This is a genomic window from Stenotrophomonas sp. Steno-C17 (assembly GCF_056393165.1).
In genome coordinates this window covers 1-55248 of record NZ_JBWJPD010000021.1, presented here as the reverse complement: position 1 = coordinate 55248, position 55248 = coordinate 1, and the positions used below count along the sequence as shown (strand labels likewise).

Genomic DNA, 55248 nt, shown 5'->3' with positions numbered 1-55248 from the left:
TCGAGCGCCTGGTGCTGGAAATCAACCAGGCCGGCCTGAGCTGGGAAACCATCCTGAAGAAGCGCGAGGGCTTCCGTGCGGCCTACGATGGCTTCGACGTGGACCGCGTGGCAGCCTACGCCGAGCAGGACATCGAACGCCTGCTGTCGGACACCGGCATCATCCGCAACCGGCTGAAAGTGCTGGCCGCGATCCACAACGCGCAGGTGATCCAGCAGCTGCGCGCGCAGCATGGCAGCTTCGTCGCCTGGCTGGATGCGCACCACCCGCGCAGCAAGGCCGACTGGGTGAAGCTGTTCAAGAAGACCTTCCGCTTCACCGGCGGCGAGATCACCGGCGAATTCCTGATGAGCCTGGGCTACCTGCCCGGCGCGCACGCCGAGGATTGCCCGGTGCATGCGCGGCTGTTGAAGCTGTCCCCGCCATGGCTGCAGGCGGCTGGCCGCTGATACGGATCTGCCGGGCATGGCCCGGCGGACGCCCTCGGTGCGATCAGACGCCCATGTACCGACCGGGGCGGTGGTTGAACATCAGCACCAGGCTGAGCACCACCGCGCCGATGGCCGAGTACATCACCTTCGACGGCGACAGTACGAAGAACGCGGCCACCATCAGGCAGGCGTCGAAGGACATCTGCACCTTGCCCGCACTCCAGCCACGGGTGCGCTGCAGGTACACCGCCAAAATGCCGATGCCGCCCAGGCTGGCCCGGTGGCGGATGAAGAACAGGATGCCCAGCCCCGACAGCGCGCCGCCCACCAGCGCCGAATACAGCGGCGCCATGTGCGAGAAATCGGCCCAGCGCGGCAGGATGTCGGTCAGCACGCCACAGGCGGTGACCGCAGCGAAGGTCTTCAGGGTGAATTCCCAGCCCATGCGGCGCACCGCCACCCAGTAGAACGGCAGGTTCACCAGCACGAACACCAGGCCGAAGTTCCAGCCCATGGCGTAGTGCAGCAGGAAGGCCATGCCGGCCATGCCGCCGATCATCAACCCGCCCTTGGCGAAGATGGCCAGGCCCAGCGAGGCCACCAGCATGGCCAGCACCATGCCCTGCACGTCTTCGGCCACGGAATGGCGAAGTGCTTTGTCGTCGGCTGGGGTGCCGGCGCTGTCGGGCGGCGGGGTCAGCGGACCGGCGGTGACCAGGTGGCCGTCAGCGTCGTCGCACGGCGCGGGGCCATGGGAATGCAGGGACATGGGGTGTGGGGTGCTGCAGTGGGGACGCGTATTAGACACGATCCCGATGACAGTTGCAGATGAAATCGATTCAGTTGGGTGGCCGGCGAACGGCGCAGCCCCTCGTGGTTGGTCGGCTGCCGAAAGCAACAGCCGCGCTTGGCCGGGCGGGATGGGGCCGCGGGGGACGCCGTAAACCCTTCCCTGGGGGCTTGGCCGCGGCATCCATGCCGCGGACACCCCCGCGGCCCCACCCCGCCCGGCCTCTGACAGGTTCCGTGTGCCGTCCAGCCACGTGAAAAGAAAAAAGAAAAAGCAGGAGCGGGTCGCTTCGCTCGGGAGCGGGGGTCAGCGCGCGGCTTTGAGATGGTGGGCGACCAGGGCGTTGGCGTGGCCGTGGCCCAGACCGTGCTCGGCCTTCAGGTAGCTGACCAGTTCCATGTGCTTCAGCCCCGGCTGCTTGGCCAGCAGGCCCAGCCAGTGCGCCACCGGCTGGCCGTAGGTTTTTTCGATGGAAGGGAAATACGAGGCCGGGCCTTTCGGTGTGGTGTCAGTGCGCATGTGCAGCTCCTGTTGAACGTCTCTCATTCGACGAACCACAGCCCCACAAATCGACACCCCCACGACCAAGGGGTCGGAGCCCGTTGCGCAGCAACGGGATCCGACCCCGCCTGGCCCGACAGATCGCAGCAAACTGTCGAAGGCGGGGTGGCTCAGGTTGCGGGGGCGTGAGCGCCATGGATGGCGCGACCGAGGCTACATGGACGTACTTGCGCCGTCCCCCGCAACCTGAGCCACCCCGCCTCCCGCACGGAACCCGCTTTTGCCGTTGCTGGCGCTGTTGACGTTGACGTTGATTCGGCAGGTGCCGGGCGCAGCCCGGCCGTATCATCCCCCCATGCCCCGTGAAAACCTCAATGACCTGCAGGCCTTCGTCCACGTCGCCCGCGAGGGCAGCTTCACCCGCGCCGCCGCACAGCTGGGCGTATCCCAGTCGGCCCTGAGCCATGCCATGCGCGGGCTGGAAGCACGCCTGGGCGTGCGCCTGCTGACCCGCACCACCCGCAGCGTGTCCACCACCGAAGCCGGTGCGCGCCTGCTGCAGTCACTGGCCCCGCGACTGGCGGAAATCGAGGAGGAACTGGCCGCGCTGGCCCAGTACCGCGAGCGCCCGGCCGGCACCATCCGCATCAACGCCACCGGCCACGCCGCCGAATACCTGGCCTGGCCACGGCTGGCGCCGCTGCTGCAGCAGCACCCGGACCTGAACGTGGAACTGACCACCGATTACGGCCTGGCCGACATCGTGGCCGAACGCTACGACATCGGCATCCGGCTGGGTGAACGCCTTGCCCGCGACATGGTGGCGGTGCCGATCAGCCCACCGCTGCGCATGCGCGTGGTCGGCGCACCGGCCTACTTCCGCCAGCACGTGGCCCCGGTGCATCCCCACGATCTGGCCGCGCACAACTGCATCACCCTGCGCCTGCCCACCCACGGCGGGCTGATGCCCTGGGATTTCGGCCGCGACGGCGGCGAGCTCAGCGTGCGTGTCGCCGGGCAATGGACCTTCAACACCATGGGCATGACCCGCACCGCGGCCCTGGCCGGCAGCGGCCTGGCCTGGCTGCCCGAAGACCAGGTGCAGGCCATGCTGGACGATGGGCGCCTGCAGTCGACGCTGGACGACTGGTGCCCCACGTTCGACGGCTACTACGCCTATTACCCGTCACGCCGCCACGTCAGCGTCGCCATGCGCACCGTACTGGACGCGTTGCGGGGGCCGATGGCCGCTTGATGCAGGAGACAGGGTGCGAGCCGAGGCCCGCACCCTGCTTCGTTCAGCCTTTGGCCTGCGCCGCGCGCTGCGCGTTGTAGCGCTCGCCGACGATCGCCACTTCGTCCAGCACCTGGGCAATGTGCTGCAGTTCCTGCGGCGACAACTGCAGCGCCGCAGCGGCCAGGTTTTCTTCCAGACGATGCACCTTGGTGGTGCCTGGAATCGGCACGATCCACGGCGCCTGCGCCATCAGCCAGGCCAGCGCCACCTGCGCCGGCGTCGCGCCACGTGCCGCGGCCAGGGTGCTGATGCGGTCCACCAGCGCCTGGTTGGCGCGGCGCGCTTCCACTTCGAAACGCGGCACGGTGTTGCGGAAGTCGTTCTCGGCGAAGGTGGTGTCGGCGGTGATCGCACCGGTCAGGAAACCACGGCCAAGCGGGCTGAACGGCACGAAGCCGATGCCCAGTTCCTGCAGCGTGGGCAGCAGTTCGCGCTCAGGCTCACGCCACCACAGCGAGTACTCGCTCTGCACCGCCGCCACCGGCTGCACCGCATGCGCACGGCGCACGGTGGCCGCGCTGGCTTCGGACAGGCCGAAGTGCAGCACCTTGCCTTCGGCAATCAATTCGCCCACGGTGCCGGCCACGTCCTCGATCGGCACGTTCGGGTCCACGCGGTGCTGGTAGAACAGGTCGATGCGATCGGTGCGCAGGCGCTTCAGGCTGGCTTCGGCCACCGCGCGGATGTTCTCCGGACGGCTGTCCAGGCCGGTATCGGTGCGGGCCTGCTTGAAGCCGAACTTGGTGGCGATCACCAGCTGGTCGCGGTACGGCGCCAGCGCCTGGCCGACCAGTTCTTCGTTGGTGTACGGGCCATACACTTCGGCGGTGTCGAAGAAGGTGACGCCGCGCTCGACCGCCGCGTGCAGCAGGGCGATGCCCTGATCCTGCGCCACCGGCGGGCCGTAGCTGTGGCTCAGGCCCATGCAGCCCAAGCCCAGCGCGGAAACCTTCAAGCCGCTGCGGCCGAGTTCACGTGTCTGCATCGTCGTGTTCCTGAAAGGGGGAGCGACGACGATACGCCCGTCAGGCCGCCGGATGGAACGGCCTGGATGGCAGTCGGTCATGATTGGAATTCATCAATCGGTATCAGAACCGACGGCCGGCCAGCAGCACCCCGAACGCGAGGGCCAGCAGCAGCACGCTGCCGCCGACGATCAGCAGCAGGATATGCCAGCCACCGAAACGGTCCATCTGCTGCATGTCCACCCGTTCGTCCTGGTGGTAGCGGCGCAGCAGGCTGTTGATCGGCAGCAACGGCATGAACGCCAGCACCGAGAGCAGCCCCACCCCGCCGCGTACGTGGCCGACCAGGCACAGCAGGATGTAGAACACCGTCAGCATGCCCGGTGTGAACGCCAGGATGCGCCGCCGGTTCTCGGCCACGGCCTGCAGATCGCGGAAGCAGAAGTAGGCCCAGATCGGCGAAAACAGCGCGCGTGCCCAGGGCCATTGTTCGCCCTCGCTCTCGCGTTTGATCGCCTGCCAGTTCCGCCAGAACCAGTACATCGGGTACACGCCCAGGGTGGACAGGGACAGTGCGACGATCTTCATGGTGGGCGGCGAATAGTAGACCGCCGCGGTGGACGCGGGCCGGCTGGCCGGCGGCATCGGCGCAGCCGCCGGCAGCACCGGCGGGCGCGCAGGCGCAGCCGCCGGCGCACGGTACGGGTCGTGCAGTTCCATATGCAAACCTGTTGTCTGTCGCGCCGGCGCGGTGCCGGCTCCCCCTGTCCCGCGAACGCGGTGACGGCGCGACTATCGCAGAACCCCCCGGTAGAGTCGAGCTTGCTCGACTACCCACCTTGGTAGAGTCGAGCTTGCTCGACTGCCCGCCCTGGTAGAGTCGAGCTTGCTCGACTGCCCGCCCTGGTAGAGTCGAGCTTGCTCGACTGCCCGCCCTGGTAGAGCCGAGCTTGCTCGACTGCCCGCCCTGGTAGAGTCGAGCTTGCTCGACTGCGCGGAAAATCAGTCGAGCAAGCTCGACTCTACGCACGGGCGATCAGCGCACCTCGGAAATCTCCACACCATCCAGACCCTGCGACAGCGTGCGTGCGTCGCCGCCCTGGCTGAGCTTGATGCGCAGGCGCACTTCGTTCTGCGAATCGGCGTAGCGCAGCGCATCCTCGTAACTGATCTCGCCGGCCTGGTACAGCTCGAACAGGCTCTGATCGAAGGTCTTCATGCCCAGCTGGACCGATTCCTTCATCAGTTCCTTCAGCTTGTGGATCTCGCCCTCGCGGATGTAGTCCTGCACCAGCGGCGTGCCCAGCAGGATTTCCATGGCGACCTTGCGCGAACGACCGTCCGGCGACGGCACCAGCTGCTGCGCGACCACGCCCTTCAGGTTCAGCGAAAGATCCATCAGCAACTGGTTGCGGCGGTCTTCCGGGAAGAAGTTGATGATGCGGTCCATCGCCTGGTTGGCGTTGTTGGCGTGCAGCGTGCACAGCACCAGGTGGCCGGTTTCGGCGAAGGCAATGGCGTGGTCCATGCCCTCGCGCGTGCGCACCTCGCCGATCATGATCACGTCCGGCGCCTGGCGCAGGGTGTTCTTCAGGGCCGCTTCCCAGCTGTCGGTATCGATGCCCACTTCGCGCTGGGTGATGATGCAGCCTTCGTGCTTGTGCACGAATTCGATCGGGTCTTCGATGGTGATGATGTGGCCGGTCGAGTTCTGGTTGCGGTAACCGATCATCGCTGCCAGCGAGGTGGATTTACCGGTACCGGTGGCGCCGACGAACAGGATGATGCCGCGCTTGGTCATCGCCAGCGTCTTGATGATCGGCGGCAGGCTCAGTTCTTCCACGGTGGGAATGCGCGTCTCGATGCGACGCAGCACCATGCCCACCTGGTTGCGCTGGTAGAAGCAGCTCACACGGAAGCGCCCCACCCCGGCCAGGCCGATGGCGAAGTTGCATTCGTGGGTCTTTTCGAACTCCTCGCGCTGCGCCGGGGTCATCACGTTCAGCACCAGGTCGCGGCTCTGCTGCGGGGTCAGTGGTGTCTGGGTGATGGGCGAGATCTTGCCGTTCACCTTGATCGCCGGCGGCATGCCCGCGGTGATGAACAGGTCGGAGGCGCGCTGATGCGCCATCAGCTTGAGGAACGAGGTGAAGTCGATGGTGCTGGCGGTGCTGTTCATGGCGGGCTCCCAATGGGCATGTGCCAGAGATCGGTCGATGGCGGAACGTCAGCGCGGCGGCCACGCATGTGCGGGCCGCCGTGCCGAAGCCGTCCTTACTCGAACAGACGCTTGTCCTTGGCGTACTCGCGCGCCTGGTTGCGGGTGATCAGGCTGCGCTTGACCAGGTCCTGCAGATGCTGGTCCAGGGTCATCATGCCGTACTGCTGGCCGGTCTGGATGGCCGAATACATCTGCGCCACCTTGTCCTCGCGGATCAGGTTGCGGATGGCCGGGGTGCCGACCATGATTTCCCACGCAGCGGTACGGCCACCGCCCACCTTCTTCAGCAGCGCCTGCGAAATGACCGCACGCAGCGACTCGGACAGCATCGAGCGCACCATCGGCTTTTCGCCGGCCGGGAACACGTCGATGATTCGGTCGATGGTCTTGGCCGCCGAACTGGTGTGCAGCGTGCCGAACACCAGGTGGCCGGTTTCCGCAGCGGTCAGCGCCAGGCGGATGGTTTCCAGGTCGCGAAGTTCGCCCACCAGGATGATGTCCGGATCTTCACGCAGCGCCGAGCGCAGTGCTTCGTTGAAGCCGTGCGTATCACGGTGCACTTCGCGCTGGTTGATCAGGCACTTCTGCGAGGTGTGCACGAATTCGATCGGATCCTCGACGGTGAGGATGTGGCCGTACTCGTTCTTGTTGATGTGGTCGATCATCGCCGCCAGCGTGGTCGACTTGCCCGAACCGGTCGGGCCGGTCACCAGGATCAGGCCCTGCGGCTGCTGGATCACTTCGCGGAACAGCGGCGGGCAGGCCAGGTCTTCCAGGGTCAGCACTTCCGAGGGAATGGTACGGAACACCGCACCGGCACCACGGTTCTGGTTGAAGGCATTGACACGGAAGCGCGCCAGCGAGGGAATCTCGAAGGAGAAATCCACTTCGAGGAATTCCTCGTAATCGCGGCGCTGCTTGTCGGACATGATGTCGTACACCAGCGCGTGGACCTGCTTGTGGTCCAGGGCGGGAATGTTGATCCGGCGAACATCGCCGTCCACGCGGATCATCGGCGGCAGGCCTGCGGACAGGTGCAGGTCGGACGCTTTGTTCTTTACGGAAAACGCCAACAGTTCGGCGATATCCATGAGCGGCTACTCCCCAATAACGGCTGCGACTGGAAGGATCTTTCCCCGGGCGGCAGTATAGCCTCCTGTCACACCGGAACGCGTTACGTGCCCACTCCCCTGCCCGAAATCCTGAGCAACCTGCACAACGCCGCCGAGGCCGCCGGGCGGCCAGACCCGCGCCTGCTGGCCGTTTCCAAGACCCAGCCGGCACAGGCCGTGGCCGCGCTGGCCGCGCAGGGCCAGCAGGCCTTCGGCGAGAACTACGTGCAGGAAGCCCTGGCCAAGATGCAGGCGCTGCAGGACCTGCGGCTGGAATGGCACCTGATAGGCCATCTGCAGTCGAACAAGGCCGAGGCCGTGGCCGCCCATTTCGACTGGGTGCAGAGCGTGGACCGGGCCAAGCTGGTGACTGCGCTGGCCCGCCACCGCCCAGCCGGCCGCGCGCCGCTGAACGTGCTTATCCAGGTCAACATCGACGATGAAGGCAGCAAGCACGGCTGCACGCCGCAGCAGGTGGATGCGCTGGCCCAGGCCATCGCCGCTGAACCATCGCTGCGCCTGCGTGGCCTGATGGCGATCCCTGCGCCGTGGCCCGAGGCCGCGCGCCGCCGCGAGGCTTTCGTGCGCATGCGCACACTTTTCGAGACACTGGCCGCCGGCCACCCGCACGTGGATACCCTGTCGATGGGCATGAGCGGCGACTACGCCGAAGCCATTGCCGAAGGCACCACCCTGGTGCGCATCGGCACCGCCCTGTTCGGTGCGCGCCCGCGCCCGGCCTGATTCGCAAGGAGAACTGTTCCATGGCAGCGGCATCCATCACCTTCATCGGCGGCGGCAACATGGCGCGCAGCCTGATCGCCGGGCTGATCCGACAGGGCACGGCGCCTGCGCACATTCACGTGGCCGAACCGGTGGCCGAACTTCGGCAGGCGCTGGCCGACGATTTCGGCGTGCAGACCCATGACAACGCCAGCGATGCGGCGGCCCAGGGCGACGTGTGGCTGCTGGCGGTCAAGCCGCAGGTGCTGCGCGGGGTGTGCCAGAGCCTGCAGTCGCTGGCGCAGCAGCAACAGCCGCTGGCTGTCTCGATCGCCGCGGGTATTACCAGTGCGCAGCTGCAGCGCTGGCTGGGCGGCACCCTTCCGGTGGTCCGCGCCATGCCCAACACCCCTGCCCTGCTCGGCGCCGGTGTGACCGGGCTGTATGCCACCGCCGCGGTCAGCGCGCCGCAGCAGGCGCAGGCCGAACAGATCCTGGCCAGCGCCGGGCGCACGGTGTGGATCGAGGATGAAGCCCTGATGGATTCGGTCACCGCCGTCTCCGGCAGTGGCCCGGCCTATGTGTTCCTGCTTGCCGAGGCGATGGAAGCGGCGGGCATCGCCCAGGGCCTGCCAGCCGATGCCGCGCGCACGCTGGTGGTGCAGACCCTGCTGGGCGCGTCGCGCATGCTGGATGAAGCCGGCGAGAGCCCGGCCGAACTGCGGCGCCGGGTCACCTCACCCAACGGCACCACCCAGGCGGCGATCGAAAGCTTCCAGGCCGATGGATTTGAATTGCTGGTCGGCAAGGCGCTGCGCGCCGCACAGCAGCGTGGGCGGGAATTGTCTGCGGCCAACGATTGAGCCGGGTGTGCCGACCAACGGTCGGCACCCACCGATCATCCATCTGGGGTCAGAGCCCTTTGCTGGCGCAAAGGGATTTGACCCCGGGCCCTGATCATCCATTTGGGGTCGGATCCCTTTGCGCCAGCAAAGGGCTCTGACCCCCGGCCCTGATCTACCCCAGCTGCTGCATCACGTACTCCACGAAACACTGCAACCGCGGCCGTGGCCTGCGGTCGGGCAGATAGATCAGGTGCATCGGCCGTGGCTCGGGCAGGTAGTCGCGCAGCACCGGCTTCAACCGGCCCGCGGCGATCTCGGCGGCCAGCAATGCGGTCGGCTGCAGCACCAGGCCCGCGCCGGCCACCGCCGCTTCGCGCAGCGCCAGGCCATCGTTGCTGCTCAACCGCGCTTCCCAGTCCACCTGTTCGCCGTTGGCCAGCTGCCAGCCATGGCCGCCGCGCCAGGCCAGGTGGCTCAGGCAGTCATGTCCGGCCAGATCGGCCGGCGTACGCGGTGTGCCGCGGCGGCGCAGGTAGGCCGGCGCCGCGCACAGGCTCATCGCATACGGCGGCAACGGGCGCGCCACGAGTTCCTGTGAAGGCAGCGGGCCGACCCGGATCGCCGCATCGAAGCCGTCTTCGATCAGGTCCACCCGGCGGTTGCTCAGGTCCAGCTCGATGTTCAGTTCCGGCTGTGCGCGCAGCAGACCGGCCAGCAGGGGCGCCAGTACGCAGCTGCCCCAGGTGGTGGGCGCGCTGATGCGCAGCAGGCCACGCGGCTGCCGCTGCAGGCCGGCCACGTCGGCCTCGGCCTGCAGCACCTGCTCCAGCACCTGGCGGCAAGCGGCCAGATAGGTAACCCCGGCGTCGGTCAACCGCTGGCGGCGCGTGTTCCGCTGCAGCAACGCACTGCCCAGGTGCGCCTCCAGCTGCTGGATGTACTTGCCCACCATCACCGCCGACACCTGCAGGTGCTCGGCGGCTGCAGAAAAACTGCCCCGGTCGGCCACGGCGACGAACGCCTGCATGCAGCGCAACAGATCCATTGCAAACCTCTGGTTAGCAATCAGCAAACGATAATCACCTTACCAAACCATCGGAACGGGGCGCAGACTGGGCACCTCCCCTCTTCGCCCCGGAGTCGCCATGAAGATCCTCCTCGTCGGTGCCAGCGGCACGCTCGGCCAGGCCGTTGCCCGCCACCTGGGCCAGCAGCACCAGATCATCACCGCCGGCCGCAACAGCGGCACCCTGCGCGTGGACCTGACCGATGACCGCAGCGTGGCCGAGCTGTTCGCACAGAGTGGCGCGCTGGATGCGGTGATCTCCACCGCCGGCAAGCTGCACTTCGGCCCGCTGCAGAGCATGACCGCTACGCAGTTCAACAGCGGCCTGCAGGACAAGCTGCTGGGCCAAGTGCGCCTGGCACTGGCCGCGCAGCATCACCTGCAGCCGGGCGGTTCGATCACGCTGACCAGCGGCATCGTCAGCGCGCAGCCGATCCGCGACGGTGCCAACGCCACGGCCGTGAACCAGGCACTGGAAGGCTTCGTGCGTGCCGCTGCACTGGAACTGCTGCCGCGCGGGCTGCGCATCAACGTGGTCAGCCCGAATGTACTGGTGGAATCAATGGAGGCCTACGGGCCCTACTTCCCCGGCTTTGAAGCGGTCACTGCGCAGCGCGCCGCGATGGCCTTCCAGCGCGCGGTGGAAGGCATCCAGAGCGGCGAGACGCTGACCGTCTGGTAGGCGCTGGCAGCAACGGATCAGCCCCAGCGCATGGGGCCATCGCCGCGCTGGCCCAGTACATCGTCGGGGTTGGCCAGCCGGCACCGCTTCAACGACAGGCAACCGCAGCCGATGCAGCCGGTCAGTTCATCGCGCAGCAGTTGCAGCATGTGGATGCGTTCTTCCAGCTCCTGCTGCCAGCGCGCCGACAACCTGGCCCAATCGGCCTTGGTCGGTGCCCGCCCCTGCGGCAGGGTCTCGAACGCGCGCGCTACCGCTTCCAGCGGCATGCCGACCCGCTGCGCCACGCGTATCACGGCCAGCCGGCGCAGCACGTCACGGGCGTAACGACGCTGGTTGCCTGCGGTGCGCAGACTGCTGATCAGCCCCTTGCGCTCGTAGAAGTGCAGCGCCGACACCGCCACGCCACTGCGTCGCGCCACCTCGCCCACCGCCAGTTCCGATTCCGCCATCGCTTGACCTCAACCTTGGTTCAGGTGCGATGCTGGCGCTTCCGCAGCACGAACACAAGCGCTGCACTGCTATCGTCTGCCGATGAACACCCCCTCCCCTGCTGCCGCGGCGCCTGCGCCCGTGGCCGACTCCATTCTTTCGCCTGCCCACCGCGCCACCACCGTCGGCATGGTGGTGCTGGTTGCATTGCTGGCCTTCGAGGCGCTGGCGGTGGCAGCGGCCATGCCCACCGTGGCCGAAGCGCTGGATGGCCTGCGCCTGTACGCACTGGCCTTTGGCGGAACGCTGGCCACCAGCGTGGTCGGCATGACCCTGGCCGGGCGCTGGGCCGACCGCGATGGACCGGCGCGGCCACTGTGGTGGGGCCTGGCCAGCTTCCTGCTGGGCCTGCTGCTGGCGGGCCTGGCCACGCGCATGGGCATGCTGGTGGCGGGGCGGTTGCTGCAGGGGTTGGGCAGCGGCGCCATCTCGGTGGCGCTGTACGTGATGGTGGGCCGCCACTATCCCGAGGCATTGCGGCCGAAGGTATTCGCCGCCTTTTCTGCCGGCTGGGTGGTGCCGTCGCTGGTGGGTCCAGCAATCAGCGGGCTGATCGTGCAGCACCTGGGCTGGCGCTGGGTGTTCCTGCTGGTGCCGTTGCTGGCGATACCGGCCGCACTGATGCTGCGGCCGGCCCTGGCCGGTCCGGCGCGCGTAGCAGCCTCTGCGGGCACGAATGCGGGCGAAGCCGATGACCGCGTGCGCTGGGCCAGCGGCGCGGCACTGGCTGCCCTGTTGCTGTATGTCGGCGGCCAGCAGCACGGCGCGGTGGCGCTGGCCTGCATGGCCGTGGCCGTAGTCGCGCTGCTGTGGTGCGCCCGCCAGCTGCTGCCGGCCGGCACGCTGCACCTGCGCCGTGGCCTGCCCAGCGTGATCGCCCTGCGCGGCGTAGCGGCGGCAGCTTTCTTCGCCTGCGAGGCCTACCTGCCGCTGCTGCTGCAGCGCGAGCGCGGGCTCTCGCCCAGTTGGGCCGGTGCGGTGCTCAGCCTGGGTGCGCTGGGCTGGTTCGCTGGATCGTGGCTGCAGGGCCACCAGCAGCGCGGCTGGTCGCGCCAGCGTCTGCTGCGGGTGGGCACGGTACTGATGAGCGTGGGCATCACCGCCACCCTGGCCGTGCTGTTCAACGTGGTACCGCTGCTGTTGGCGCTGGCAGGCTGGGCCCTGACCGGTTTCGGCATGGGCCTGATCTACGCCAGCCTGTCGGTGCTCACCCTGTCGCTGTCAGCGCCGCAGGAACAGGGCCGCAACAGTTCGGCGCTGCAGTTGAGCGAAGCGCTGTGCGTAGCCACGGCGCTGGCCGTGTCTGGCGCCTTGTTCGCGCTGTTCGTGGAACGCGCGCCGCACACCGGGTATGTGCTGTGCCTGGCAATCACCGTCGGCCTGGCAGTGTTCGCCAGCGTGGTTGCGCGGCGGGTGTAGTCGCTGTGCGGGGTCAGAGCCCTTTCCGCGGGAAAGGGATCTGACCCCGGGGTCGGATCCGTTTTCGCAGAAAACGGCTCCGACCCCACCACTCAAGGTCGAACAACCGGCCCCACGTCATCGATGTCCTGGTGCAGGATGCGCCGCACTTCCAGCACGGCCTGCGGTGTTTCCTGCACGCTGTGGCCGGAAATGATCACCTTCTCCGACAGCGCGCCCGGCAGGTGGGCGCTCCAGTACGGCACCAGCCCATCGTCGGATTGCTGCAACGGCAGTTCCGGTTTGCGCTGGGCAATGATCGAGTGGTACTTCAGGCCTGCCTCGATGGGCAGTTGCGCGGCGGCCTTCACGAACGGATCGCTGGCCTTCAGGTTGTCGATGCTGTTGGGAATCTTCGGCTTGGCGGTGCCATCGACCTGCTGTTCGGCCTGCGCCAGCGCCAGGAACACATCTTCGAACTTGCCCAGGATGGTCAGCGGCAGCCGCACCAGCCGACCGATCAGCCGCCCCACCTTGTTGCCGGCAATATCGGTGCCCTGGTGGGGCGCGGCAATGAAGATCGCGCGCTCGACATTGGGCTGCGCCTTGAAGTGCAGCAGCGGGCCCAGCTTGGCCTGCACCCGCTTCAACCGCTCGCCCTTCAGGTCGTAGCTGGCCAGCAGATCGTCCCACAGCACGTCACCGGAATCGCTGACCAGCAGGCGCCCCAACACGCCGCCCATGCTGTGGCCGATGTACACCATGTCCTTCGATGCCGGCGCGGTGCCCTGCGGATCGAAATGCTTCAGCGTGTCGTTGAACGCCGTTGCGATCTCATAGCGGTTCAGGGCAATGGGCGCATTGGTCGGGTAGTAGACCTGCCACACCTGAAACTGGCTGCGCAGCTCGGGGTCGCCCATGATCTCGTTGGCCAGGTTCACCCAAGCTTCCGGGCTGCTGGCCAGGCCGTGCAGCATGAAGATGATGCGGCGATTGGGGTCCCACGGCTGCATCAGGTAGATGTGCGGCTCGCCGATGCCTTCGCTCAGGCCGAACAGCGTGCGCAGCGACTGCCTGGCAAAACCACTCTGCGCCAGCCACAGACCATAGGCGGCGGTGAAGTTGCCGGCCAGCGGCACGCTCTCACCATGCAGGGTGATGCGCTCGGTGGCTTCCGGCGAGTACGCGTCCAGCTCCACCCGCCGCGTGCGCATCACATCTTCCAGCGAGTCGCCCTGGAAGCGCAGCAGCGCGGTCACGTTGATCGCCGACATCTCGCTGAATTCGGGCACGTCCGCCGCGCGCCCGCGCCGATGCGCCGATGCGTCGGCGGCGCCGTCGGCGCCCTGCACCTGCGGGCCGTCGGCGGCGATCACCGGCGCCACCAGCTTCGGCGGGTCCATCACCATCACCAGTTCGGCACCGAAGCCATCGCGACGGTACGTGCTGCGCAGGCCGACGAAGCTGACCGATCCGGCCGGCACCAGCTGCGCGGGAATGCTCTTCAACTGCAACTGCCCGTAGTTCGAGGCCAGGGTCCAACTGCCGGCCGACAACGGCTGGGTGTAATCCTCGCCGGCCAGCGCCGCGGCGCGGGCACGGGTGAACAGCACCACCGCCGCTTTTTCGGCCGCGTAGTTGTAGTAATCGCGCACCTGGGTCTGGCGATCCTCGAACGCGCGATCCGACGGCGAGCGACCACTGTGGAACAGATAGGCATAGCCGTAGCGCGCCGCCTCCAGCCACGCATCGAGCGCGGCGTCGCTCATCGGCACTTCGCCCTGCACGTGCTTCTTCGGGGTCAGCGCCAGCGCGGCCTTCACCCACAGCTCGGACAAAGTGGACAGCCGCTGCTCGACGTTCAGATCGTCGGTCATCAGCAGCGTGCTGCGGCAGACCAGGAAGTCCTTCTCGCACTGCGATTCATCCAGACCGGCAGCACTCAGGGTCTCGCGCGAGGCCGGGCTCAGCTTACCGGTGTTCAGCACATCCGAACGCTTGTTCACCAGCGAATCGCTGGATGCGACCTGCTTGACCGTCACCATCGCGCAGCCACTGCTGCCCAGCAGCAGGAACATCGCCAGCACAGCCGGCAGCAGACGCCCCGCGCCCATCATCGAACGCAGGCTCATGGCTGCTCATCCGGGCCGGTACCCGGCACGCCCTGGCGGATGACGCGGGAGAAGTTCTGCCCCGGCGCCATCTGCAGCGCGCGCTGGGTGATACGGCCCTTCGCGTGCAGTTCGGCGAAGGGCACGCCCGGGGTCAATGCGCCCACCTGCTGTGCATACTCGGCCAGGTAGCCCGACAGCAGCAGGCGATAGTCCAGCGGCAGACCCGGCGCGATGTGCCGCGCCAGATCGAACACGATGGTGGTGCAGTTGCTGGTGAGCGTGTTGTAGAACGCGGGCTTCGCATCCAGTTTCCGTGCCTCGTCCAGATACGCGGCGAACAGCGTTTTCAGCTGCGCGCGGTCCATGCCATGCAGGCGGTACAGATACACGTCCTCACCGCGCGCATTGGTGCGGGTGCGCAGGATGTCGGTTTCTTCAGACGCCACCAGGGTCATTTCGAAGCGGCGGAAGAAGCCGCCGATGGCCGAAAACGCCTCGCCGCGTTCCTTGCGGATTTCCAGCGAAAACACCAGGTAACGGCCATCGTCGAAACCGAACGACACCAGCGTGTGGGCGATGGCCGGGCCCATCCAGTACGACAGCACCAGATCGGCCGAACGCAGCTGATCCAGATCGTAGCGGCGCTGCACCCAGCGCGCGTCGTAGTCGGTTTCGCTGCGCCAGGTGAAGTCGCGCACGTTGTCCAGCACCACATGGCGGCCGTCGAACGAGGCCACGTGCAGGCGCTGGGCCACGTCGTCGGCCCAGTCGCGGTCCTGGCGCGGGGTCAGCAGCAGCCAGCCCAGCCCGGCCAATCCCAGGCAGGCGGTTACGGTGGCCGTCCAGCGGCGCGGGCTGCGGCCACGCGCCACCCGCCAGGCGGTGAAGCCGGCCAGCGCCAGCCACAGCGCAGCCACGCCTGCCGACAGCCAGCCCGGCCCCGGCAACTGATAGGCCAGCAGGCCGGCCACCCACAGCGCCAGCAGCGCCATGGCACATCCTGTCATCCAACGTCCTGCGGCTCTCACGGGCATCCTGTCGCTTGCGGGGGCGGCCTAGTTAGCCACAAGCGACCTGACCCTGGCATCTACAACGCGTTCAGCAAGTGCATACTGGCGCCCTGACCACAGCGCAGGACGCATGGATGGGCATCACTTCCGTCGCCGGGGTTCCGGTACAGGCACAGCACCGTGCCACCTGCCATTGCGGCACCGTCGAACTGCAACTGGACCTGCCCGAGGGCATCGTCGATCCACGCCGCTGCGACTGTTCCATGTGCCGGCGCCGCGGCGCGATCGTCGCCAGCGTGCCGCAGCAGGGCCTGCGGGTAGTGCGCGGGCACGCCCACCTGCGCCTGTACCAATTCAATACCCACGTGGCCGAACACTATTTCTGCGGCCTGTGCGGTATCTACACCCATCATCGGCGCCGCTCCAACCCCGACCAGTACGGCTACAACGTGGCCTGTCTGGAAGGCATCGATCCGTTTGCACTTGGGCTGATCCCGACAAATGATGGCGTGAACCACCCGGCAGACCGGACGCCCGCGCCGAACCCTCAGTGACGGCTTCGGCGTGTTGGCGGTGCGATCTTCTGCCAGGGCGCCATGCCACTGCGCCCGGCGCGTGCGGGACGTTTCAGCCAGGGCCGGCGCGGCGGCAACGGCAGGTCATCGGCCAACGGCGGTGAAGGCAGTGGGCGGCGGGGCCACAGCTGATCAAGCAACCACATGGCAGGTCTCCGTGGGGGACGGGGACGATCGACTCTAGGCCTGTGCCAGCATGCACCGCGTGAGTCCGCCGCGACATGCCGATGACAGCGGGGCGATTTCACGACGCCCGCCGACGATGGCCGCTACACTCCGCGCAACCGGCCAACGAATGGCCTCTCTGCAAGGATGCAACATGGACGTTCCCGCCCTGCGCCTGCGTGCGCTCTGTCTGTCGGTGCTGCTGGCCACCACGGCCCCCCTGCAGGCCGCCGAGCCCGCGCCCGCCGCCACCGGTCTGGAGCTGCAGGCCGAGCGCCTGCACGCGCTGACCGCGCTGGCTGATGCCGCCTCTGCGGGCAAAGTGCCTGACGACGATACCCTGGTCACCGCCATGATGATGACGATGGACATCGCCGACCCGGCCCTGGTGCCGCCCGGCAGCGCCGGCCTGGATGCCATGCTGGATCTGCTCGCCGCCTGCCGCAATGGCCGCCGGGCCGCCGAGCAGGTGGTGCGCCTGGCCATGGCCACGCCGGACCCGAACGGAACGCTGGGACGGATCTCGGTGGCGATCGATCGCACCGCCATCATGACCACCGCGTGCACCGCGCGGCAGATGGACATGCAGAGCCGCGAAATCCTCAAGCGCGGCCTCAGCAGCAGCGACGCCGTTCAACTGGAGGACATGCGGCAGATGGCCGAGGGTCTGCCGATCAAGATCGGCATGCTGGCGATGGGCGCGACCCTGACCGATCTGAATCCGAAAAGTCGCGCGCGTACCGAAGCCGATGCGCTGCCGATCCTGCGCGAAGCCGGTGCCGCGATGACGCCGTCGATGCGCCAGGCGGTGCTGGATGGCGTCGAAAAGACCCTGAAGGATGCCGACAGCAAGGGCCGCATCGACCGCGCAGCGCGTGCCCGCCTGCAGGCTGCCGTGCAGGACGCCGGTTGCACGGCCAGCTGCCAGTTGCTGAGCGCGCCGCCGCCGGCTACACCCTGACACGATCACGCCTGCGCGCTACGTTCCGGCGGCGCTTCAGACGCTGTCAACGGCCTCTGCCAGCGCCAGTCCACGGCGCCCCAGCAGCACCTGCAGCAGCAGCGCGCACGCTGCGGTCAGCACCGACAGCGTGCGCAGCAGCAGGGCCAGCGCCTGGCCACAGGCGTGTTGCAGTTCGGCCAACGTGGCATGCGGGAACCACGCCTGCGCACTTTCCAGATCACCGCTGGCCAGGTACATCGACGCCGATGCCGTGGCCTCTGGCCAGGCCGCTGGCAGGTGCCGCTCGATCAATGTCGCCAGCAGCGCCGTCACCGCGGCCAGTGCGATGCCTTCGCCGGCCACACGTACCGTGCCGAACATACCGGCCGCCATGCCGGCCCGCTGCACCGGCACCACGCTGACCGACAAGCCGTCCATCAGGCCCCAGGGCAACGCGGCGCCCGTGCCGATCAACAGCAAGGGCGCGATCCATTGCGCAGGCACCGGTGCAGCCGCGTGCCGCGACAGCCACCACAGGCCCTGCGCACACAGCAGCAGGCCCAGCGTGCACAACAGCGGGCTGCCGATGTACTGCGCACAGCGCGCGGCCAGCATCGGCAGCACCAGCAACGGGGCCGACAGCGCCAGCATCTGCAGTCCCACCACGCCCGTGCCCTGCCCGTGCACGCCCAGCAGCTGCAACGGCAACACCACCAGCAGCACCACGTAGCCGAAGCAGGTGGCGACCGGCAGCAGCTGCACGCCGACGAACGCACGCTGCGCGAACAACGACAGATCCAGCAGCGGCGAGGCCTGGCGCCGCTGCAACCCCACGAACAGCCACGCCAGCAGCGCGCAGGTGCCGGACGCCGCCCACACCCGCGCGCCGCCGATGCCCTCTTCGCCCAGCCACAGCAGGGCAAGCGTCAGGCTGGCCAGCATCAGACTGAAGACCGCCATGCCGGCCACATCCAGGCGCGCGCGAGCGCCGTGGCTTTCGCGCAGCAGGCGCGCGCCCAGCAGGCAGGCCAGCAGGGCCAGCACGCCGCTGCTGGCAAACACGCTGCGCCATCCCGCCCATTGCAGCAGCACACCGGCCAGCAGCGGCCCCAGTGCCAGGCCTGCACCGAAGGTCGTGCCCAGCACGGCGAACGCGCGTGCACGGCCGGGCCCCTGCCACGCGTCGGCCAATGCGGCCGTCCCCGCCGCCAGTGCTGCCGCCGCTGCCACGCCCTGCAGGCCACGCGCCACATCCAGCCACAGCAGATCGGGGGCCAGGCAGACGCAGGCGGTGGCCGCGGCGAACGCGGCGGTTCCGGCCAGGAACACGCGGCGGCGACCGAGCCGGTCCGCCAGCGCGCCGGCGGCCAGCAGCAGGCCACCAAAGGTCAGCATGAACGCATTGGTCACCCACGCCAGTGCCAGCGGCGAATCGCCGGGACCTGACTGCAGCGACGGCACCACCACCGCGCCTGCGGAAAAGGCCAGTGGCAGCGCGAGTGCCGCCAGGCACACGGCCAGCAGCGCGCCGCGTCCGGCAGCGGCGGGAAATTCCTGGGTGGAACGTGGGGCCATGCGGTCCTCCTTTCACGAAGGGCCGTGATGATGGGCATGCGCCGCCCCGGGAAAAACACACGGCAGGGACGTTGATTGCGGCCATCTGTTCCGTAATCATTCCCGCATGGATTCGATTTCCGCCCTGCTCGCCTTTGTCCGCACCGCCGAAGCCGGCAGCATCGTCGGTGCCGCACGCGCGCTGGGCCTGACCGCCTCGGCGGTAGGCAAACGCCTTGCCCGGCTGGAACAGGACCTGGGCGCGCGCCTGTTCCATCGCACCACCCGCCGCCTGCACCTGACCGAGGAAGGAGAGCTGCTGCTGCAGCGCTGCCGACGCGCACTGGATGAACTGTCCGAGGCGCAGGCCGATCTGGCCCAGCGCCAGCACGCACCACGTGGCCTGCTGCGTATCGGCCTGCCGACCATCGGCTACCGCTTCCTGTTGCCGGTGCTGCCCGGCTTCCAGCAACGCTACCCGCAGGTGCAGCTGGAACTGGAGTTCAACGACCGGCTGGTGGACGTGGTCAACGAGGGTCTGGATGCGGTGATCCGCAGCGGTGATCTGGCCGATTCCAGCCTGACGGCACGGCAGCTGGGCACGTTCCGCTTCATCGTCTGCGCAGCACCGCCCTTGCTGCGGGCGCATGGCTCGCCGCAGCGACAGGCGGACCTGCGGCACCTGCCTGCGGTACGTTTCCGCGTTCCCACCAGCGGTAAGCTGCAGCCGTGGACGCTACCGGGCCATAGCGGCGATGCCGCTGCCGACATGGCCACCGGCATGACCTGCAACAACATGGAGGCCGTGCTGGCAGCCGCCATCGGCGGCATGGGCGCGGCCTGGATGCCCGACTTCCTGGCCGCCGACGCGCTGGCCGCTGGCCGCCTGCAGGACGTGCTGCCGGCCGTGCCCCATCAACAGGGGCAGTTCTCGTTGCTGTGGCCAGGCAACCGGCAACCGAGTGCGCGCCTGCGGGTGTTCATTGATTACCTGGTCGAACACCTGTTCTGCGCTCGCTAGACTGTGCGGCCGTAGCGGAAACACGTGGGCGCATGGCAATCAAATACCCGGACGTACTGAAACTTCTTGCCGCGGACAAGCTGGTCGAAGCGATCGACAGCGACGTCAAGCGCTGCGCGCACTGGGCACGGCTGGGGCCGCAAGCGGCTGAGCGCGCGCAAGCGCAGATCGGTGCCGAGGTGATCGACACCCTCCTGCTGCGCTGGAACTGCATCCTGCACGCCGCCCCTGCCGAGGTTGCGCCGCTGTACATGCACAAGACTGTGCTTGCACTGGCCCTGTGCCTGCACCGGCAGGGCTTTGCCAACGCGCGGCTGACCGCTGATGCGATCACCGCCATCGCAGCCCTGAATGCCGCCGTGGCGTTGAACGACACCTTCCATCGCCGCAGCGCGGAGATCGAAGCGTTGCTGCGCAGTGCACCGCTGATGCCGACCCGGCGCCCTTCCGTGCCGAAGGCGAACACCGCCTGGCGCGCCGGCGATGTGGTCGGCATGCAGGTGGCCGGGCGTCATCACGCCTTCCACGTGCTGGAGGTCAGCCAGGATGCGCCGATCGTGGAGTTCTATGACATCGCGCAGGACACGCCGCTGGCGTGGGAACACCTGCAGGGTGTAAGGGCCCGCGGCGAGCGGCTCAACGACGGCCGCGACTATGTGGACCGCCACGCCTTGTACGGCCTGCAACAACAACCCGACCCCGCCCACCAGTTCCGGCTGCTGGCCAGCGGCATCGCAGAAGGCCCGGACAACACACACCTCGCACGGCACTCCGGCCTGTACGCGGTCAGCGATATCTTCCGCATGACGCGCCAGTTGCTGCCCTAGCCGCGCAGATGCACCGCCCGCCGCCCCTCCCCAGGAGCGTGCGCACTGCCCCCCGGCAGGCGCAACCGACATGTCCGCAACAAGACGCGGACAGGCGGCGGGCGATGCGGGTTGGCGTACCGGACAACTCTGGACTGACCGGCGGACCGTCATGATCCCCACACATCGCCCACCATGGACAGCGGTTCGCGGCAACCAGGCACGCCGTCCTTGACGTGCGCCGGTGCCGCACCAGAGTTGATTGTGGGACGCCAATCCCAACCGACCCCACGGGATCGGCCTGCACAGCGTCACCTTCGCTGCAGGGGCTGTCTGTAGGAGATTGCCGCTGCAATGGCGGGGATTTTTCCCGTGACCGGTTCCAGCGCGACCACGCCCAGCAACAGCAGCCGTTGGCATGCGATGCGCAGGTTCACAGGGTGCCGCTTCCGGTCACTGTGGAAGCGGCCCTGCGGCACCCTTGCCGCCGCGCTATTGCCAATCACGTCAGTTCTTCGGCCACGGCCATGTCCAGAAACTGCTGCAGTACCGGCGCGGGCATGTCCGGGCGCGTGCACAACTGCAGTTCAAAACGCGCAGCCACGCCTTCAATCCATCGGTAGACGATTTCATCCGGGCGGAAGCCGCTCATGCTGGCCGGCACGATGGCTACGCCGGCCTCCACGGCCACCAGCGACAGCACCGCGTGCATGCCATGCGCTTCCTGCACGACCCGTGGCGTGAAGCCTGCGGCCGTACACAGGCCCAACACCTGTGCATGGAAACCGACGCCTTCGGCCGAAGGCCAGGACACGAACGGTTCGTCGGCCAGATCGGCCACCGTCAACGCGGTCTGCGCGGCCAACCGATGCCCGCGCGGCAGGGCGATGGCCAGGCAGTCGTGATCGAACGGCTGCAATCGCAGCTCGGCCGAAATGATGGGCGGAATCAGTACACCGACGTCGACCTGCGATTCGCGCAGCCACTGCTGCTGCTGGCGCGAGGTGGCCTCCTGCAGATGCAGGCGCACCTGCGGAAACGCCTGGCGGAAGCGCCGGATCAAGGTCGGCAGGCGGCCATACAGCGCGCTGCCGACGTAGCCGACGCGCAGGCTGCCGATCTGCCCTGCCGCCGCTTCGCGGGTGCGCTGCACCGCCTGGTCGGCCTGCAGCAGGGTGGCCCGCGCTTCCACCAGCAACGTGCGCCCGGCGGTTGTCAGGCCCAGCGTGCGGTTGCCTCGCACGATCAGCTCTGCACCGAGTTCTTCTTCAAGGCGCCGCACGGCGGCCGTCAACGGCGGCTGCGACATGTGCAGGCGGGCAGCGGCGCGGTGGAAGTGCAGTTCTTCGGCCACTGCCACGAACTGGCGGAGCAGACGCAGATCGATCATGGCAGGGCCGGCAGCGAAGACCTGCCTAGGGTACGCGCTCAGCCGCGTGCGTCGATACTCGGCCGCGCGATCACCGGCCACTGCAGTGCGACGGCCTCGATGCTGTCGGCCTGCACCGCGCGCAGGTCGCGCGGATAAGCGACATGCTCGGCTTCCTGCAGGCGCAGTGCATGGAACTGGCCATTGCTGGCGCGCAGGATCCAGCCGCCCTGCTGGCAACGCGTGGACGCCAGGAACGCGACGCCGGTGGCGACCGCGTCGGGATGCAGCTCATCCGGTTCGCCTTCGATGCCCCACATGCGCGTCTTGGCCACCGGCGACACCGCATTGACGACGATGCCGTGCTCAGCGCCCTCCAGCGCCAGCACGTTCACCAGGCCCTGTGCGGCCAGCTTGGCCATGGCATAGGCCGACAGCCCGCGTTGCGCGTACTGCGGGTACAGCGCACGGTCGGAGGTGGTGATCACGATGCGGCCGCCACCGGCCTCGCGCATCGCCGGCCATGCCGCCTGCGCCAGCCACAGCGGTGTCTTGGCGGCCACGCACAGCATCTGTTCAAGCGCGGCATCATCGATGCTTTCCACACCCTGGTAGGCCACCCAGCCGGCGTTGTGGATCAGGAAGTCCAGCCGCCCGTGCCGCTGCAGGATGTCGCGCACCAGCGCGTGGCAGCTTTCGCGCTGATCGATGGCACCGCTGGCCGCCTCCACGGCCAGCCCCTGCGCCTGCAGGGTCTTCACGCAGGCGCCAATGCGCTGCGGATCGCTGCCGGTACCATCCAGCCCGGCACCGATGTCGTGCATCACAACGTGGGCGCCGCGCTCGGCCAGCAGGCGGCTGTAGGCCAGGCCCAGGCCGCCGGCGGCACCGGTCACCAGCCCGACCTGGCCGGTAAAGGAAACAAGGGAAATCGGCTTCATCCGCCCAGCATCGCGGCAGACGCGGATACACGGCCAATACCGTTGAACCGGGCGCACGATACGCCTGGCGTATCGCACGGGCGAAAATCGCAGCCTGAATGTCGCAGGATGCGCGAAATTGCACGCTCATGCATGTTCGTGCACACTTTCCCGGATGACAACCGATCCCACTCTCCCCGCCCAGCGCACGCAGCTGATCCTGGACGAACTGCGCCAGCAGGGCCGCGTGGTGGCCGCCGACCTGGCGCGCCGCTACGCCGTGTCCGAAGATTCGATCCGCCGCGACCTGCGCGAACTGGCGGCCCAGGGGCTGTGCCAGCGCGTGTACGGCGGCGCGGTGCTGCCGGCACCGAAGCCGGCGCCGTTGCGCGAGCGGCTCACCCAGGACCGCGGCGACAAGGCCGAACTGGCCGCGCGCGTGGTCGCCCTGCTGCAGCCCGGCCAGGTGCTGCTGATCGATGCCGGCTCGACCAACCAGGCCATCGCCCAGCAGCTGCCCGGCGCGCTGGCGCTGACGGTCATCACCAATGCGCCGCAGATCGCCACGGCGGCAGCGTGGCAGGCCGGCACCCGCGTGCACCTGATCGGCGGTCGCCTGGCCGAGGGTGGCGGCGCGGTGGGCGCCGAAGCGCTGGCCCAGGTGCAGCGACTGCGCGCCGATGTGTACCTGCCTGGCGCCTGTGCCGTCGATGCCGATACCGGCGTGTGGGCGATGGATGGCGAGGAAGCGACGTTGAAGCGCGCGATGCTGGCCTGCGCCAGCCGGGTGATCGTGGCCGCCACCACCGAGAAGCTGGGCGCGCGCGGCGTATGGCAGGTGGCCGCGCTGGATGAGATCGACGATCTGGTGTTGACCACCACCGCACCGGCCGCGCTGGCCGAACGCTTCCGCGCCGCCGGCATTGCCGTGCATCCCACCCATTCCTGATCCCCTGGCCCGGTTCTTCCATGACGCCTGTTTCCTCGCCCCGCGCGCAGCAGCACGCCACCCGTGCTGCGTTCTTCATTCCTGGTTTTGCCACCGCCATCTGGGCCACGCTGGTGCCCTTCGCCAAGGCCCGCAGCGGGGTGGACGACGCCACCCTCGGCCTGATCCTGCTCGGTCTGGGTGCCGGTTCGCTGCTGGCCATGCCGCTGGCGGGCGTGCTGGCGGCACGGCTGGGCTGCCGCACGGTGATGATCGCCACCAGCGCACTGATCTGCCTATCACTGCCGTGGCTGGCGGTGGCCTCCTCGCCCTGGGCGCTGGGCGCGATCCTGTTCGTGTTCGGTGCCGGCGTGGGTGCCATGGACTGCACCATGAACGTGCAGGCGGTGGTGGTGGAACGCGAATCGCGGCGCGCGATGATGTCCGGCTTCCACGCCTTCTACAGCATCGGCGGCTTCGTCGGTGCCGCCAGCACGCTGCTGCTGGGGGCGTGGCTGCCGCTGCTGCCGGCAGTGCTGGTGGGCTGCGCGGTGATGGTGCTGATCGCCCTGCCCGCCCTGCGCCACTGGCGCAACGAACGGGTCGCGCATGAAGGCCCCTTCCTGGCGTGGCCGCGCGGCATCGTGCTGTTCATCAGCGTGCTGGCGTTCGTGGCGTTCCTGGCCGAAGGCACCATGCTGGACTGGAGCGCGCTGCTGCTGACCGATGTCCGCGGCGTGGCACCGACGCTGGCTGGCCTGGGCTATGCGGCCTTCGCCCTGAGCATGACCGTGGCGCGCCTGTTCGGTGACCGCGTGGTGGACCACCTGGGGCGGCACCGCGCCATCGTGCTGGGCGGCCTGCTGGGCGCGGCGGGCGTGCTGGTGCTGACCCTGGTCACGCCGTGGCAGGCCTCGCTGGTCGGCTACGTGATGCTGGGCCTGGGCTGTGCCAACGTGGTGCCGGCGCTGTTCTCGCTGGCCGGCAACCAGACCCGCATGTCCGAGGGCGTGGCGATCACCGCGGTCACCACGCTGGGCTATGCCGGTGTGCTGGCAGGGCCGGTGCTGATCGGCTTCGCCGCCCACCATGTGGGGCTGGTGGGCGCCTTCATCGGCGTGGCGGTGGCCTTCCTGGGCGTGGCGGTGTCGCCGCGCTGGTTGAAGGCCTGACCCTCATTCGGCACGGGTGGCCAGCAGGCCATTGGCGCCGGCCCACTGGTTGATGTCGTCGCGGCGGATCGCCGCGGCCATCAACCCAGGGAATGCGTCGGGCGTGCAGGCGAACGACGGCACGCCCAGCGCCGCCAGCTTGGCCGCCAGCTGCTGGTCGTAGGACGGGCGGCCTTCATCGCTCAGTGCCAGCAGCACGATGAACTGCACGCCCGATTCGACCAGTTCGCGTGCGCGCGCCAGCAGTTTGTCTTCAACGCCGCCTTCGTACAGATCGGAAATCAGCACCAGGATGGCGCTGTGCGGTTCGCGGATCAGGCCCTGGCAGTAGCTCACCGCGCGGTGGATGTCGGTACCGCCGCCCAGCTGCACGCCGAACAGGATGTCCACCGGATCATCCAGCTGCTCGCTCATGTCCACCACTTCGGTGTCGAACACCACCAGCCGGGTGGACACCGACGGCAGCGATGCCATGACCGCACCGAAGATGCTGGAATAGACCACCGAGGCAGCCATCGAACCGCTCTGGTCGATGCACAGCAGCACTTCGCGCTGCGGCTTGCGCGCCTTGCGGCCATAGCCCACCAGTTCCTGCGGCACCACCGTGCGCAGTTCCGGCTGCCAGTGCCGCAGGTTGCTGCGGATGGTGCGGTGCCAGTCGATCTCGGCCAGGCGTGGGCGCCGGTTGCGGCGTGCGCGATCCAGCGCCCCACTGACCGCCGTGCGCATCGGCTCTTCCAGCCGCGCCAGCAGATCGTCCACCACCGCGCGCACCACCATGCGTGCGGTTTCCTTGGTCTGCGCCGGAATGACCCGGCTCAGGCCAATCAGGTTGGCCACCATGTGCACGTCGGGCTGCACCTGTTCCAGCATCTCCTTTTCCAGCAGCATCTGGGTCAGGTTCAACCGCTGCAGCGCGTCGCGCTGCATCACCTGCACCACCGATGACGGGAAGTAGCGGCGGATATCGCCCAGCCAGCGCGCGACGTTGGGCGCCGAACCACCGCGGCCACCGCGCCGGGACAGGCCGCCCTGGCCATCGGGCTCGTACAGCGCGGCCAGCGCCTGGTCGATGCCCTGCAATGCCTTGGGCAGTTCGCCACAGCTGGCGTCGGCCTGCTCGCCCAGGATCAACCGCCAGCGCTGCTCGCGTGAGGTGGTGGCCGGCAGTGTTTCGTCTCGTTCAAGGCTCATGCGGGCAATCCCAGCAGTTCACGCAGCATCGGCAGCGCGCGCTCGGCGCGTGCCACGTTCCAGTCCGGGGCCGAGGCGGTGGTCGCCACCGGTGCGCCCGGCGCCCGCTTCACGCGGGTGCCCAGGTCGCGACGGTCGGCCACCTCGAACGCCGAGAAGGTGCGCCGCACCAGCGGCAGCACGCGCACCAGCGCGTCTTCGTCCAGCGCCACCACCCAGGCATCGATCATCTGCCACACCGCATCGTCGTGCAGCAGCACGGTGGCATTGCGGTTGAGGAAACCATCGAGCCACTGCGCGGCCTCCAGCGGCGTGGCGCCCGCCGAAAGCTGCAGCTGCAGCTGCGCGTGCACGGCGCCCGCGTCCAGGGTGTCACTGTCGAACAACAGGCGCAGGCTGACGCCGCGCAGCAGCGCACTGCTGGCCGGTGACAGGGCCACCCGCTGCAGCGCCTGCCGCCAGTGCCCGCTGCGCTCGGCATCGTTGCGCAGCGCTACCGCACGATCGGCCGCCAACAGCACCTCACGCGCGTGCTCGGCATGCGCTTCGTCCAGCGCGCTGACCGCCACCAGCAGACCCACGCCGGCGCGTTCCAGCATGCTGTCGAACAGGTGTGCCACCTGCACGCCTTCGGTCTGCCGCACGTTGCCGTAACGATGGATGTTGGCCAGCGGCGGCAAGGCGGCCAGCAGCGCCAGCGGATCGGCCGCCGTGGCCGCGCGCGCCTCCAGTTCGGCGGCGATGGCCTGCACCGCGTGCGGCAGATCGGCCAGCAGCACGCGATCCACCAGCGCGGACACTTCGGCCAGGCCATCGGCGCGGCGCGCCTGGCCGATGGCGCGGTTACCGGCCGCATCCACCAGGGTCTGGCCATGGCGGCTGGCTTCCACCACCGCCACCGCGAAGTGCGGCTGCCACGCCAGCTGCCAGATTTCATGGAAGGTACCGCGCGCCGAATGGCCGGTACGCGCCAGCCGGCCCCATTCGATGCCCAGCAGGCCCAGCCGGTGCAGCAGATGGCTGCGGGCCAGATCGTTGTCCTTGCGCAGGTCCAGATCGAGGGTCTTTTCCAGCGCCTCGGGTTTCAGCCGCAGACGCTTCTGCTGCGCCTCCAGATCGCGCTGCAGCGGCACCACCGGCACGCTGGCGGGTACCCGGCCCAGCGCGTCGCCCACCAGCAGGTGCTCGGCGATCAGGCGCATCGGCGCGTCATCGCCATTGCAGATCACGCTGCGGCTGGCATCGGCAATGTCTTCCAGCCCGGGCGCCGGGCGACCTCGCAGCGCGGCCAGGGTATCGGCCAGGCGGGCCGCTTCGATCAGGTGGGCAGAGGAACAGTCCAGCCCGTGCTCGCGCAGCAGGCGGCCGACGCGCGCATACCAGCCCACTGCGCGCTGGCCATGTACGCCGGCGTTGCGCCACAGATGGTCGTACCAGCCCGGCGCGTCCACGCCGGCGCCGTAACCGCTGCCCGTGCTCAGGTGGCGGTAGGTCCAGGGTACCCAGGTGCTCTGCGTGCGGCGTCGCGGCAGGCCCTTCAGCAGCCGGTTGTCGGCCGCGGCGGTGTTCGCGCGCAGCGCCGGCGGCTGCAGGGCCGGCACATGCCAGGCACCACAGACCACGGCAACGCGCTGGAACTCCTTGCTGGCACTGCGCAGCGCGCTGCGCATGTGCGCCTCGCGCACGGCTTCCTGTTCGGCACGCTGGCCGGGGTAGGCCGGCGTGTGTTCGCGCACGGCGGTCATCGCCTCGGCGATGGCTTCGAACAGGCCCTGCCCGTCGCCGCGCTCTTCCACCATGTAGTTCCACCAGGCCTCGCCGTCGGCATGACCGGCCGCCTGCGCCAGCCAGTCCAGCGGATCGGCCGGGCGCTGCAGCGGCGCGGCCACCTGGGCCGGGTCCGGTGCAGCCGTGCCAGCATCGTCCAGGTCGTCGGGCTCTTCCAGCAACGTTTCGGCCGCTGGCTGCGCGCGCCATTCCAGCGACAGCGCCGACGGCACGTCCATGAAGCGCACCGCCACGCCGTTGCGCAGCGCCCATTGCAACGCCTGCCATTCCGGCGAATACAGCGCATAGGGATGGAACACCGCAAGTTGCGGATCTTCCACGCTGTAGGACAGCAGCGCCACCGGCGGCTGCATGTCGGCATCCAGCGCGTGCACCAGCAGGTCTTCGCAGCCGGCCGGGCCTTCAATCAGCACGCATTCCGGCTGCGATGCCTGCAGCGCGGCCAGCAGGCTGCGTGCGCAGCCCGGGCCGTGGTGGCGGATGCCGAACAGGGAAATCCCTTCACTCATCGGCGTGGGCCTGCTCAGGCGTGTTCGCGGAAGGCACGGTACAGGTCCTTCCAGTCGTCGCGTTCCTTCACCACCGTTTCCAGGTACTCCTTCCACACCAGGGCGTCCTGCACCGGGTCCTTCACGATGGCACCGATCATGCCGGCGGCCATGTCGGCCGGGCGCAGCACGCCATCACCGAAGTGCCCGGCCAGCGCCATGCCGTTGTTGATGACCGAGATTGCTTCGGCGGTGGACAGGGTGGCAGTCGGGCTCTTCAGCTTGGCCTTGCCATCCTCGGTGATGCCGTTGCGCAGCTCGCGGAAGATGCGCACCACGCGCGCCACTTCCTGCAGCGCCGGCGGCTCGGCCGGCAGGTCCAGCGCGCTGCCCATCTCCGCCACGCGCTTGAGCACGATCGCCACTTCGTCCTGTTCGCTGGACGGCACCGGCAGGATGACCGTGTTGAAGCGGCGCTTGAGCGCGCTGGACAGCTCGTTCACGCCCTTGTCGCGGTTGTTGGCGGTGGCGATCACGCTGAAGCCACGCACCGCCTGCACCTCGCTGCCCAGTTCGGGCACCGGCAGGGTCTTTTCCGAAAGCACGGTGATCAGCGCGTCCTGCACATCGGCGGGAATGCGGGTGAGTTCTTCGATGCGCGCGATCTTGCCCAGGCGCATGGCGTTCATCAGCGGGCTGGGCACCAGCGCCTTTTCACTGGGGCCGTTGGCCAGCAACTGCGCGTAGTTCCAGCCGTAGCGGATCTGCTCTTCGCTGGTACCGGCCGTGCCCTGCACCAGCAGGGTGGAGTCGCCGCTGATGGCCGCGGTCATGTGTTCGGACACCCACGACTTGGCAGTGCCCGGCACGCCGAACAGCAGCAGCGCGCGATCGGTGGCGATGGTGGCCACCGCGATTTCCATCAGGCGACGGTCGCCGATGTACTTGGGGCTGACCACGAAGCCGTTGTCCAGCGTGCCACCAACCAGATACGTCACCACCGCCCACGGCGACAGCGTCCAGTTGGCCGGGCGCTGGCGGTTGTCCTGCCGGCGCAGTTCTTCCAGTTCGTGGGCGTATTGGTGTTCGGCGTGCTGGCGCAGGACGGTCGTGCTCATGGTGGCTCCAGTGGCAATTCGAAAAGGGGGAAACGGTCAGATCGGTGCGTACAGCGCGCGGCGCGTCTCCAGCAGCGCGCGGGCCTGCTGCGTGCAGGCCAGCATTGCCTCGGTGGCCGTGGCCGGCGGCTCGGCCACCTGCACCTGCGCCAGTACCGACGGGTGCAGCACGGCCAGCAGTTCCAGCAGGTGGTCGCGCAGCAGGTAGTCGTAGCGCAGGCGCTCATCGCCCAGCAGCGCGCCCACCTGTGGTGCCAACGCCTGCGAATAAGCCGGGCCCAGCACCTCTGCCGCTTCGGTGCTGTCCAGAACGGTGTGCAGCAGGCCCTGCGCCTGCAGTTCAGCCAGCGTGGCCGGCCAATGGCGCTCGCGCTGCTGCACCGGCAACAGCGCCAGCAACGCGGTCTTGTGGTGGTAGCTGGCCTTGTGCGCGATCAACGCTTCCACCCAGGCCGGTTCACCGGCATCCACCTGTTCGATCCAGGCGCGCAGCAGGGCGGCGAACCAATCGGTCTTGTGCGCCCAGGCCAGCACCTCCTCGGGGGTCTTTTCCAGGGTCTGGCACCACCACTGCAGCGGCCACTGGCGGGCCAACTGATACAGCCACCAGGCACGTTCACCCAGCGATTCACCGTTGGGCCGCTTGCTGTCGATGCCGGCCTCGGCCCACCCCGCTTCCGCGGCCGCCGGTGCCTGCAACTGCCAGGTGCTACGCCGCAGCAGTCCACTGCGCTGGGCCTGCAGCAGGCCCTGCATCTGCGCCTGCATGAAGCACGCGTGCGCGCTGTCGGGCAGTCGCGCCAGCAGCGGGCCCACCAGCGCGCGCACCTCGCGGCTGCGGTCTTTCAGCAGTGCCTGCAGCAGCGCTTCATCGTCGGCGTGCAGGCCGTTGCCCAGCGCCGCCACGAACAGCGCGCGATCGCGGGCCGGAAGTTCCTTCAGGTTCTGCTGCAGACGCGCACGCGCCGCGCCCGGATCGATCGCCCGCTGCTGCTGGAACGCCTGCAGGCGCGCTTCGCTGCTGCCTTCGTTCCAGACCTGCTGCAGGTCCTCGGCCGTTGCAACAGGAGCGACGCTGCCCAGCGCATAGCGCCACTCGTCGTTGCATGCCGCCAACCAGCGCCCACGCTCGCCCAGCACCGGCCGCAGCACATCGCGCAGTGTGGCGAAGCGTGCGCCCGTGTCCAGCGCAGCCGGCAGCACCGCCACCGGCAGATGCCGGCCCTGTGCGGCCAGGCGCACACAGGCCTGCTGGCGCAGACGCTTCAGCCACGGCGCGGCCTGGCCGGTGTTGAACAGCGTGGCCAGCAACGGCGCCCACGCGTGGTCAGCTGGCAGCGCCGCCGGATCGTGCGGTGCCGGCGGTGGCGGCAGCACCGCCGACGCCAGCGGCATGGCCGCACGTCGACAGGCAGCAAGCACGCCCAGCTGCCGGCTGTACGCCAGCGCCGGATCGTCGGCGGCTGCGATGGCCTGCAGCACGTCATCCATCGCGCCACCGGTGCAGATCGCCTGCGGTCGATCCACGCCCAGCAATGCCGGCTTCAACCAGGTCTCGTTCATGCGGCACTCCTTTCCCAACGCTCGCCGTGCGCATTCCACGCCGACAGTGGCCACAGGGTCTGCCCGTCCCATTCGCCCATCACGCACAGCGCCTGGCCACCGCCGAAGGCGAGCAACGACCAGGCCTGCAGGCCGGGCAACTGCAGCGGCAACGCGCCTTCGGTGTGCTGCAACCAGCTGCGCGTGCCGTCGTGGGCCACATGCACATCACTGACGCGCATCGCGACCTGCGGCAACCAGGGGTTGTCGGCATAGGGCTGCGTTGCCGATTCCAGCGTATCCGGTCGCGCGCTGGCCGGGCCCGGCGTGGCGGCCTGCACATCGCTGGCCAATGCGCGCAGCGGCACCGTACCGGGGTGGAAGTGCAGCGTTGCCGCGTGCACGCAGCCGGTCAGCCATTGCGCGTCCCAGCCGCGCCCACCGTGGCTGAATTCCTGCAGCAGCGCGGTACGCCCGCTGTCCAGCCCGTGCAGCCAGACCCGGCGTTCGGTCAGGTTGCCGGCCTGTTCGATCAGCCGCTGCCCCTGCACGTGCCAGCGGTCGGCAATGGCTTCGCCGTCGCGCTGCACGCTCTCCCGTTCCAGCGGCCAGCCCAGCGCGGCGCGCAGATCGGCCACGCGTGCAGCGTCCAGCGTGTGCCGGCGCGGCACGGCCTGGGTCAGCAGTTGCAGCAGCCCCAGGTGCAGGGCCAGTTCACCCAGTTGCGCCAGCCCGCGCGTACCGCTGCCCAGTGCCGCATCGAGCTGGCTGGCCAGGCCCGGCGCCTGCGCATCGACCATGCGCGCCACCATGCGCTGCGCATCGGCATCGAAATCGGCAGGAAGATTGGCCAGCCCCTGGCGGAACTGGTCGGCGATCCAACGTTCAAGCTCAGCGGCACCGGCTTCGATGCGCGCCCAGCGCCCCTGTTCGCGCTTGCCGGCGGCAGCGGCGGCGGCCTGCGGATCGGGCGGCGGCGCACTGGCCGCGGCTTCGGCGGCGGCTTCCTTGCGCGCGGAGCGATCGCGGCGGCCCTGCAGCCATTCCTCCACCCACGCCGGGCGCGCCTGCGGCACGCAGCGCGGATTGCCCGCCGCGTACAGCAGCAGCAGTGCCAGGCCGTGCTTGCACGGAAACTTGCGGCTGGGGCACGAGCAACGGCTGACCAGCGCGGCCAGGTCCACCTGGGTCTGGTACGGCTTGGAACCGCTGCCCTGGCATTCGCCCCACAGGGCCTCGGCATCGGCGCCCAGCAGGCCCCACTTGCCATCAATGGCCAGCGCACCGCCGGCCTTGGCCGACGCCGCATCCGGCGCCAGCGCGAGCACCTGCTCGCGCGTGAGTCGTACTTCCATATGCGTACTCACTTCAGTTCGACGTCCATCATAGCCGAGCGCAGATGACATTCACGGGAGGGCCATCATGGCTGCTCCGGGTATCACCCGGCGAGACGGCCGGTGGCGCGCGAACGGGAGCCGGGCGCCGCAGACTACGGCGCGACGGACGTTGCGAAGTCCAGATAGTCTTCGTGCAGGCCCTGGATCAAGCGGCCGCTGGGCGTGTCATCTGCGTCAGTTTCCATCAGTACCCACCCGGGCATGCCGTCTTCGCGCATCGACGGGCCTTCGTCCACCGCCATCACGAAGCTGTTGCCGAGTGATTGGCCGTAGGCGCGCAGGAACGCCTCCAGCGCCGGGGCCGGCACCGCACTGCGCAGGGTCTGCAGGGTGTCGGCCAGATCATCGCGATCGAACAGCGCTTCGGCCAGCGCCGAATCCACATCGTCGGCCAAGCGATGCACGTCGCGCAGCACCAGGAAGCGGGCGAACTGCGGAATGTCTTCGCGCAGTTCACTGTCGGCCCAGCTGGCCGGATCGCTGCAGCCAGCGCTGCGCAGGGCGGAAATGAGCGCGGTACGTCGTTCGTTCATGGCAGGCACGTGCAGAAAGGGCGCCCCAGCATACCCAAGCCCGCGCAAGGGGACGGAGGGAGGCAGGTCGCAACCACCCCCTGCGGCGCGCCCCGCCCCCGTCCGTCCTGAGCGGTGCCGCTCAGCGCTGGCAGAGCAGGTTCACCGACATGCAGTTGTGCACGTAGTCGTTCCAGTAGCCGGGGGGATGGCGCGCCACGTCTTCGGCATCCAGCTTCGGCTCATGCCACTGCGGTCGCGCAAATCCAGCCAGCACGGCGGCCTCTTCGTAGTGCGTGCGCGGCCAGCGGTAGTTGGTGACCTGCGCTGGCGGCGTGCCGGGAAACTGCAGGCGCAGCCGCGCGCCGTCCTGCCAGGGCTGTTCTTCCAGCACTTTCACCCCGTACTGCGCGTAATCGCCCAGCGCCAGCCGGTAATCGGGATTGAAGGTCTGCACCACCAGCCGCCCGCCGGGCTTCAGGTGACGCTCCACCGCGGCGAACATCGCCTGCAGGGTGGCCGGGCAGTCGGCGTAGTTGAACAGCCACGCCGCCACCACGATGTCGAACGTACCGATGTCGGCCATGTCCAGCACATCACGGGTGTGGAACTGCATGTCGTCGTTGCTGTGCCGCGACAGCGCACGGGCGAAGTCGATCATGCCCTGCGACTGGTCCACGCCCACCGCACTGCGCGCGCCATGGCGCAGCAGCACGCGCCCGTAGTAACCCGAGCCACAGGCCAGGTCCAGCACATCGCGACCGTGCAGCGGGCCGGCCAGCTGCAGCAGGGTGCGCACTTCAATGGGCCGCGTGGGTGAAGCCCCCGCATAGGCAACGTACTGATCGACCATGCTGTCGTAGTGGGCAGACATCGGCAGTCCCTCGCGTGTTGAAAACGTCTGGTGACAACGCTATCCGCATGGGGTGTGGTGCCGAAGGGGCAAATGCGACATGTCTGTCTTAAAACGGTTGTAAAGATGGGTTTGGGGGTTGTGACGCGAACGACCGGGTGGCGCTGGGTACTGATGCGTTGCGCGGGTGGTGTGTTGAACGCGAGCGGGCGCCATTGGTGAACGCGTGCGCAGGTGGTGTGTGGCGCTGCTCACAGAAGTGAGATCCCCTGCGGAATGGCAACTTTCCTCAGTGACGTTCGTGCTGGAACGCGCCGATGCTCGGCCTGCCGGGGCACGTTGCTCTGGTCGGGATTGGCGTCTCGAAAAAACAAACAAGATTTAGGGGCTGCGGAATTGATCGCAGCAGCGAGAATGCACCGACTGCCTCCAATGGCGGCCGGTGCGTGGGGATCAGTAGATCCGCCAGGCCTTCTTCTCCCCTGAAGCTTGTTTGCCTTGGTACGCCAACCCGCACCGTCCGCCACCTTCCTTGCAGTAGGTGGCCTTACGCCAGTGAGGGTTTCGCCATGACCAATCCAGCCAACGTCCATCCCCGCCTGCATGCGCTGATAGGCGATATCGCCAGTGACGTTCCTGATGACATCGCCCGCGAGATCGAGTGCGCGTTGCATGACGCAATGCCGGCCACGGATGAATCCCTCTTCCTTGCCCAATTGCAGGCCATCCGCATCGGCGATGCGGAGGACGGCCAGACCTGCGCTGCACAGATACTCACTGCACCTTGCGTGGCATCGATCAGCCGTTCATTGGCCGCACTGGCCACGGCACTGGAGCTGCTGCATGCCGACGAGCGTGCGCGCGTGCTGGGGCAACCGCATGAGCATCTGGGCGATGGTCATCGCGATGGGCTGTTGTTCGCAGCGCGGCAGCTTGCGCAGCGTGTTCGTGTGGAGCTGCACGATGCGAGGTGTCATGAGCAGCCGCGTAGCTGAAAGGCCCCTGTTCGCACGGGGGAGCTCTGCTACTGATGCTTCAGGTGCATAGCCTGCACCTGCGTCAGCTTGCCGGCGCCATCGAAGGTGAAGGTCATGACCACCGAGCGCGCGTCCGGATCCAGCATCGCTTTGCCCGTGTCATCGCGAACAATCAAGGTCGCGGGCGAATCCTCGATGATCCGGGCTCCCGGATGTTCGCGTATCGCAGCCAGCACCTCAGCGCGCGGCGTCCCCGCCGGCAGATAGCGGGTGACGATGGCACTCACATCCAGCTGTTCGAATCCGACCGGTTTCCGGGACGCATGGATTTCCTCAAGCATCCTGCTCACGCCCCGGTTCCTGCCCGCCTCCGCAGCAGTGCGTGAACCCAGGTCAGATGATGATGTGCAGCCCGCAATAGCCATCACCACCGTTGCAGCCATGACGAGGGACCGCGTACATGCGAAGAATCCGGGACGTTCCATGGCCCCTCCTGATGAAGGCACAGGCTTGCGCCACCGAATCTAAGCCACTGGTTCGTTGAGGGGCAAGCGCACACGACCATCGGCCGCTGATCCGGATTACAGCCAACAAAAAAGCCCCCATTGCTGGAGGCTTTTTTCGTTCTGCAACATGGTGGGCGGTACAGGGATCGAACCTGTGACCCTTGCCGTGTGAAGGCAATGCTCTACCGCTGAGCTAACCGCCCGGTGTGTTGCTGAGCCGCTCATTATAGGGGCTTTTTTGAGGCCGTCAACACTTTTTCACATTTGTGTTCACGGGGCTTTTTGAGGCCTGTCGTCGAGCTGCAGTCGAGCATGGCTCGACTCTACGAAAAGGCGGGATCTCGGGTGTTTCGGGGTTCGCCGCCTTACATGGTGTGGGTGGGCTTGTCCGAGCTGGTCAGGCCGGCCAGCAGGGTTTCGATCTTGTGGCGCACGGTCTCGCCTTCCTGGCCGTCGGCCAGCTGCACGCCGATGCCGGCGGTGCGGTTGCCCTGTGCGCCGGCCGGGGTGACCCAGATCACTTTGCCGGCCACCGGCAGGCGTTCGCTGGAATCGGGCAGGGTCAGCAGCAGAAACACTTCGTCGCCCAGGAAGTAGCGCTTGGGCGTGGGCACGAAGATGCCGCCGTTCTTCACGAATGGCATGTACGCGCTGTACAGCGCGGCCTTGTCCTTCACGGCCAGGGACAGGATGCCCTGGCGGGCGTTGCTGGCACTCATCGGTTACCCCTTGCGGCAGGCCGCTCGTTGACTTTGTTCCAGGCCAGCAGCAGCTCGACCACCGCAAGATCCGCACGCACCGTGGTGCGCAGCAGGTCGCGGGTGCGATTGGCCGCATCGAACCAGGCTGCAAGCTTGTGCAATCGCTCCGGCGTGGTCAAGGCATCGGTGCTGGCCTGGGCCAGCGCCAGGTCGGCGGCGAAGCGCAGGCGCAGGGCCGCGTTGTCATCGCCGCACCACTTCTGTGCCAGCTCCACCGCACCGGTCCTGCCGGCGGCCAGCTGTTCCAGCTCGCGCCCAACTTCGCGGCGCAGGCCCAAGCCGTCTTCGCGCAGCCAGTTGTCGGCCTGGCCGGGGTGGCCACGCGCAGCGTCCAGCGCTTCGCGCGCGGCCGCTTCACTGTGGCCCTGCTGCAGCAACCAGGCCAAGGCTTCGTCATGCGGCGGCAGCTTGAATTCCAGACGCTGGCAGCGGCTGCGCACGGTCTGCGGCAGGCGTGCCGGGTCGCTGCTGATCAACCACAGATAACGACCGGGCTGCGGCTCTTCCAACGTCTTCAGCAGCGCGTTGGCGGCCGAACGGTTGATCGCATCGGCCGGATCGACGATCACCACCTGGGCCACGCCGTACTGCGGGGTCAGCGCCAGCTTGTTGGTGATCTCGCGCACCTGCTCGATCACGATCTCGGTGCGCAGCTTGTCGCCGCTCTTGTTCGGAATGAAGCTGACCAGCTGCAGGTCCGGGTGCGTGCCGGCGGCGATCAACTGGCGCGTGCGTGCCGCGTGGGCCGCATCGCCGCGGGCCAGCACATGGTCGGCCAGGGCCAGCGCCACCTCGCGCTTGCCCAGCCCGGCCGGGCCGCAGATCAACAGGCCATGGCCCAGCCGGTCGGCATCGAGCGCGGCCACGGTCTGGTCGAAGGCACGCTGCTGCCAGGGCGAGAAGGTGCTCATGCGCCCTGCCCCGCCTGCAGCCACTGCTGCACGCGCGCCACCACGTCGGCGGCGACGCGTTCCTGCACCTGTCCGGCATCGACCAGCGCGAAGCGTTGCGGGTCCTGCTGGGCGCGGCTGCGGAACACTTCGCGCACGCGCTGGAAGAAATCGTCCTGCTCGCTTTCGATGCGGTCCGGCCACAGATCGCGGCCGTTGGCGCGGGCGCGGCCCACGGCCACGTCCACATCCAGCAGCAGGGTCAGGCCCGGCAGCAGACCCACGGCGCGGCGCTCCAGATCGGCAATCCACTGCGGGTCCAGGCCGCGGCCACCGCCCTGGTAGGCGTAGCTGGAATCGGTGAAGCGATCACTGAGCACATAGGCACCGCGCTGCAGCGCCGGCTGGATGACCTGGCGCACATGCTGGGCACGTGCGGCGAACACCAGCAGCAGTTCGGCTTCGGCACTGAGCGGTTCGGCGGCGATCTCGGCATCGGGCTTCAGCACCAGGCCGCGGATACGTTCGGCCAGCGGCGTACCGCCCGGTTCGCGGGTCAGCACCACCTCGTGCCCATGATTGCGCAGGCAATCACGGATGGCGTTGATGGCGGTGGTCTTGCCCGCGCCCTCGCCGCCTTCCAGGCTGACGAAACGCGGGTGGCGAAGCAGCGCGGAACTCATTGCGCCGGGGTCTCCTTGGAACGTTGCTGGCGCAGCTGCTGCAGGTAGCGGGCTACGGCGGCGTTGTGCTGGTCCAGGCTGGGCGAAAACACGTGTGCGCCGCTGCCATCGCCCACGGCGACGAAGTACAGCGCATTGCCCGGCGCCGGCTGCGCGGCGGCCATCAGCGCATCGCGGCTGGGCATGGCGATCGGGGTGGGCGTCAGCCCGGCACGGGTGTAGGTGTTGTATGGCGTGTCGGTGGTCAGGTCGCGGCGGCGGATGTTGCCGTCGTAGGCCGCGCCGATGCCGTAGATCACCGTGGGGTCGGTCTGCAGGCGCATGCCGATCTTCAGGCGGCGCATGAACACCCCGGCAATCTGCGGCCGCTCGCTGGCCAGCGCGGTTTCCTTTTCGATGATCGAGGCCAGGGTCAGCAGCTCGTAGGGCGTGTTGATCGGCAGATCCGGCGCGCGGCTTTCCCAGGCTTCATCCAGCGCCTTTTCCATTGCCGCGTGCGCGCGCTTGAGCACATCCAGGTCGCTGTCACCGCGCTGGTAGACGTAGGTTTCCGGCAGGAAGCGGCCCTCCGGGTGCTGGCCGCCGAAGCCCAGGCGCTGCATCAGGGCAGCGTCATCCAGGGTATCGGTGGTGTGCAGCAGCGGATCGGCGCGCTTCAGGGCCGCGCGTACCTGGCGGATGTTCCAGCCTTCGACGATCGTGACGCGGTGCTGCAGCACCTTGCCGGCGCGCATGCGCAGCAGCAGCTCGCGCGGGGTCAGGCGGTTGTCCAGCGCGTACTCGCCCACCTTCAGCTTGCCCGCCGCATCGAGCTGGCGCGCCAGCAGCTGCCACTGGGTGTCCTGGCCTTCGTCCACGCCGGCGTCGCGCAGCTTGCGCAGCACGCTGTTCAGGCCGTCGCCGCTGGCGATGACCACGCTGTCGGTGGACGGGCTGATCGGCTGGTCGGCGAACTGGCTCTGCTGGTGGAAGAACCACGCGCCCGCACCGACCAGCACGGCGGCCAGCACCAGCAGCAGCGTTACCACGAACAGACACCCGCGCTTGGCTCCCGCCATGGACTACCTCTGAATGCGATTCCGCCGTGCAGGATACCGTGCCCGGTGGCGTGGGGTCATGATGGGGGTGTGTGCCAGTGCCGACCAACGGTCGGCACCCAGCAACATGATCGCGGGGGTCAGAGCCCTCGCGCGGTGCGCGAGGGATCCGACCCCGGTCGAATCAGCCCTGCTGGCCGAGCGCGCGCAGCAGGCCGCGGGCCTTGGCGCGGGTCTCGTCCAGTTCCTTGTCCGGGTCCGAATCAACCACGATGCCGGCGCCGGTGCGGAAGCTGACCTCGCGGCCATCCACTTCGGCGGTGCGGATGAGGATGTTCAGGTCCAGGTCGCCGTCGCGGTTCAGCCAGCCGAAGGCACCGGTGTAGGCGCCGCGCGGGACCTGCTCCAGTTCGCTGATGATCTGCATGCAGCGCACCTTCGGGCAGCCGGTGATGGTGCCGCCCGGGAACGTCGCGGCGATCACTTCGCCCGGGGTGACGTCGGGACGGAGGTGACCGCTGACGTTGCTGACGATGTGGTGCACGTGGGCGTAGCTCTCCACCGTCATCAGCTCATCGACCACCACTGTGCCGGGCAGGCAGATGCGCCCCAGGTCGTTGCGCTCCAGGTCGATCAGCATCACGTGCTCGGCGCGCTCCTTGGGGTGGCCGACCAGCTCCTGGATGCGCGCGGCATCGTCGTCGCCTTCGAAGCGCGGGCGGGTGCCGGCAATGGGCCGCGTCTGTGCATGGCCGGCGTGCACCGATACCAGCCGCTCCGGCGACGAGCTGACCACATGACGACCGTGTGCGCTGAACAGGCCGGCGAACGGTGCCGGGTTGGCGCGACGCAGCTGCGCGTACAGCGCCTGCGGGCTGACCGGTGCGGCGAACTGCGCGCTCCAGCGCCGCGACAGATTTACCTGGAACACATCGCCGGCGCGCAGGTAGTCGATCACCCGGCGCACGCCGTCGGTAAAGCGTTGCGGGGCATCCTCCTGCACCGACTGCGGCGGCAGCCAGCCCTGCCCCGCTTCGGGCAGCACGGCCGAGGCCTGCGCCACCAGCGCGTCCAGCAGGGCCTGCTGATCGGCTTCGGCAATGACGAAGCTGGCATTGGCTTCGTGGTCGTGCAGCAACGCGGCCGGGCAGCGCAGGGCCAGCGCCGTGGGGCGACCATCCGCGCGCGCGCGCGCCGGCAGCACCGGTTCGATCTGGCTGGCCACTTCGTAGTCCAGCATCAGTGCCCAGCCGCCACGGAACGGCAGGCTGTGGCTGCCGTCGTGCGGCAGGCGCTCGGCCTGCCAGACGCGGTCGAGCACCTGCAGGAACGTGCCCGCGTGCACCGCATCGTGCTGGTCACGCACCTGGCCATCGGCATCCAGGCGCAGCTGGTCGCCCTGCGCGGCCAGCAGCAGGCTCCAGCGCCCCTGCGCGGTACCCGAGGCGGTGGATTCCATCAGCAGCGGGAAGCGCGCGGGGTCGTGCTGCTGCACGGCCAGCAGGTCGATCGGGTGCGGCAGCGGGTGGATCAGCGGTGCGTGGGTCATGGCGGCCAGTTCAGGGGTTCAGATGCACGGAAGCCGCCTTGCGGCGGCTTCTTCGCATGTAGAGTCGAGCCATGCTCGACTGGATTACACGTTCAGTCGACCAACGGTCGACTCTACACAACGGCGGAGTCGAGCATGGCTCGACTCTACATGATGGCGGAGTCGACCAATGGTCGACGCAACCGCGCGCCGGTCAGACGCGCTTGAAGATCAGCGTGCCGTTGGTGCCGCCGAAGCCGAAGCCGTTGGACATCACCACGTCCACCTTGGCTTGGCGTGCTTCGTTGGGCACGTAATCCAGGTCGCAGCCTTCGCCCGGCTGTTCCAGGTTGATGGTCGGCGGAATGATGTTGTCCTGCAGCGCCATCACCGAGAAGATCGCTTCCACGCCGCCGGCGGCACCCAGCAGGTGGCCGGTCATCGATTTGGTGGAGCTGACCATCATCTTGTAGGCGTGGTCGCCGAAGGCGGTCTTCATGGCCATGGTTTCGCCCAGATCGCCCAGCGGCGTGGAAGTGCCGTGTGCGTTGAGGTAGCCGACCTGGTCCGGGGTCACGCCGGCGTCCTTCAGCGCCATGGTCATGCAGCGCGCCGCGCCTTCGCCGTTCTCGGCCGGGGCGGTCATGTGGTACGCGTCGGAGCTGGCACCGAAGCCGGCCAGTTCGCAGTAGATCTTCGCGCCACGCGCCTTGGCGTGCTCGTACTCTTCCAGGATCAGGATGCCGGCACCGTCGCCCAGCACGAAGCCGTCACGGTCCTTGTCCCACGGGCGCGAGGCCTGCTGCGGGGCATCGTTGCGGGTGCTCATGGCCTTCATGGCGCAGAAGCCGCCCAGCGCGGTCGGCGAGGAGCCACGCTCGGCGCCACCGACCACCATCACGTCGGCATCGCCGTACTGGATCATGCGCATCGCGGTACCGATCGAATGATTCGAGGTCGCGCAGGCGGAGACGGCCGAGAACGACGGGCCCTTCAGCCCGGCGATGATGCTCAGCTGGCCCGGCAGCATGTTGATGATGGTCTTGGGCACGTAGAAGGGCGAAATCTTCTTGCCCTCGTGGAATTCGATGGTCTGCTCTTCGATGCCCAGCAGGCCGCCGATGCCGGCGCCGACGATGGCGCCCACGCGCTCGGCGTTGGCTTCGGTGATTTCCAGGCCCGAATCGTGCAGGGCCATGAACGAAGCGCCCAGGCCGTAATGAATGAACGGGTCCATCTTCTTGGCATCCTTGCCACTGACCCGGTACTTGCCGAACAACGGGTTGTCGGCGGTGATGTCAAAGCCCTTGACCTCACCTGCAATCTTGGTGGTGAACCGTTCCAGGTAGGCATCAGAAACGTTGGTCAGCGGACCGATGCCCGAACGACCGTGGGTGATGCCTTCCCAGCTGCTGGCCAGATCATTGCCCAACGGCGAGACGATACCCAGGCCGGTTACGACGACGCGACGCTTCATTGCTGATTCTCCTGACCCGCACGTATTCGACGGGTAACACGGTTTGCTTCGATGTGATGCTCAAACACACGGGGCCGCAACAGCGGCCCCATGGGGTGCGGTGCGCGGCGAGCTGAAGCCCGCACGCGCACAGCCGTCTGACATCAGGCCTTGACGTGGGCCTTGATGTAGTCGATGGCAGCCTGCACGGTGCTGATCTTCTCGGCTTCTTCGTCCGGGATCTCGCACTCGAACTCTTCTTCCAGGGCCATCACCAGCTCGACGGTGTCCAGCGAGTCAGCGCCCAGGTCATCGACGAACGATGCGCTGTTGGTGACTTCTTCTTCCTTGACGCCAAGCTGTTCGATGACGATTTTCTTGACGCGTTCTTCGATGGTGCTCATGGGATCTCGCTCCAGATGGAGTTGTGGTTCAAAAGTGGTCGCCATCTAAGGCGATGGCCGTGGGATAGTGTAGTGGAAACCGGCGCGACCTTGCATTGCTGCAAAAATCCCCGCAGATCAACCACTTGCGGCGCAATCCGTGCGCCCCTTGCTTACGGCATGTACATGCCGCCGTTCACATGGAGGGTTTCGCCGGTGATGTACCCGGCCGCCGGGCTAGCCAGGAAGGCCACCGCATGGGCGATGTCTTCCGGCGAACCGAGGCGTTCGAGGGCGATGTCGTTGATCAGGGCGGTGCGCGCTTCTTCCGGCAGCGCCTTGGTCATGTCGGTGTCGATGAAGCCGGGCGCAACCACGTTGACGGTGACGCCACGCGAGCCGATTTCCTTGGCCAGCGACTTGCTGAAACCGATGATGCCGGCCTTGGCGGCGGCATAGTTGGCCTGGCCGGCGTTGCCGGTCACGCCCACCACCGACGCGATGTTGATGATGCGGCCCTTGCGCGCCTTCATCATGCCGCGCATGACGGCCTTGCTGGTGCGGAACACGCTGGTCAGGTTGGTGTCGATGATCGACGCCCAGTCCTCGTCCTTCATGCGCATCAGCAGGTTGTCGCGGGTGATCCCGGCGTTGTTGACCAGGATCGAGATCGCGCCGAATTCCTTGGCGATGCCGTCCAGCACGCTGTCCAGCGCGGCCGCATCGGTCACATTCAGGGCGCGGCCGTGGCCAGCGTGGGCGGCCAGGCGCTCACCGATCGCGGCGGCGCCGGATTCGGTGGTGGCGGTGCCGATGACAGTGGCGCCCTGGGCGGCCAGCAGATCGGCGATGGCGGCACCAATGCCACGGCTGGCGCCGGTGACCAGTGCGATTTCACCCTGCAGGGGCTTGCTCATGATGTTTTCCTCAGGCTGGGGCGGCCGCCGCACCCGTGCCGCTTGCGGCGGCCACCGGTACGGTCGGCAGGAACAGGGGGATCAGGCCGACCACGTCTCGCGGGCGGTTTCGAAATCGCCCGGGGTAGCCAGCGAGCGACCATCGAGGGTCTTGTCGATGCGCTTGACCAGGCCGGTCAGCACCTTGCCCGGGCCGCACTCGGCGATCTGGGTGATGCCACGGGCAGCCAGGGCCTGCACGCAACCGGTCCACTGCACCGGCTGGTACAGCTGCTGCACCAGCGCGGTACGGATGGCATCGACGCCGTCATGCACCTTGGCATCGACGTTCTGCACCACCGGCAGCTGCGGCGCCTGCCAGGACAGACCGGCCATCACTTCGGCCAGGCGGTTGGCGGCTTCACGCATCAGCGGGGTGTGCGAGGGCACGCTGACGGCCAGCTTGACCGCCTTGCGCACGCCCTTTTCGGCCAGCAGCGCCAGCGCGCGGTCCACCGCATCGGCGTCGCCACCGATCACGATCTGGCCCGGCGAATTGAAGTTGGCCGGCACCACCACCTGGCTGCCCGCTGCTTCGGCGCAGACGTCCAGCACCAGCTGGTCTTCGGCGCCCAGCACGGCAGCCATGGCGCCCACGCCGGTCGGCGCGGCTTCCTGCATCAGCTGGCCGCGCAGGCGCACCAGATGGGCGCCGTCGTGCAGGCTCAGCGCGCCGGCAGCGACCAGTGCGGTGTACTCGCCCAGGCTGTGGCCGGCCAGCACCGACGGACGCGGACCGCCCACGGCGTGCCAGGCGCGCCACGCGCCGATGCTTGCCGCCAGCAGCGCCGGCTGGGTGTATTCGGTACGGTTGAGCATTTCCTCCGGGCCGCCCTGGGACAGCGCCCACAGGTCGACACCGGCACCATCGGATGCTTCGGTGAAGGCTTCACGCACCTGCGGGTGCAGCTCGGCCAGTTCGGCCAGCATGCCCACGGACTGCGAGCCCTGACCGGGGAAGACAAAAGCGAGGGTGGATACGGTCACGCGGTCATCCGCTTGTTGCAATCGAAGCGGGCCATGATAAGGGTGAATTCCCCGTGTCGTCTGTACGTGCGCGTATGCACGGCGTATGGAGCAATGGCGGGGTCGGATCCCTTTTCCTCCGGAAAAGGGCCCTGACCCCTGCCCGCCTTCAGCAGAACAGCTGCAGGATATCCAGCTCGCCGTCGGCGAAGAAGTCCATGCACAGCCCCACCACCATCATCAGGCCCAGCGTGGTGGCGCCATGGGTGATGAAGATCGAATGCGCCAATGCGCGCGCCGAGCGCCCCATCTTCATGCAGACCCGGGCCAGGCCCTGCAGGCGCCCGCTGACCGAATGCACGTGGGCGCGCACCGGCCCCTGCACGCTGTTCATGGCCTCGGCCATCATCGCCTGCAGGCGTTCGGGGCGGTCGCCGTAGTACTTGGCCACGCCGTAACCGAACATCAGCCAGTCGCGGGCCTGCGCCTCGGCCAGGTCCATTACTTCCAGCGGGTCTTCCTCGAAGTCGATGAAGCCCACCTTCTGCCCGTCCCAGGTGAGGTTGCGCGGCAGCGGCTGGCCGAAATAGGCCCCGCGCGCATGTGCCTCGGCCAGCGCCTGCATGGCGGCGGCCACCAGCCGGTCGCGGCCGGCCGCGTCGGCCTCGCGCAGGCAGGTATTGAAGGAGCTGCCGTTGTCGCCGATCACCAGCGCCGCATGGCCGCTGCCGATCACTTCAGGCACGTTGATGCCTTGTGCGTGCAGTTCGCCCAGGCGGCGCGCCTCGGTTTCGCGGGCCGCATCACCGCCGCGGTGCGGCGGCGGGCGCAGCGCGTCCAGCTGGAAACGATGGGCGACGAAGTTCAGCAGACCCAGGGCCAGCGCGCGGCTTCCCTTGCCGTACTGCTTCAGCCAGGCGCGCTGCCCTTCAATCACGATGGGCTCAACCATGACGGTTCTCCTAAACGCGTTACGGCCCCAGAGGGGCCGTAACGACAGATTCACGTTGTCGTAACTGACGCTATCAATAGCGCAGCAGAGCCGAACCCCACGTGAAGCCGCCACCGAAGGCTTCCAGCAGCAGCAGCTGGCCGCGCTCGACTTTGCCCGAACGCACGGCGGCGTCCAGCGCCAGCGGCACCGAGGCCGAGGAGGTGTTGCCGTGGCGATCGACGGTGACCACCACCTGGTCCATCGACATGTCCAGGCGCTTGGCCGTGGCTTCGATGATGCGCAGGTTGGCCTGGTGCGGAATCAGCCAATCCAGGTCGGACTTGTCCAGGCCGTTGGCCTCCAGGGTTTCGTCCACGACCGAGTCCAGCGCCTTCACGGCGTACTTGAACACGTCGTTGCCCTTCATGTTGATGGTGCCGCCGCCGTTGGCGCCGCCCTTGAAACCGACCGACACGCCCACCGGGTTCCACAGCAGCTCTTTCTTGCTGCCATCCGAATGCAGGTGGGTGCTGAGGATGCCGGTCTCTTCGTCGGCCTTCAGCACGACGGCGCCCGCGCCATCGCCGAACAGCACGCAGGTAGTGCGGTCTTCCCAGTCAACGATGCGGGTCAGGGTTTCCGTACCGATCACCAGCACGTGGCGGGCGTCGCCGGAACGGATGAATTTGTCGGCCACGCTGAGCGCGAACACGAAGCCCGAGCAGGCAGCGTTCACGTCGAAAGCGGGGCAACCCGATGCACCGAGCTTGGCCTGGATCAGGCACGCGGTGGACGGGAAAATCAGGTCAGGGGTGGTGGTACCCACCACGATCATGTCGAGCTGGCTGGCATCGATGCCGGCCGCTTCAAGCGCACGCAGCGCGGCCTGGTAGCCGAGATCGCTGGTGGTTTCGCCTTCGGCAGCAATGTGCCGTTCGCGGATACCGGTGCGCGTCTGGATCCACTCATCCGAGGTTTCGACCATTTTTTCCAGGTCGGCGTTGGTCAGGACTTTCTCCGGCAAATAGCTACCGGTGCCCGCGATCCTCGAGTAGATCCGCTTGCTCATCATGTTTCCTGTTGCGCGGGCCGCCGATCACCGGCACACCCGGGAAGAAAGGCGAAGGCCGCTGCCCATGGGCAGCGGCCTTCCCGGCACATCAATCTTCTTCGACGGCCGAGGTCTTGGTCTGGATGACCTTCTTGCCGCGGTAGAAACCGTCAGCAGTGATGTGGTGACGCAGGTGCACTTCGCCGGTGGTCGGGTCGGTCGACAGCTGCTTGGCGCTCAGGGCGTCATGCGCACGGCGCATACCGCGGCGGGACGGGGTGACACGGGATTTCTGGACAGCCATGGGATTGCTCCAAACTCGGTTCGTTTTTGCTTCGTCGTATCGTCGCGCAGGACGCCAGCGCCCAGCACACTTTCGCTTTCGCCGCAGCCGCCGACGACAATCCGGCTGCTAATGCTTCTATTCTTTCTTCAGGGCCGCCAACGCCGCAAACGGGTTGGCTTTCTTCGTTTCTTCTTCGCTCGGTGCCCAGTCCTGGTCGACGGCTTCACCGTCGGGCGACAACGGCACCACTGGCACCGCCAACACCAACTCGTCTTCGACCAGGTCCAGCGGCCGCAGCTGGCCATCTTCCGGCACCAGCAACGCCTCGTACTCCTCCGGCAGGGACGATTCCTCGTCCTCGTCGCGGATCAGGCCAAGCCTCTGGGTCATCTTCACCGGCAACAGGAATCGCTGCATGCTGCGCTGACAAGTCAGCGGCAGCGCGGTGTCGATGGTCAGTTCCACATAGGATACCCGCAAGACCTCGTCGCGACCGAATTCAAGCGAGTAATTGCACTCACCGTCGGTATCGGCGACCAAGCCCTGCAGGCGGGTCAATTCAGCCAAAGAGACCTGGCCGTCGAAGCGCCTGCGCGCTACAACCATCCGCCAAGCATCCAGCGTTTCGGGCACGTTCGCGGACATAAGCCGCTGAATACTAAGGATCAGCCCGCCCGCTGTCAAATACCCCGCCGGGCGGGACTTGCTGCGGGCCTTCACGCCGGGCCAGACTGCCCCGCCCTGCCCCGGAATTATCGCATGTCCGCCCTGCTGCTGGCCTCCACCTCCCGCTACCGCCGCGATCTGCTGCAACGGCTGGGCCTGCCCTTCGACTGCGCACGCCCGGACGTGGACGAGACCCCGGCCGCGGGCGAAGCACCGGCGGCGCTGGCCGTGCGCCTGGCCGCCGCCAAGGCCGCCGAAGTGGCCGCGCGCCACCCCGGTGCCTGGGTGATCGGCTCGGACCAGGTGGCCGACCTGGACGGCCAGCCGCTGGGCAAGCCAGGCACGGTGGACGCCGCCTGCGCACAGTTGGCCGCCATGTCCGGGAAGACTGTGCGCTTCCATACCGCCATCTGTCTCACCCGCAACGGAGACAGCCTGGCCGCCGTGGACGTGACCGAGGTCCGCTTCCGCGCCCTGGGCCAGGACGAGATCGCCCGCTACGTGGCCGCCGAACAGCCGCTGGACTGCGCCGGCAGCTTCAAATGTGAAGGGCTGGGCATCAGCCTGTTCGAGGCGATCGACAACCGCGACCCCACCGCGCTGGTCGGCCTGCCCCTTATCGCCCTGTGTGGCCTGCTGCGAAAGGCCGGCTTCGCCGTGCCGTGACCCCGGATGGGTAGAGTCGAGCTTGCTCGACTGAATGTACCCGCAGTCGAGCAAGCTCGACTCTACGTGCAAGCGGGCAAGCTCGACGCTACGGGTTACGGGGCGACCTCGAACGGTTGTTCCTGCCACTGCTCCACGCTGCCGTCGCGGCCATGCAGGCGCAGGCCCAGCCAATGCCGCCCGGGTGCCAGCGCGCGCGTATCCACGCTGGCATCGAAGCCCACGTGCGGGTGGGTGGGATCGGTGGTGCCCGGCCAGGCCGCCCGGATGTCGAGCTCGCGGCCATAGCGGGCATCGCCCAACGATTGGCCATCAAGCAGCACTTCCACGCGCGACAGCCCGACACCGTCCTTGAAGGCCCAGCCCTTCACCGCGAGCGGGCCTGACACGGTATCCCCATTGGCCGGCGCATCCAGCCAGGCCATCGCCGGGGTCACGCACGGCCCGTCTGCGCGCTGCGCTGGCAGACGGAACAACAGGAAGCGCTGGAAGCCATGATCGCTGCTGACCACGCGTGGCGGCGGCAGCGGCCCCACCTGTTCGCACACCGCGTGGTAACGCTGCAGCAGATCGCGATAACGCTGGTCGCTGGGCGACAGCACCAGCAGCATGGGCTGCTGCCGCTCCCCTTCATGCAGCAACTGCCACTGCGCCAGCTGCGCGCTGCGCCCATGCTTGTCATTGAGCGGATGCGGCAGCACTGCGATATCGCCGTCGCCCAGCTGGAAGCCCAGCTCTGCACCCACCTTGAAGTTGCCGGCCAGCACGCGGGTACCTTCCGGCATCTGCGCCAGCTCTTCGCGCACCGCCGCGGCCAGCGGCTGCCAACCCGCGAAGTTGCGCGGGTAGTACTTGTTGCCGGCCAACTGCTCGCGCAGCGCCGGTGAAGAGGCCATCAGGTAATAGGCGAATGCCAGCACCATGCCGGCACCGGCCAGCCACCAGCCCGTGCGCCGCAGCCCGCGCGGCCAGCCGTTGAGCACCACCGGCACCGCGACCAGCAGCGCCAGGTAGCCCGGCAGCGGCCAATGGAAACTGATGCGCTCCACATCGGTGAAGAAGCCCAGCACGAAGATGCCCAGCGTGGACACGCCGCCGACCAGGCCGAAGTAGCGCCACTGCACGCGCGCGCCACCACCGCTGCGGGTACCGGCCAGCGCCACCTTCCACATGGCGATGCACAGGATGGGCGTGACCAGCATCGGCTGGATGACCAGGAACCACAGCCCACGCCACTCGAACGCCCACGGATGGCGCTCGACCACCTGGAACTTCAGCCCGGCATCGTGGTTGTCGGCATTCCAGGCCAGCAGCGGCAACCAGGCCAGCACACCCACGGCCAGCGCCACCCACACGCGCGGGTCGGCCAGCATGCGCCGCCCCTGCGGCAGTGCCAGCAGGGCAATGAAGCCCACGCCGATGACACCGATGAAGCGGTAGTGGCTGAGTGCGCCGATCAGCAGGCCCAGGCCCAGCTTCACCGCCGAAGAGGCATCGACATTGCGCAGCAGGCGCGCACCGGCATCCAGGCACAGCACCGCCGCCAGCGCCATCGGCACATCGGGCACGGCCAACAGGCCCAGCGTGGCCGACAACGGCATCAACAAGGTCAGGCTGCCGGCCTGCCAACCGGCCACCGCGCCAAACCAGCGCGTGGCCACGCGCGATACCAGCAAGGGCAGCAGCGCACCAATGGCCAGGAACGGCAGGCGCAGCGCCAGCACATGATGCCCGCCGATTTCCACCCCCAGCCGGGCCAGCCACGCGGTCAGGCCGGGCAGATCGGAATAGGCGGCCGCGAGGTGCTGGCCCTCCTGCCAATAGAACGCCTCATCGACGAACAGGGGCAGCCGTGCGGCCACGACCAGCTTGGCCGCTGTGACGAGCGTCCATAACCAGACAAATATCGTGCGTGCGCGCTGTTCGCCCTGCATTGCTCTATGGATAGAATCGATGGGTTCCCGAACGTGAGACGATCATGACAGCTTCGTCCCCCATGCCCAGCATGCTAACCGATCAACTGCGCCAGTCCCTGCGCAATGCGCAGGACCAGGTCAACGCGCTGGTGCTGGGCAAGGCGCAGGAAGTCCGCCTGGCCTTCGTCGCCCTGCTTTCCGGTGGTCACCTGCTGATCGAGGATCTGCCCGGCCTGGGCAAGACCACGCTCGCGCACGCCCTGGCCAGCAGCCTGGGGCTGGGCTTCCAGCGCGTGCAGTTCACCTCCGATCTGCTGCCCGCCGATGTGCTGGGCGTATCGGTGTACGACGCCGGCAGCCGTCAGTTCCAGTTCCATCCCGGCCCGGTGTTCACCCACGTGCTGCTGGCCGACGAGATCAACCGCGCGCCGCCGCGCACGCAGAGCGCGCTGCTGGAAGCGATGGCCGAACAGCAGGTCACCCTGGACGGGCAGACGCATATCCTGCCGGACCCGTTCTTCGTGATCGCCACGCAGAACCCGGTGGACCTGTCCGGCACGTTCCCGCTGCCCGATTCGCAGCTGGACCGCTTCCTGCTGCGCCTGGCCATGGGCTACCCCAGCGCGCAGGCCGAGCGCGAGCTGCTGCGCGGCACCGACCGCCGCGACCTGATTGCACGTGCCGTGCCGCAGCTGGATGACAACCAGGTGCGGCAGCTGCGCGAAGCCGTCGGCCAGATCCACGTCAGTGACGCGCTGGTGGATTACGTGCAGGCCCTGCTGACCCGCAGCCGCCAGCATGCCGGCGTGCGCGTGGGCCTGTCACCGCGTGCCGGGCTGGCCCTGCTGCGCGCGGCCAAGGCGCATGCGTTGCTGCTGGGGCGCGGCCATGTGGTGCCCGAAGACGTGCAGACCCTGTTCGTGGCCGTGGCCGGGCACCGCCTGGTGGGCGACGCCGAATCCAGCGCGGGACCGGCATTGGCGCGCGCGATCCTGCAGACGGTGGCGGTCGATTGAACGCCTCCACGCGCTGGGCACGGCTGCAGTTGCTGGCGCGCCCGCGTTCGCCGGAGGCATTGCCGCAGCGGCTGGACCGCCGCCGCATCTACGTGCTGCCCACGCGCTTTGGCCTGTTCGTGGCCACCCTGCTGGCGGCCATGCTGCTGGGCGCACTGAACTACAACAACAACCCTGCCCTGCTGCTGGCCCTGCTGCTGGCGGCAGCAGCCGTCGCCAGTGCGATCGCCGCGCACCTGCAGCTGTCGGGCGTGCAGATCGATACGATCGCCGCCGAGCCGGTCGCGGCCGGGCAGACGCTGCGGCTGCGCATCGACCTTTCCGTGCGCGACCCGCGCGCGCGCCACGGGCTGCACCTGCAACTGGGCGAGCACCAGGCCTGGACCGACCTGCCGCCGCAGGGTCGCGCCGAGGTGGAACTGGATGTGCCCACCCAGCGCCGCGGCTGGCTCGACCTGCCCCGCATCCGCCTGTCCAGCACCCAACCGCTGGGCCTGGTACGGGCCTGGTCGTGGGTCTGGCCCGAACAGCCGCTGCTGGTCTATCCGCACCCCGAAGCGCAGGGCCCGGGCCTGCCTGAGCGCGGCAGCGACCCGCTGCACACCCGTGCCCACGCCAGCGGTGATGAACTGCACCAGCTGCGCCCGTACCGCGCGGGCGATCCGACCCGCAGCATCGCCTGGAAGCATTCGGCGCGGCGCGACAGCCTGCTGGTGCGCGAATACGAGAAACCGGTCGGCATTGAAGTGATGCTGGACTGGCGCATGCTGGCACCGATGGCCGCCGAAGCACGCATTGCGCGGCTGGCGCGCTGGGTCGACCTGGCCGAGCGCGAAGGCCGCCGCTACACCCTGCTGCTGCCCGGCCAGCCGGCGCTCGGCCCTGGCCAGGGCGCCAGCCACCACCATCTGTGCCTGCGCGCACTGGCACTGCTGCCACATGACTGACACCGCGCCCCTGATCGACCGCAACGCGCGCTACTGGACGCTGGCCAGTGCCGCACTGGCCCTGCTGCCGCTGCTGCTGCAGCTGCCCACCCTGCTGGCCGCGCTGTTCGCCGGCGCCGCCGTACTGACCGCACTGCTGTCGCAGCGTCGCGTGCTGCCGATGCCGGTGCGCGTGCTGCTGGTGCTGGCCATGCTGGGCGCCATCGTCTGGCAGATGGGCGCAGTGCGTCCCGGTCGCGACACCGGCTGCGCGCTGCTGGCCGCGATGCTGGCGATCAAATCCAGCGAGCTGCGCAGCCTGCGTGATGCGCGCAGCCTGATCGGCTTCGCCCTGTTCGCGCCGTTTGCGGCCTTCCTGCTCGACCAGGGGCCGCTGACCACCGCACTGGCCGCACTGGCCGGCATCAGCGGCCTGCTGGCGCTGCAGCGCCTGGCCCAGGGGGAAGGCCACAGTGCACCGGTGCCGCTGCGCGGCCAGCTGCGCGGCGTGGGCCGCCTGATGTTGATCGGCCTGCCGTTGGCGTTGGCCTGCTTCTGGCTGTTCCCGCGCCTGGCCACGCCGCTGTGGGGCATTCCCGATCGCGCCGTCGGCACCCCCGGCCTGTCCGACACCATGGAGCCGGATCAGTGGCTGGACCTGATGGCCGACGATACGCCGGCCCTGCGCGTGCAGTTCTTCGGTGCGGCGCCGGCACCGGAGCAGCGCTACTGGCGTGGCCCGGTGATGACCCGCTTCGATGGCCACGTCTGGCGGCGCGATCCCACCGCGCAGTTCCGCGCCCCGCCCGCAGTGGAACAGACCGCATCGGGTTGGGATTACCAGATCGACTACGAACCCACCGACCGCCGCCAACTGGTGGCGCTGGACCTGCCGCGCAGCGCGCCGGCCGGGACGCGCCTGGATGCGGACATGAGCCTGTCCAGCGACCGTCGCCTGAGCACGCTGACCCGCTGGCGCCTGCAATCGGCCCCGTCACGCCGCTTCGATGCCACGTTGTCGGCCGAACAGCGCCGCGCCGCATTGCAGTTGCCCGCAGGCTTCAACCCGCGCACAGCAACGCTGGCCCGGCAGTGGCGCCAGGAAGCGGGCAACGACGATGCCGCCGTGGTCCGCCGGGCGCTGGCCTGGATCACCGCTGACTTCTCCTACACGCTGGAAACCCCAGTGGCCGGGCGCGACCCGGTCGATGCCTTCCTGTTCGATTACAAGGCCGGCTTCTGCCAGCACTTCAGTTCCGCGTTCGTGGTGCTGATGCGCAACGCCGGCATTCCTGCGCGGGTGGTGACCGGTTTCGCCGGCGGTACCCGCAACCGCATCGGCAACTACTGGGTGGTGCGGCGCATGGACGCCCACGCCTGGGCCGAAGTGTGGCTGCCGCAACAGGGCTGGGTGCGGGTGGACCCGACCGCCGCCGTGGCGCCGGAGCGGATCCTGGACACGCTGGACGACCGCCTGCAGGCCGGCACCGATACCGGCCTGCAACAGCGCTGGCTGCAGATCGGCCAGGTGGGCGATTGGCTGCGCCGCGGGTGGAACGACCTGGTGTTGTCGTTTGACGCACGCCGCCAGCAGCAGATGCTGCAGCCACTGGGGCTGGACGATCTGGGGCCGGGACAGCTGCTGGCCGGCTTCGTGACGGCCGCGTTGCTGGCGCTGGCCTGGATGGCCTGGCTGCTGGCCCGTGGCGAACGCGAGCGCGATCCGCTGCTGCGCGCCTGGCACCGTCTGGGCCGTCGCTACACGCGACGTGGCCTGGGCCGCGAACCGCACGAGCCGCCCATGGCGTGGGCCCAGCGCGTGCATGCCCAGCAACCTGATCCAGCCCTGCTGGCACTCAGCCAGCGTTTCGCTGACGCGCGTTACGCTGGCACTTGCACCGACCTCGCCGCATTATTGCGGGACCTGCGCAGGCATCGCCCGTCTTCCGGAGCTTCCCAATGAAAACCAAGTTCCTTCTTACTGCCGTGGCCACGCTGGCCCTGTCGGCCTGCGCAACGGCACCCAAGCCGCTGCAGGGACAGTTCAGCCTGGTCTCCCCGCGCGACTCGGTCGCCACCCAGCAGGTCGGCACGCCGGTCCGTTGGGGCGGGCGCATCATTGAAACCCTGCCCGGCCAGGGCGAGACCTGCTTCCAGATGATCTCGCGCCCGCTCAATGGCAGTGGCCGCCCGAACACCACCTCGTCGGACGCCAGCGATGGCCGCTTCATCGCCTGCCGCGCCGGCTTCTACGACCCGGCCGTGTTTGAAGCCGGCCGCGATGTGACCTTCATCGGCAAGATCGACGGCTATTCCAATACGCGCATCGGTGACTACGACTACCGCCTGCCGAAGCTGGCCGCCGATGTCATCTACCTGTGGCCGGAACAGCGCCAGGTCGATGTGGTGCCCTACCCGTACGGTCCGTATGGCCCGTGGGGCCCGGGCCCGTACTGGGGCTACGGCCGCTGGGGCTGGTGGTAAGTACAGAAAGGCCGCCCCAGGGCGGCCTTTTTTACGGGTGCCATCACCGTGGCCACGCGCGGATGCGGTGACCTCAACGCCCCGGCGTACCGAAATGGCCCAGCGGCGCGCCGGCCAGCAGGTGCATGTGGATATGGAACACGGTCTGCCCGGCGTGCTCGCGGCAGTTCATCACGATGCGGTAGCCGTCCTCGGCGAAACCTTCGCTGCGCGCGTAGGCCGCAGCCGCCAGCGCCAGTTTGCCGATCAGGTGCGCCTGCGACGGCTGCAGATCATCCAGGGTGGGAATGATCTCGTTCTTCGGAATGAACAGCACGTGCACCGGTGCCTGCGGTGCAATGTCCTTGAAGCCCAGCACCTCGTCATCTTCGTAGACGATGGTGGCCGGGATCTCGCGGCGGATGATCTTGCTGAAAAGGGTTTCGCTGCTCATGGTCGGCCTCGGCGGGATATCCCCCGCATTGTAGGCCGGCGATAGCGGGCGTTGCCCGGCCGCGCGTCAGTCGCGGAATTCGCTGCGCGTGCCGAAGGCGTGCGACAGCGTGCCGCGATCCACGTATTCCAGTTCGCCGCCCAACGGCAGGCCCTGGGCCAGGCGGCTGGGCCGCACCTGGCGTGCGCGCGCCAACTGCGCCAGATAGTGCGCGGTCGCCTCACCTTCGACGGTGGCGCTGGTGGCGATGATCAGTTCCTGCACCTCGCCCTGGGCCAGGCGCTGCTCCAGCTGTTCCAGGCCCAGTTCGCGCGGGCCCACGCCATCGAGCGGCGACAGCCGCCCCTGCAGGACGAAGTAGACACCACGGAAGCCGGTCGCGTTTTCAATGGCCAGGCGGTCGGCCGGCGATTCCACCACGCACAGCTGGCTGCGCTCGCGGCTGCCATTGGCGCAGGTGGGGCACACCTCGCTTTCGCTGAAATCGCGGCACTGCGCGCAGTGGCCGATGCGCTCCACCGCCAGCGCCAACGTTTCGGCCAGGCGCTGGCCGCCCTCGCGCTCGCGTTCCAGCAGGTGGTAGGCCATGCGCTGGGCCGTCTTCTGGCCCACGCCCGGCAGCACCCGCAGCGCATCGATCAGTTGTTCAAGCAGAGGTGCGGACACGGCGGCAGGCTTTGTAGAGTCGAGCTTGCTCGACTGAAGGGCTTGGTAGAGTCGAGCTTGCTCGACTGA

General features: G+C 68.2%; 56 protein-coding genes and 1 tRNA gene (1 of these 57 only partly in view). 18 read left to right on the top strand and 39 right to left on the bottom strand.

Annotated elements, in window-relative coordinates:
* Positions 1-449: the 3' portion of a DNA-3-methyladenine glycosylase I gene (locus AC06FA_RS16975; RefSeq protein WP_478069315.1), read on the top strand. The gene continues 97 nt to the left of window position 1, outside the view; only the last 449 of its 546 coding nucleotides appear in the window; the start codon falls outside the window, past its left edge; the stop codon is at positions 447-449.
* Between the two features lie 43 nt (positions 450-492).
* On the opposite strand, the gene AC06FA_RS16970 is transcribed toward AC06FA_RS16975, so the two are convergent.
* Positions 493-1200, bottom strand: coding sequence for a YitT family protein (locus AC06FA_RS16970; protein ID WP_312708785.1), 708 nt, complete (start codon positions 1198-1200; stop codon positions 493-495).
* 327 nt (positions 1201-1527) lie between these two features.
* Complete coding sequence (locus tag AC06FA_RS16965) at positions 1528-1740, bottom strand: DUF4287 domain-containing protein (protein WP_478069314.1); 213 nt, start codon at positions 1738-1740, stop codon at positions 1528-1530.
* A gap of 337 nt (positions 1741-2077) precedes the next feature.
* Between AC06FA_RS16965 and AC06FA_RS16960 the strand changes: the two genes are divergently transcribed.
* On the top strand, positions 2078-2977 hold the full coding sequence (locus AC06FA_RS16960; protein ID WP_478069313.1) for a LysR family transcriptional regulator: 900 nt from the start codon (positions 2078-2080) through the stop codon (positions 2975-2977).
* A 43-nt stretch (positions 2978-3020) separates the two neighbouring features.
* Here the strand turns inward: AC06FA_RS16960 and AC06FA_RS16955 are convergent, their stop codons facing one another.
* The 4 genes from AC06FA_RS16955 to AC06FA_RS16940 form a co-directional block, all read right to left on the bottom strand.
* A complete protein-coding gene (locus tag AC06FA_RS16955) occupies positions 3021-4004 on the bottom strand; it encodes an aldo/keto reductase (RefSeq protein WP_478069312.1) in 984 nt (327 codons plus the stop codon).
* 103 nt (positions 4005-4107) lie between these two features.
* Positions 4108-4704: a hypothetical protein gene (locus AC06FA_RS16950; RefSeq protein ID WP_478069311.1), complete on the bottom strand. Its 597-nt coding sequence runs from the start codon at positions 4702-4704 to the stop codon at positions 4108-4110.
* 316 nt (positions 4705-5020) lie between these two features.
* The gene (locus AC06FA_RS16945) at positions 5021-6163 is read right to left on the bottom strand and encodes a PilT/PilU family type 4a pilus ATPase (protein ID WP_478069310.1); all 1143 of its coding nucleotides are present in this window, start codon (positions 6161-6163) and stop codon (positions 5021-5023) included.
* 95 nt (positions 6164-6258) lie between these two features.
* Positions 6259-7296, bottom strand: a complete 1038-nt coding sequence (locus tag AC06FA_RS16940) for a type IV pilus twitching motility protein PilT (protein WP_108748780.1) — start codon at positions 7294-7296, stop codon at positions 6259-6261.
* An 87-nt stretch (positions 7297-7383) separates the two neighbouring features.
* Between AC06FA_RS16940 and AC06FA_RS16935 the strand changes: the two genes are divergently transcribed.
* Both AC06FA_RS16935 and proC read left to right on the top strand, forming a co-directional pair.
* On the top strand, positions 7384-8061 hold the full coding sequence (locus AC06FA_RS16935; RefSeq protein WP_478069309.1) for a YggS family pyridoxal phosphate-dependent enzyme: 678 nt from the start codon (positions 7384-7386) through the stop codon (positions 8059-8061).
* A 20-nt stretch (positions 8062-8081) separates the two neighbouring features.
* Positions 8082-8903 (top strand): pyrroline-5-carboxylate reductase, encoded by an 822-nt coding sequence (gene proC, locus AC06FA_RS16930; RefSeq protein ID WP_478069308.1) that lies wholly within the window; start codon positions 8082-8084, stop codon positions 8901-8903.
* Positions 8904-9057: 154 nt separating this feature from the next.
* Here proC and AC06FA_RS16925 read toward each other — a convergent pair whose 3' ends face one another.
* Positions 9058-9930, bottom strand: coding sequence for a LysR family transcriptional regulator (locus tag AC06FA_RS16925; RefSeq protein WP_478069307.1), 873 nt, complete (start codon positions 9928-9930; stop codon positions 9058-9060).
* Positions 9931-10030: 100 nt separating this feature from the next.
* Between AC06FA_RS16925 and AC06FA_RS16920 the strand changes: the two genes are divergently transcribed.
* Positions 10031-10633: a short chain dehydrogenase gene (locus AC06FA_RS16920; RefSeq protein ID WP_478069306.1), complete on the top strand. Its 603-nt coding sequence runs from the start codon at positions 10031-10033 to the stop codon at positions 10631-10633.
* Positions 10634-10650: 17 nt separating this feature from the next.
* Here the strand turns inward: AC06FA_RS16920 and soxR are convergent, their stop codons facing one another.
* Positions 10651-11085 carry a redox-sensitive transcriptional activator SoxR gene (soxR, locus tag AC06FA_RS16915; RefSeq protein WP_108748775.1) on the bottom strand — a complete coding sequence of 145 codons (435 nt, stop codon included), beginning with the start codon at positions 11083-11085 and terminating at the stop codon, positions 10651-10653.
* Between the two features lie 82 nt (positions 11086-11167).
* On the opposite strand from soxR, the gene AC06FA_RS16910 reads away from it, so the two are divergent.
* Positions 11168-12544 carry an MFS transporter gene (locus AC06FA_RS16910; RefSeq protein WP_478069305.1) on the top strand — a complete coding sequence of 459 codons (1377 nt, stop codon included), beginning with the start codon at positions 11168-11170 and terminating at the stop codon, positions 12542-12544.
* 92 nt (positions 12545-12636) lie between these two features.
* On the opposite strand, the gene AC06FA_RS16905 is transcribed toward AC06FA_RS16910, so the two are convergent.
* Together AC06FA_RS16905 and AC06FA_RS16900 are read right to left on the bottom strand one after the other, a co-directional pair.
* Positions 12637-14655 carry an esterase/lipase family protein gene (locus AC06FA_RS16905; protein WP_478069304.1) on the bottom strand — a complete coding sequence of 673 codons (2019 nt, stop codon included), beginning with the start codon at positions 14653-14655 and terminating at the stop codon, positions 12637-12639.
* Positions 14652-15629, bottom strand: coding sequence for an Lnb N-terminal periplasmic domain-containing protein (locus tag AC06FA_RS16900; protein ID WP_478069303.1), 978 nt, complete (start codon positions 15627-15629; stop codon positions 14652-14654). The genes AC06FA_RS16905 and AC06FA_RS16900 overlap by 4 nt, the downstream gene beginning before the upstream one ends.
* Before the next feature lie 152 nt (positions 15630-15781).
* Here AC06FA_RS16900 and AC06FA_RS16895 point away from each other — a divergent pair, with 152 nt between their 5' ends.
* Positions 15782-16201, top strand: a complete 420-nt coding sequence (locus AC06FA_RS16895) for a GFA family protein (protein WP_478069302.1) — start codon at positions 15782-15784, stop codon at positions 16199-16201.
* A gap of 340 nt (positions 16202-16541) precedes the next feature.
* On the top strand, positions 16542-17348 hold the full coding sequence (locus AC06FA_RS16890; RefSeq protein WP_478069301.1) for a hypothetical protein: 807 nt from the start codon (positions 16542-16544) through the stop codon (positions 17346-17348).
* Between the two features lie 36 nt (positions 17349-17384).
* Here the strand turns inward: AC06FA_RS16890 and AC06FA_RS16885 are convergent, their stop codons facing one another.
* Positions 17385-18905, bottom strand: a complete 1521-nt coding sequence (locus AC06FA_RS16885; protein ID WP_478069300.1) for an MFS transporter — start codon at positions 18903-18905, stop codon at positions 17385-17387.
* A 106-nt stretch (positions 18906-19011) separates the two neighbouring features.
* On the opposite strand from AC06FA_RS16885, the gene AC06FA_RS16880 reads away from it, so the two are divergent.
* Both AC06FA_RS16880 and AC06FA_RS16875 read left to right on the top strand, forming a co-directional pair.
* Positions 19012-19905, top strand: a complete 894-nt coding sequence (locus tag AC06FA_RS16880) for a LysR substrate-binding domain-containing protein (protein ID WP_478069299.1) — start codon at positions 19012-19014, stop codon at positions 19903-19905.
* A gap of 32 nt (positions 19906-19937) precedes the next feature.
* A complete protein-coding gene (locus AC06FA_RS16875; protein ID WP_478069298.1) occupies positions 19938-20732 on the top strand; it encodes a hypothetical protein in 795 nt (264 codons plus the stop codon).
* 290 nt (positions 20733-21022) lie between these two features.
* Here the strand turns inward: AC06FA_RS16875 and AC06FA_RS16870 are convergent, their stop codons facing one another.
* The 3 genes from AC06FA_RS16870 to AC06FA_RS16860 form a co-directional block, all read right to left on the bottom strand.
* Positions 21023-21148, bottom strand: coding sequence for a hypothetical protein (locus tag AC06FA_RS16870; RefSeq protein WP_478069297.1), 126 nt, complete (start codon positions 21146-21148; stop codon positions 21023-21025).
* A 65-nt stretch (positions 21149-21213) separates the two neighbouring features.
* A complete protein-coding gene (locus AC06FA_RS16865; RefSeq protein WP_478069296.1) occupies positions 21214-22101 on the bottom strand; it encodes a LysR family transcriptional regulator in 888 nt (295 codons plus the stop codon).
* Between the two features lie 38 nt (positions 22102-22139).
* On the bottom strand, positions 22140-23021 hold the full coding sequence (locus tag AC06FA_RS16860) for an SDR family NAD(P)-dependent oxidoreductase (protein WP_478069295.1): 882 nt from the start codon (positions 23019-23021) through the stop codon (positions 22140-22142).
* A 154-nt stretch (positions 23022-23175) separates the two neighbouring features.
* On the opposite strand from AC06FA_RS16860, the gene AC06FA_RS16855 reads away from it, so the two are divergent.
* Together AC06FA_RS16855 and AC06FA_RS16850 are read left to right on the top strand one after the other, a co-directional pair.
* A complete protein-coding gene (locus AC06FA_RS16855; RefSeq protein WP_478069294.1) occupies positions 23176-23949 on the top strand; it encodes a DeoR/GlpR family DNA-binding transcription regulator in 774 nt (257 codons plus the stop codon).
* Between the two features lie 20 nt (positions 23950-23969).
* Positions 23970-25100 (top strand): MFS transporter, encoded by a 1131-nt coding sequence (locus AC06FA_RS16850; protein WP_478069293.1) that lies wholly within the window; start codon positions 23970-23972, stop codon positions 25098-25100.
* A gap of 3 nt (positions 25101-25103) precedes the next feature.
* On the opposite strand, the gene AC06FA_RS16845 is transcribed toward AC06FA_RS16850, so the two are convergent.
* The 7 genes from AC06FA_RS16845 to AC06FA_RS16815 all read right to left on the bottom strand — a co-directional run bounded on the left by AC06FA_RS16845 (position 25104) and on the right by AC06FA_RS16815 (position 34013).
* Positions 25104-26294 carry a vWA domain-containing protein gene (locus tag AC06FA_RS16845; protein WP_108752352.1) on the bottom strand — a complete coding sequence of 397 codons (1191 nt, stop codon included), beginning with the start codon at positions 26292-26294 and terminating at the stop codon, positions 25104-25106.
* The gene (locus AC06FA_RS16840; protein WP_478069292.1) at positions 26291-28591 is read right to left on the bottom strand and encodes a DUF5682 family protein; all 2301 of its coding nucleotides are present in this window, start codon (positions 28589-28591) and stop codon (positions 26291-26293) included. The genes AC06FA_RS16845 and AC06FA_RS16840 overlap by 4 nt, the downstream gene beginning before the upstream one ends.
* Positions 28592-28605: 14 nt before the next feature.
* Complete coding sequence (locus tag AC06FA_RS16835) at positions 28606-29688, bottom strand: ATP-binding protein (protein ID WP_478069291.1); 1083 nt, start codon at positions 29686-29688, stop codon at positions 28606-28608.
* A 36-nt stretch (positions 29689-29724) separates the two neighbouring features.
* Positions 29725-31251, bottom strand: a complete 1527-nt coding sequence (locus AC06FA_RS16830; protein ID WP_478069290.1) for a DUF5691 domain-containing protein — start codon at positions 31249-31251, stop codon at positions 29725-29727.
* Complete coding sequence (locus tag AC06FA_RS16825; RefSeq protein ID WP_478069289.1) at positions 31248-32585, bottom strand: SWIM zinc finger family protein; 1338 nt, start codon at positions 32583-32585, stop codon at positions 31248-31250. Before AC06FA_RS16825 ends, AC06FA_RS16830 begins: the two co-directional genes overlap by 4 nt.
* Before the next feature lie 134 nt (positions 32586-32719).
* Positions 32720-33160 (bottom strand): hypothetical protein, encoded by a 441-nt coding sequence (locus tag AC06FA_RS16820; protein ID WP_478069288.1) that lies wholly within the window; start codon positions 33158-33160, stop codon positions 32720-32722.
* Between the two features lie 121 nt (positions 33161-33281).
* On the bottom strand, positions 33282-34013 hold the full coding sequence (locus tag AC06FA_RS16815) for a class I SAM-dependent methyltransferase (protein WP_478069287.1): 732 nt from the start codon (positions 34011-34013) through the stop codon (positions 33282-33284).
* 548 nt (positions 34014-34561) lie between these two features.
* On the opposite strand from AC06FA_RS16815, the gene AC06FA_RS16810 reads away from it, so the two are divergent.
* A complete protein-coding gene (locus AC06FA_RS16810) occupies positions 34562-34987 on the top strand; it encodes a hypothetical protein (protein WP_478069286.1) in 426 nt (141 codons plus the stop codon).
* Positions 34988-35016: 29 nt separating this feature from the next.
* On the opposite strand, the gene AC06FA_RS16805 is transcribed toward AC06FA_RS16810, so the two are convergent.
* The 15 genes from AC06FA_RS16805 to AC06FA_RS16735 form a co-directional block, all read right to left on the bottom strand.
* A complete protein-coding gene (locus tag AC06FA_RS16805; RefSeq protein ID WP_478069335.1) occupies positions 35017-35310 on the bottom strand; it encodes a DUF6393 family protein in 294 nt (97 codons plus the stop codon).
* 293 nt (positions 35311-35603) lie between these two features.
* Positions 35604-35678: transfer RNA gene (locus tag AC06FA_RS16800), tRNA-Val, on the bottom strand.
* Positions 35679-35840: 162 nt separating this feature from the next.
* Positions 35841-36194 (bottom strand): PilZ domain-containing protein, encoded by a 354-nt coding sequence (locus AC06FA_RS16795; RefSeq protein ID WP_108748755.1) that lies wholly within the window; start codon positions 36192-36194, stop codon positions 35841-35843.
* Positions 36191-37147 carry a DNA polymerase III subunit delta' gene (locus AC06FA_RS16790; RefSeq protein WP_478069285.1) on the bottom strand — a complete coding sequence of 319 codons (957 nt, stop codon included), beginning with the start codon at positions 37145-37147 and terminating at the stop codon, positions 36191-36193. The genes AC06FA_RS16795 and AC06FA_RS16790 overlap by 4 nt, the downstream gene beginning before the upstream one ends.
* On the bottom strand, positions 37144-37809 hold the full coding sequence (gene tmk / locus AC06FA_RS16785) for a dTMP kinase (protein ID WP_478069284.1): 666 nt from the start codon (positions 37807-37809) through the stop codon (positions 37144-37146). The genes AC06FA_RS16790 and tmk overlap by 4 nt, the downstream gene beginning before the upstream one ends.
* Complete coding sequence (mltG, locus tag AC06FA_RS16780) at positions 37806-38867, bottom strand: endolytic transglycosylase MltG (RefSeq protein ID WP_478069283.1); 1062 nt, start codon at positions 38865-38867, stop codon at positions 37806-37808. Before mltG ends, tmk begins: the two co-directional genes overlap by 4 nt.
* 163 nt (positions 38868-39030) lie before the next feature.
* The gene (locus AC06FA_RS16775) at positions 39031-40395 is read right to left on the bottom strand and encodes an aminodeoxychorismate synthase component I (protein ID WP_478069282.1); all 1365 of its coding nucleotides are present in this window, start codon (positions 40393-40395) and stop codon (positions 39031-39033) included.
* A 193-nt stretch (positions 40396-40588) separates the two neighbouring features.
* Positions 40589-41851, bottom strand: a complete 1263-nt coding sequence (gene fabF, locus AC06FA_RS16770; RefSeq protein WP_108755549.1) for a beta-ketoacyl-ACP synthase II — start codon at positions 41849-41851, stop codon at positions 40589-40591.
* 143 nt (positions 41852-41994) lie between these two features.
* Positions 41995-42234, bottom strand: a complete 240-nt coding sequence (acpP, locus tag AC06FA_RS16765) for an acyl carrier protein (RefSeq protein ID WP_108748749.1) — start codon at positions 42232-42234, stop codon at positions 41995-41997.
* A gap of 152 nt (positions 42235-42386) precedes the next feature.
* A complete protein-coding gene (gene fabG, locus AC06FA_RS16760; protein WP_478069281.1) occupies positions 42387-43130 on the bottom strand; it encodes a 3-oxoacyl-ACP reductase FabG in 744 nt (247 codons plus the stop codon).
* An 81-nt stretch (positions 43131-43211) separates the two neighbouring features.
* A complete protein-coding gene (fabD, locus tag AC06FA_RS16755; RefSeq protein ID WP_478069280.1) occupies positions 43212-44156 on the bottom strand; it encodes an ACP S-malonyltransferase in 945 nt (314 codons plus the stop codon).
* 148 nt (positions 44157-44304) lie between these two features.
* A complete protein-coding gene (locus tag AC06FA_RS16750) occupies positions 44305-45087 on the bottom strand; it encodes a BUD32 family EKC/KEOPS complex subunit (protein WP_478069279.1) in 783 nt (260 codons plus the stop codon).
* Between the two features lie 73 nt (positions 45088-45160).
* On the bottom strand, positions 45161-46138 hold the full coding sequence (locus AC06FA_RS16745) for a beta-ketoacyl-ACP synthase III (RefSeq protein ID WP_108748746.1): 978 nt from the start codon (positions 46136-46138) through the stop codon (positions 45161-45163).
* 91 nt (positions 46139-46229) lie between these two features.
* The gene (rpmF, locus tag AC06FA_RS16740) at positions 46230-46424 is read right to left on the bottom strand and encodes a 50S ribosomal protein L32 (protein ID WP_004154640.1); all 195 of its coding nucleotides are present in this window, start codon (positions 46422-46424) and stop codon (positions 46230-46232) included.
* A 117-nt stretch (positions 46425-46541) separates the two neighbouring features.
* On the bottom strand, positions 46542-47051 hold the full coding sequence (locus tag AC06FA_RS16735) for a YceD family protein (RefSeq protein WP_478069278.1): 510 nt from the start codon (positions 47049-47051) through the stop codon (positions 46542-46544).
* Between the two features lie 114 nt (positions 47052-47165).
* Between AC06FA_RS16735 and AC06FA_RS16730 the strand changes: the two genes are divergently transcribed.
* Entirely contained in the window at positions 47166-47738 is a 573-nt protein-coding gene (locus AC06FA_RS16730; protein ID WP_478069277.1) for a Maf family protein, read from the top strand.
* Positions 47739-47833: 95 nt separating this feature from the next.
* Here the strand turns inward: AC06FA_RS16730 and AC06FA_RS16725 are convergent, their stop codons facing one another.
* A complete protein-coding gene (locus AC06FA_RS16725) occupies positions 47834-49672 on the bottom strand; it encodes a glycosyltransferase family 39 protein (RefSeq protein WP_478069276.1) in 1839 nt (612 codons plus the stop codon).
* 44 nt (positions 49673-49716) lie between these two features.
* On the opposite strand from AC06FA_RS16725, the gene AC06FA_RS16720 reads away from it, so the two are divergent.
* The 4 genes from AC06FA_RS16720 to AC06FA_RS16705 are packed head-to-tail and all read left to right on the top strand — an operon-like array spanning position 49717 to position 54080.
* Complete coding sequence (locus AC06FA_RS16720) at positions 49717-50670, top strand: AAA family ATPase (RefSeq protein WP_478069275.1); 954 nt, start codon at positions 49717-49719, stop codon at positions 50668-50670.
* Positions 50667-51617, top strand: coding sequence for a DUF58 domain-containing protein (locus AC06FA_RS16715; RefSeq protein WP_478069274.1), 951 nt, complete (start codon positions 50667-50669; stop codon positions 51615-51617). The genes AC06FA_RS16720 and AC06FA_RS16715 overlap by 4 nt, the downstream gene beginning before the upstream one ends.
* Entirely contained in the window at positions 51610-53559 is a 1950-nt protein-coding gene (locus AC06FA_RS16710) for a transglutaminase TgpA family protein (protein ID WP_478069273.1), read from the top strand. Before AC06FA_RS16715 ends, AC06FA_RS16710 begins: the two co-directional genes overlap by 8 nt.
* Entirely contained in the window at positions 53556-54080 is a 525-nt protein-coding gene (locus AC06FA_RS16705; RefSeq protein ID WP_108748740.1) for a Slp family lipoprotein, read from the top strand. Before AC06FA_RS16710 ends, AC06FA_RS16705 begins: the two co-directional genes overlap by 4 nt.
* A gap of 73 nt (positions 54081-54153) precedes the next feature.
* Here AC06FA_RS16705 and AC06FA_RS16700 read toward each other — a convergent pair whose 3' ends face one another.
* Both AC06FA_RS16700 and recR read right to left on the bottom strand, forming a co-directional pair.
* Positions 54154-54513: a histidine triad nucleotide-binding protein gene (locus tag AC06FA_RS16700; RefSeq protein WP_478069272.1), complete on the bottom strand. Its 360-nt coding sequence runs from the start codon at positions 54511-54513 to the stop codon at positions 54154-54156.
* 66 nt (positions 54514-54579) lie between these two features.
* Entirely contained in the window at positions 54580-55179 is a 600-nt protein-coding gene (recR, locus tag AC06FA_RS16695) for a recombination mediator RecR (protein ID WP_343651558.1), read from the bottom strand.
* Positions 55180-55248 lie beyond the last annotated feature (69 nt).

Excerpts from the sequence above, each read along its gene's own strand:
- AC06FA_RS16925 (WP_478069307.1), bottom strand. The coding sequence starts at position 9,930 with ATGGATCTGTTGCGCTGCATGCAGGCGTTCGTCGCCGTGGCCGACCGG.
- soxR (WP_108748775.1), bottom strand. The coding sequence starts at position 11,085 with ATGGCGGAATCGGAACTGGCGGTGGGCGAGGTGGCGCGACGCAGTGGC.
- AC06FA_RS16855 (WP_478069294.1), top strand. The coding sequence starts at position 23,176 with ATGACAACCGATCCCACTCTCCCCGCCCAGCGCACGCAGCTGATCCTG.
- AC06FA_RS16730 (WP_478069277.1), top strand. The coding sequence starts at position 47,166 with ATGTCCGCCCTGCTGCTGGCCTCCACCTCCCGCTACCGCCGCGATCTG.
- AC06FA_RS16820 (WP_478069288.1), bottom strand. The coding sequence starts at position 33,160 with ATGAACGAACGACGTACCGCGCTCATTTCCGCCCTGCGCAGCGCTGGC.
- AC06FA_RS16955 (WP_478069312.1), bottom strand. The coding sequence starts at position 4,004 with ATGCAGACACGTGAACTCGGCCGCAGCGGCTTGAAGGTTTCCGCGCTG.
- AC06FA_RS16885 (WP_478069300.1), bottom strand. The coding sequence starts at position 18,905 with ATGGCCCCACGTTCCACCCAGGAATTTCCCGCCGCTGCCGGACGCGGC.
- AC06FA_RS16750 (WP_478069279.1), bottom strand. The coding sequence starts at position 45,087 with ATGGTTGAGCCCATCGTGATTGAAGGGCAGCGCGCCTGGCTGAAGCAG.
- AC06FA_RS16840 (WP_478069292.1), bottom strand. The coding sequence starts at position 28,591 with ATGAGTGAAGGGATTTCCCTGTTCGGCATCCGCCACCACGGCCCGGGC.
- fabF (WP_108755549.1), bottom strand. The coding sequence starts at position 41,851 with ATGAAGCGTCGCGTCGTCGTAACCGGCCTGGGTATCGTCTCGCCGTTG.
- acpP (WP_108748749.1), bottom strand. The coding sequence starts at position 42,234 with ATGAGCACCATCGAAGAACGCGTCAAGAAAATCGTCATCGAACAGCTT.
- AC06FA_RS16830 (WP_478069290.1), bottom strand. The coding sequence starts at position 31,251 with ATGAACGAGACCTGGTTGAAGCCGGCATTGCTGGGCGTGGATCGACCG.
- AC06FA_RS16960 (WP_478069313.1), top strand. The coding sequence starts at position 2,078 with ATGCCCCGTGAAAACCTCAATGACCTGCAGGCCTTCGTCCACGTCGCC.
- AC06FA_RS16775 (WP_478069282.1), bottom strand. The coding sequence starts at position 40,395 with ATGACCCACGCACCGCTGATCCACCCGCTGCCGCACCCGATCGACCTG.
- AC06FA_RS16805 (WP_478069335.1), bottom strand. The coding sequence starts at position 35,310 with ATGCTTGAGGAAATCCATGCGTCCCGGAAACCGGTCGGATTCGAACAG.
- AC06FA_RS16880 (WP_478069299.1), top strand. The coding sequence starts at position 19,012 with ATGGATTCGATTTCCGCCCTGCTCGCCTTTGTCCGCACCGCCGAAGCC.
- AC06FA_RS16905 (WP_478069304.1), bottom strand. The coding sequence starts at position 14,655 with ATGAGCCTGCGTTCGATGATGGGCGCGGGGCGTCTGCTGCCGGCTGTG.
- AC06FA_RS16900 (WP_478069303.1), bottom strand. The coding sequence starts at position 15,629 with ATGGCGCTGCTGGCGCTGTGGGTGGCCGGCCTGCTGGCCTATCAGTTG.
- AC06FA_RS16815 (WP_478069287.1), bottom strand. The coding sequence starts at position 34,013 with ATGTCTGCCCACTACGACAGCATGGTCGATCAGTACGTTGCCTATGCG.
- proC (WP_478069308.1), top strand. The coding sequence starts at position 8,082 with ATGGCAGCGGCATCCATCACCTTCATCGGCGGCGGCAACATGGCGCGC.
- AC06FA_RS16825 (WP_478069289.1), bottom strand. The coding sequence starts at position 32,585 with ATGGAAGTACGACTCACGCGCGAGCAGGTGCTCGCGCTGGCGCCGGAT.
- AC06FA_RS16970 (WP_312708785.1), bottom strand. The coding sequence starts at position 1,200 with ATGTCCCTGCATTCCCATGGCCCCGCGCCGTGCGACGACGCTGACGGC.
- AC06FA_RS16745 (WP_108748746.1), bottom strand. The coding sequence starts at position 46,138 with ATGAGCAAGCGGATCTACTCGAGGATCGCGGGCACCGGTAGCTATTTG.
- AC06FA_RS16720 (WP_478069275.1), top strand. The coding sequence starts at position 49,717 with ATGACAGCTTCGTCCCCCATGCCCAGCATGCTAACCGATCAACTGCGC.
- AC06FA_RS16735 (WP_478069278.1), bottom strand. The coding sequence starts at position 47,051 with ATGTCCGCGAACGTGCCCGAAACGCTGGATGCTTGGCGGATGGTTGTA.
- rpmF (WP_004154640.1), bottom strand. The coding sequence starts at position 46,424 with ATGGCTGTCCAGAAATCCCGTGTCACCCCGTCCCGCCGCGGTATGCGC.
- AC06FA_RS16890 (WP_478069301.1), top strand. The coding sequence starts at position 16,542 with ATGGACGTTCCCGCCCTGCGCCTGCGTGCGCTCTGTCTGTCGGTGCTG.
- AC06FA_RS16875 (WP_478069298.1), top strand. The coding sequence starts at position 19,938 with ATGGCAATCAAATACCCGGACGTACTGAAACTTCTTGCCGCGGACAAG.
- AC06FA_RS16725 (WP_478069276.1), bottom strand. The coding sequence starts at position 49,672 with ATGCAGGGCGAACAGCGCGCACGCACGATATTTGTCTGGTTATGGACG.
- AC06FA_RS16965 (WP_478069314.1), bottom strand. The coding sequence starts at position 1,740 with ATGCGCACTGACACCACACCGAAAGGCCCGGCCTCGTATTTCCCTTCC.
- AC06FA_RS16810 (WP_478069286.1), top strand. The coding sequence starts at position 34,562 with ATGACCAATCCAGCCAACGTCCATCCCCGCCTGCATGCGCTGATAGGC.
- AC06FA_RS16795 (WP_108748755.1), bottom strand. The coding sequence starts at position 36,194 with ATGAGTGCCAGCAACGCCCGCCAGGGCATCCTGTCCCTGGCCGTGAAG.
- fabG (WP_478069281.1), bottom strand. The coding sequence starts at position 43,130 with ATGAGCAAGCCCCTGCAGGGTGAAATCGCACTGGTCACCGGCGCCAGC.
- AC06FA_RS16790 (WP_478069285.1), bottom strand. The coding sequence starts at position 37,147 with ATGAGCACCTTCTCGCCCTGGCAGCAGCGTGCCTTCGACCAGACCGTG.
- AC06FA_RS16945 (WP_478069310.1), bottom strand. The coding sequence starts at position 6,163 with ATGAACAGCACCGCCAGCACCATCGACTTCACCTCGTTCCTCAAGCTG.
- AC06FA_RS16835 (WP_478069291.1), bottom strand. The coding sequence starts at position 29,688 with ATGAGCACGACCGTCCTGCGCCAGCACGCCGAACACCAATACGCCCAC.
- AC06FA_RS16895 (WP_478069302.1), top strand. The coding sequence starts at position 15,782 with ATGGGCATCACTTCCGTCGCCGGGGTTCCGGTACAGGCACAGCACCGT.
- tmk (WP_478069284.1), bottom strand. The coding sequence starts at position 37,809 with ATGAGTTCCGCGCTGCTTCGCCACCCGCGTTTCGTCAGCCTGGAAGGC.
- AC06FA_RS16940 (WP_108748780.1), bottom strand. The coding sequence starts at position 7,296 with ATGGATATCGCCGAACTGTTGGCGTTTTCCGTAAAGAACAAAGCGTCC.
- AC06FA_RS16910 (WP_478069305.1), top strand. The coding sequence starts at position 11,168 with ATGAACACCCCCTCCCCTGCTGCCGCGGCGCCTGCGCCCGTGGCCGAC.
- AC06FA_RS16850 (WP_478069293.1), top strand. The coding sequence starts at position 23,970 with ATGACGCCTGTTTCCTCGCCCCGCGCGCAGCAGCACGCCACCCGTGCT.
- AC06FA_RS16710 (WP_478069273.1), top strand. The coding sequence starts at position 51,610 with ATGACTGACACCGCGCCCCTGATCGACCGCAACGCGCGCTACTGGACG.
- AC06FA_RS16950 (WP_478069311.1), bottom strand. The coding sequence starts at position 4,704 with ATGGAACTGCACGACCCGTACCGTGCGCCGGCGGCTGCGCCTGCGCGC.
- AC06FA_RS16920 (WP_478069306.1), top strand. The coding sequence starts at position 10,031 with ATGAAGATCCTCCTCGTCGGTGCCAGCGGCACGCTCGGCCAGGCCGTT.
- AC06FA_RS16860 (WP_478069295.1), bottom strand. The coding sequence starts at position 23,021 with ATGAAGCCGATTTCCCTTGTTTCCTTTACCGGCCAGGTCGGGCTGGTG.
- AC06FA_RS16865 (WP_478069296.1), bottom strand. The coding sequence starts at position 22,101 with ATGATCGATCTGCGTCTGCTCCGCCAGTTCGTGGCAGTGGCCGAAGAA.
- AC06FA_RS16705 (WP_108748740.1), top strand. The coding sequence starts at position 53,556 with ATGAAAACCAAGTTCCTTCTTACTGCCGTGGCCACGCTGGCCCTGTCG.
- mltG (WP_478069283.1), bottom strand. The coding sequence starts at position 38,867 with ATGGCGGGAGCCAAGCGCGGGTGTCTGTTCGTGGTAACGCTGCTGCTG.
- AC06FA_RS16845 (WP_108752352.1), bottom strand. The coding sequence starts at position 26,294 with ATGAGCCTTGAACGAGACGAAACACTGCCGGCCACCACCTCACGCGAG.
- AC06FA_RS16700 (WP_478069272.1), bottom strand. The coding sequence starts at position 54,513 with ATGAGCAGCGAAACCCTTTTCAGCAAGATCATCCGCCGCGAGATCCCG.